The organism is Streptomyces sp. NPDC053474 (assembly GCF_044544845.1).
GTDB lineage: Bacteria > Actinomycetota > Actinomycetes > Streptomycetales > Streptomycetaceae > Streptomyces.
In genome coordinates this window covers 57,672-112,575 of the sequence record NZ_JBITXV010000022.1, presented here as the reverse complement: position 1 = coordinate 112,575, position 54,904 = coordinate 57,672, and the positions used below count along the sequence as shown (strand labels likewise).

The following is a 54,904-nucleotide window of genomic DNA, read 5'->3' as shown; positions in this document are numbered from 1 at the left end:
GACCGACGCCGGAGCCACCTACGCCCACTACGCCCGGCGCGCGCTACGGAACCTCGCGGCGGGCGAGCGTGCGGTCCTCGACGTGCGGGACCTCTCGCGCGGGCACCTGCGCCTCGCCGTCACCCCCACCTTCACCGCCTATCTCACCGGCCCGCTCGTCGCCGGCTTCTACACCCACCACCGGGGCATCACCCTGGACGTGCGCGAGATGACCCAGGACCGCATCGAGGCCGACCTCCTGGCCGACCGGCTCGACCTCGGCATCGCCTTCAGCGGCGACCACCTGCCCGGCATCGAGGCCACCGCCCTGTTCACCGAGGCCCTCAGCCTGGTCGTCGGCCCCCACCACCCCGACCTCGGCGCACCCGGGCCCCTGCCCGTCACCGGCCTCGGCGAACGTCATTTCGCGCTGCTCAGCGGGGACTTCGCCACCCGCAGGCACATCGACCAGCACTTCGCCGACCACCACGTGCGGCTGCGGATCGCGCTGGAGGCCAACTCCATCAACGCCCTCACCGAAATCGTGGCGCGCGCCCCGCTGGCCACCGTCCTGCCCGACGCCATCGCCCACGACCACACCCAGCTCACCCCCATCCCCCTCACCCCCGCGCTCCCCTCCCGCACGGTCACGCTCCTGCGCCGCGAAAGCACCTACCAGAGCGCCGCGGCCCGCGCCTTCGCCGAACGGGCCATCACGTGGGCGCAGGCCCTGGCATAGGGCCGCTGCCGTCCCGTCTACGCTACGGCCCATGCCCCTCACCGAAGGATCCGCAAGCCCCCGTACGAGCGGCCGCGGCCTGCCCGTCGCCGTCGTCAGCGCGTGTCTGCGCGACGGGCGCGGCGGGAGCCCGACCGCCGTGGTCGACGGGATGCCCGCCGACGAGGCCGAGCGACGGCGGATACCGGCCCTTCTCGGCACCTCCCACGCCGTGTTCGTACGCGAAGAAGGGCGCGAGGAGGGTCATGAGGGCGGCCTCCCCGTTGTGTCGTTGCGGTTCGCGACCGCTGAAGGTGATCTGCCCGCGTGCGGACACGGCACGGTGGCCGCGCTCGCGTTCCTCGCGGACCGCGCGTCCACGGCGGAGTACCGTGCCGTGCTCCGGACCGCGAAAGCCACGTTCACAGGCCGCGCGGTGCGCCGCCCGGGCGGGCTCGCCGAGGCCTCCTTCGAGACGGACTCGGTCACGCTGCGCGCCGCCGACCCGGCCGAACTCGGACTCGTCCTGCCCGCCCTGGGCCTCGACGCGGCCGCCGTCGGCGAGGCGTACGTCGCCACCCTCGGGCGGCCGCGGATGCTGCTCCCGCTCCCGTCCCGCGCGGCGTTGGCCGGTCTGGCCCCGGATCCGGAGCGGCTGCGCGCCGCGTGTGACGCGTTCGGGCTGCTCGGCTGTTACGTCCACTGCGCACCGGGCGCCGACGGCCGCAGCGCCGCGCGCCTGTTCGCCCCGTCCATCGGCGTCCCGGAAGACATCGCGAACGCCAACAGCACCGCGTGCCTCGCCGCGCTTCTGGCGACCCGCGGGATCGACCGCGTCGCGGTCGACATGGGTGATTCCCTCGGCCACCCCGCCACGATCACCGCGGGCAGCAGGACGGGCCCGCGGGGGCGTCTCGTCCACGTCGGCGGTACGGCTCGCGTCGATGGCAGGCTCGTCCTCGACCCCGTCCGTGTCCCGCCCCGGTCGGGCTGATCAGCACAGCAAGAGCGCCGCCTGCCACGGCGGTTCGCCGAGCGGGGCGTCGGGGCTCGTCGCGCAGCGCAGGGCCAGCGCGGCGCCCGCCCGGGGCGCGTGCTCCGCCACCAGGCGCCGTGCCAGCAGGGCGACTTGGGCGTCCAGCTTGGTGAGGAGCAGCGCGTATTCGCCGGGCCGGGTGACGGCCGTCCGCGCGGCGAAGGCGACCGCGGGCAGCCCCCCGTACAGGCCCTCCCGCAAGGGACTGCGCGTGCCCCAGCGAGCGGGTCCCGGCCAGCTCGGGCGTTTCGGCGGCGGTCACCCGGGCCGCCAGCGCAACCGGGTCGGCGAGGCGGTCCACGAGGTGCCCGAGGGGGTTCTCTGTCATGCTCCGGCCCTTTCCCGGGCGAGGTGCTGGTACGGGCCTTCCGCCGGGGCGCCGTGCAAGCGCAGCCTCAGGTGCGGGTCCGGGTCCGCGTGCCGGATGAAGAACCAGCGGTCGACGCCGGACGGCCCGGCGGGCGGGGAGCCGAGGTCGGCTCGACCCGGCGGAACGGGTGGCGTTGGTGCTGCACGACGTCTTCGACGTGCCGTTCGGCCGAATCGCGGAGGGACTCGACCGGCCGCCCGCCAGTTGGCCTCGCGGAGCGGTGATCTCGCGGCGCTGGTCGGGCTGTTGCACCCCGCCGCCGTGTACGTCGCCGACGGCGGGGGCAAGGTCGTCGCGTCGCTCAGGCCGGTGCGCGGAGCGGGCACCCGGCACCCGCATCGAGCCCGTCGAAGTGGGCGGCGAGCGGGCGTTGGCGACGTACCACGACGGCGTGCTGCGCTGGATCGACTGCTTCGACGTCGTCGACGGCCGGATCACGACGGTCTGGCGGGTGGCCAATACAGAAATGCTCGCGCACGCCTGTCACACCTGACGCTCCTGTGTTGTCTCCCTGGCGAACCCATCGACGGATCCATCGACGAACCCATCGACGGATCCATCGACGGATCCATCGACGGACCCGTAGAGGGATCCGGACCAAGGAGAGAGCATGAACCACATAGTGATCGTCGGCGGCGGCTTCGCGGGCGTCTGGAGCGCCGCCTCGGCCGCCCGGGTGCGCGGCGACGCCGCCCTGCGGATCACCCTCGTATCGCCCACCACGGACCTGGTGTTGCGGCCGCGCCTGTACGAGGCCGAGCCGGAGCGGGCGGTGGTGCCCCTGAAGCGGATCCTGGAGCCCGTCGGAGTCGCGCACGTCCAGGCCACGGTGACGGAGATCGACACCGCGGGCCACCGCGTCGTCACCGCCGATGGCGAGGTGCTCACGTACGACCGTCTGGTCCTCGCGACGGGCAGTCAGCTGATCCGTCCGCAGATGCCCGGGGCGGAGCGGGTCTTCGACGTCGACACCCTGGACGGGGCCCTCGCCCTCAAGGAACATCTGCGCGACCGCACCGACTTCACGGCCGTGGTCGTCGGCGCCGGGTTCACCGGCCTGGAGGTCGCCACGGAGCTGGCCGGGCGGGGCCGGGTGATCCTGGCGGACCGGAGCACGGTCGTCGGCCCGGAGCTCGGCGAGGGGCCGCGCCCGGCGATCGAGGCGGCCCTCGACCGGCTGGGCGTGGAGCTGCGCCTCGGCACCACCGTGACCGCGGTGGAGGACGGCTCCGTGCGGTGGGCGGACGGCACCTGGACCGAGGCGGACGCGGTGGTCTGGACCGCCGGGCTGCGGGCCAGTCCGCTCACCGCGTGCGTCGAGGGTCCCCGGGACCGGCTCGGCCGCCTGGAGGTGGACGCCCAGCTACGGGTTTCCGGGGACGTGTTCGCGGCGGGCGACACGGCCGCCGCGCGGCTCGACGCCGATCATGTCACCGTGCAGAGCTGCCAGTACGCGGTCCCGCTGGGAAGGACGGCGGGCCACAACGCCGCCGCCGACCTCCTCGGCCTTCCGCTGATCGACTTCGCCCCCGGGCCCTACGTCACCGACATCGACCTCGGCGGGGCGGGCGCGGTCTTCACCCGGGGCTGGGACCGCCGGGTCGAGTCCACCGGGGCCGACGGGAAGCTCGTCAAGCAGTGGATCATGGAGAAGATCCACCCGCCGGTCGACGACGCCGAGGAGATCCTGAACGCGGCCGCGTATGTGTACGTCGTCATCCCCGCAGCCCACGAACTGTGACGGCCCGCGAGCTGTGAGGACCCCGGAGCCGTGACGGCCTGAGCCGACGCGCGACGGGAGCAGCCGGGCCGTCCGCGGATCTCCGCGGACGGCCCGGCTGCTCCCCCGGCCCCGAAGGCGCGTTATCCCGCTCGGGTGTTGCCGCGGGCCGCGATGTGCGCGGGCGGCGCGATGCCGTCGGGCAGGAGGGGGTCGGGTTCCGGCTCGCCCCATGTGGAGTTCAGCGGCAGCACGCCCGCCCAGATGCCGAGGGCGGCGTCAGGCCCGTCCCCGTCCTCGGGTGCGCCGGTGCGTATCTTGACCGACGCCTCCTCCAGCGAGAGCGCGAGCAGCGCGGTCGCCGCCAGTTCCTTGCGGTGGGGGCGGCGGGCGTAGTCCCACTGCCCGGGCGCCGCCTGCTCCGTGAGGCGGCGCAGGCCCGCCAGCTTCTCCTGCGGGTCTGTGACCAGGCGCGGGACGCCGTAGATCATCGCGCTGCGGTAGTTGACGCCGTGCTCGAACACGGAGCGGGCGAGCACCAGGCCGTCCACGTGCGTGACGGTCACGCACACCGCCGCCTCGGGCGAGGCGACCAGGCTGCGGCTGGCGACGGAGCCATGGAAGTAGAGATTCCGGCCGTCACTGCCGTAGACGGTCGGCACGACCATCGGGACGCCGTCGACGACGACGCCGAGATGGCAGACGAATCCGGCCTCCAGAACGGCGTCCAGCAGGGCGCGCTCGCGGCTTCCCTGCTCGCGCAGGCGGCGATGGCGGGTACGGGCCGTCTCCGGGAGCACGGACGGCAGTTGTTCGTCGGTCACGTCGCCTCTTTCTCAACGCCGGTGTTCGGCACGGGTCGTGGGCTTACGATATCCGCCGCCACACCCCTAGAGCGCAACGAAATCCGCACCAAGTTCCCCTACTGGGAACGGAATCCCCTCAATCGACAGCCGCGCCCTTCCGGCACCGCCGGTACGGGCCGGGTCGCGTCACGGCTGGCCGAGGCGGGCCAGTTCCGCGTCGACGGCTTCCCGGACGAGACCGCGCGCGTGCTCCAGGGACAGGCCGCCGCTCAGCCAGCGCATGCTCAGGCCCTCCAGCAGGGCCGTGAGGCGTTCCGCGGCGGCGGCGAGCGAGGCCGCCGGAACCAGCGGCCGGACCCGGCCGAGCAGCCCGGCCACGCCCTGCACCCAGACCAGGGTCGCCCGGGCCAGGTCCTCGCGCAGGGCCGGGTCGAAGACGGCGCTCGCCCGCAGTTCGCCCCAGGCGGTGCTGTTCTCCCGGACCTCCGGGGAGTCCTGGAACTCGAGGAGGAGCGCCTCGTCCAGCTCCTCCCGGGGGCTGAGCGGCGCGCCGCCCTCGCCGCGCGCGGCGGTGTAGCGCTCGGCCCGCTCGTTGATGAACTCCAGCGTGTGCCGCAGGATCCCCGTGCGGTCCTTGAAGTGGTAGTAGATCAGGCCGGTGGAGACCCCGGCCTCGGCCGCGAGCTCCTCCACGCGGAGCCCGCGCACACCGCGACGGGCGATCAGCCGCGCGGCCGCTTCCAGGATCTGAGTACTGCGTGACGCCATGACCATGAACCCTATCCGGACACCTGTCACCGTCTGCCCCACAGGCCACCAGGGCCGTTCCCGGGATTGACTTACTTTTCAGTCTAGGGCGGATCGACCTGGGTGCACCCACCGCATGACTCCGACGCGCACTGTCGAGAATCACCATAAAATGGGACACACTATCCCAGTAGTTTGACTGAAAATCCAGTCAGGTCCACAGTGGGGTCACAGTCGCCTGTCCCCCACCCCTGGACAGCTCGTCGGTCCATGAATCGGAGCGCACCGTGTCCCCCCTCTCCCCCTCCCGCCGCGCGGCCCTGCGCGCCTTCGCCGCGATCGGCGGCGCGCTGGGCCTCGGCGCCACCACCGCCTGCGGCTCCGACAAGTCCTCACGGACGGGGTCCGGCACCGGCGCCGGGACCAAGCGGGCCGAGGCCACCGGCAGCGGGCGCCGTTTCGGCGCGGAGTGGGAGAGCCACAGGCGTACGTTCATGGCGTGGCCCGCGCTGGCGTCCGTCTGGAAGGAGGACCTGCCGTACGTGCGCGAGGACATCGCCCGCATCGCACGGGCCGTCGGGGAGTACGAGGCGGTCGTGATGATGGCGCGGCCCGACCAGCAGAAGGCGGCGCGGCGGGCGTGCGGCTCGCAGGTCGAGGTCATCCCGCTCGCCGTCGACGACCTGTGGGCCCGCGACACCGTCCCGGTCTTCGTGGAGGAGGACGGCGACACCGTCGGCGTCGACTTCCACTTCAACGGCTGGGGCAACAAGCAGGAGCACACCAACGACGGCCGCGTGGGACGCACGCTGCTGCGCGAGTACGACATCCCCCGCGTCGAGGCGCCGCTCGTCGCCGAGGGCGGCTCCTTCGAGACCGACGGCGAGGGCACCCTGCTCATCACCGAGAGCTCGATCGTCAACGACAACCGCAACCGCGGCAAGTCCCGCGACCAGATCGAGGACGAGCTCCTGAAGACCCTCGGCCTGGAGAAGGTGATCTGGCTGGCGGGCGTCCGCGGCGAGGACATCACGGACGCGCACGTGGACAGCCTCGTCCGGTTCACCGCACCCGGCGTGGTCCTGCTGGACCAGGCCTTCCCCGGTACTCCCCCGGACTCCTGGTCGCGCTCCGCCGACCAGGCGCGCTCGGTGCTGAGCAAGGCCACTGACGCCCGGGGGCGGCGCTTCGAGATCGTCGACCTGCCGCAGCCCGACCTCGACAAGATCACGGGCGAGGGCGACGACTTCGTGTCGACGTACGCCAACTTCTACATTGCCAACGGCGCCGTGTTCATGCCGAAGTTCGGCGATCGGAAGGCCGACGACCGTGCGCGCGGCATCCTCCAGGACCACTTCCCCAAGCGGGACGTCGTGCCGGTCCGCATCGACACCATCGCCTCCGGCGGGGGCGGCATCCACTGCTCGACCCACGACGAGCCGGGCAAGCCCGCCGACTGACGGGCCTACGCACCGGTCCATGGGCGCGGCGGGGCCGCCCCCGCCCGGTCACAGGAGCCGCTGGATCTCCCCGCGCACGCGGTAGAACCCGCCCGCCGCCGCGTGCAGGGCGGCCACGGCGTAGCGGGCCCCGGGCTCCCGCATCGCGCGCGGGAACTGGACTCTCCAGGAGGGGTCGTAGCCCTCGGACACCACGTGCACGCGCAGTCGGCCGCCCTCCTGGACGCACTCGACGACGACCGCTCCGGCGGGGGCGTGGGCGACGGTGGTCACCGCGGCCGCCGCGCTGTCCGGCGCGTAGGTGGGCACCGCGGCGGCCAGCTTGACGTCCCGGGCGACCGGTACCGTGCCCTGCTCCGCCGCGGAGACGGCCGCGTCGCTCGCGTCCACGCACACCAGCGAGCCGTCCGTGGTCACCAAGTACAGCCGCTCGTCGTGGTACTGCATGGACAGGGCGGAGCCGCCGCCCGTGCCGAGCTTCCACAGCCGGGTGCCGTCCCGGTCGAAGCAGTACACGGACGACGCCGCGTCACCGGCGAAGACGAACCGGCCGCCCGGCGAGGTCGCGCAGGAGTACACCGCGCTGTCGCAGGCGTACGTGGCCTCGATCGCGCCGGTGGCCTTGGCGAGGCGCTGGACGGCGCGGTGTGCGGTCCCCGCGTACACGGCCTCGTCCTCCTGCCAGCCGAACAGGACGCCGCCACGGGTGGCGGTGTGCCACAACTCGCCGCCCCCGTCGGGCGCGTAGGCGGTGACGCCCCGGGAGTGGCCGTGGTAGACGGCCCGGTCGTCGGCGCGGACCATCCAGGCGTGCTCGCCCCCGCTGCGGCGGGCCCACTGGTGCTCGTCCTCGTGGTCGATGACCGTGAGCCGACCCTCGCGGTCCGACACGTTCAACAGGCCCTCGTGGATGTCGAGCCAGAAGATGTCGACGTCCGCCGCGATGTCGTACGCGGCGAAGGGCAGCTTCGACGACAGGTCGTACACCCGGCCGTCGTCGCAGCCCGCGTAGATCCAGAAGTCGTCCGCGACCAGGCACTTCACGCCGTCCGGCAGGCTGAACTTGGCGAGGACGCCGCCGTCGTGGTCCAGGGTGTAGACGTCGCCCGACTGGTTGCCGATCCAGCAGTGGTCGGCGTCGACGTGGATGCCGAACGCCGAGGAGCCGGTGCGGAACCGCCACAGGACGGGAGCCACGGACCGCGCGGTGGACGGGGCGGAGGTCACCTGACGCCGGGTCACCGGACGCGGGGCGCGCTGTCCGGGGATCGCGGGAGCGTACCCCTTGCGGACCTTCTCGCCCACCTTCTTGGCGGCGGCCGCACGGGCCTTCTCCGCCGTGGCGAACGTCGTGCTCTGCGTCTGTCCGCCGGCGCCGATCCTCCCGTACCGCACCGTCACCAACTGGCCCGCGACGGTCACCTCGTAGAACTTGTGCGCGCCCCCGCCGTCCTGCGACAGCTCCAGATACGTCGTCGACTCCGGCGCACCGGACATGGCGGACCCAGACATGGCAGACCCCTCCCCAGAGCGGACCCACGGCCGTTTTGGCGGGTCCCACTGCTCAAACCGTAGGAGGTGCCACTGACAATCGGCCCTGACCGGGCACGCGAACGGCCCGGCGCGTGCGCGCCGGGCCGCGGTGGAGCGCTGGGCCGTGCGATCAGCTGGTGACCACGTTGTGCGCCGGGATGATCTGCGGCTCGCCGTCGGCGTGGCCCAGGTCGGCGAGGATCGGCTGGAGGATCTTGGAGAAGTTCTCGAGCGCCTCCTCGGACTCCCACACGTCGACGACCCGCCAGCCGCCGTCGACAGGACCGGCCACGTGGGAGATCAGTCCGGGTGCGGGAATGTCGGCGAGCGAGGTGAACTCGCCGCCGTCGGTGAGGCGGTCGATGACGGCGTCGTAGAGCTCCTGCCCGACGCCGGGGATTTCGAAGGTGACGATGATGGCCATGTGGTCCCCCCACTGCCCGTTCACTGGGTCCGCCGCCCGCGCGTGGCGCGCGGCGAGATCGCTCCGGTCGGCGCGACCCCCTCATGCCTACCCGACCGCCGTCCGGGCGTCGACGGCTGGCGAGCGGTGGACCGGGGCAGCTGAGGCGCGCCGAGGGTTCCCGCGCCCCTGGTGAGCCGACTGCCACCCCGGGCGCACGCCGCACCGTCACCGGGGTCGGGACGGACGGGGTTACGCCGGGACGAGCGCGCCCACCACGGGCACGAGGGCCTGGCCCGCGGGGCTGGTCCAGTCCCGCGCGAGGCCGGTGAGGACCATGTTCGTCGACGTGACCACGGCGCCTGCCTGCTCCATCAGGCGCAGGGCCACGTCGTCGGCGATCCTGCTGGTCGAGCCGCCCGCGTCGGCGACGACGTACACCGTGTAGCCCTTCTCCAGCGCGGTGAGCGTGGGGTAGACGGTGCACACGTCGTTGGTCACGCCCGCGACGATCAGGATGCCCCGCTGGGTCGCGGTGACCGCGTCGGCGAAGGCGGGGTCGTCCATCGCGTTCACGACGCCGGTCCGCCGGACGCGCGCGGCGAACTCGGCGGGGGCGATCTCCTCGAACTCGTCGGCCAGCGGGCCCTGCGCCCGGTCCTCCATGGACGAGGTCAGGAGCAAGGGCATGTCGAGGGCCTTGGCCGCCTTCGCCAGCGCGAGGGCGTTGGCCTTCAGGACGTCGCGGTCGGTCGACCCGACCCAGCTCATGGTGCCGACCTGATGGTCGATCAGCAGGACGGCGGTCTCGCCGGGCGGAAGCATCTCTAACGGCATGAGCGTCCTCTCTCGGAGCGGGGACCCACGCGTGGGCCCCGCATGGCGAACACACCGAGGAACGTATCAGGCATCTTATAAGGTGGAGAAGACATGAGCCGGTAGCCTGAGGCCCTCGGGCGCTCGGAGAGGAGGTGCGGCACCCATGGTCACGGACTACGGACAGCGACTGCCGTACATCATGCGGATGGTCAGCAACGCGCTGTCGCAGCAGCTGGAGCGCACGCTCCGGCAGTTCTCCCTCAACCACGCGCAGTTCGCCGCGCTGGCCCAGCTGGGCCTTGAGCAGCCGGGCGGCCTCTCCGGAGCCGAGCTCGGGCACCGCGCGGGCGTCACAGCGCAGTCCATGTCCGCCGCGGTCGCGTCCCTGCTCGACCGGGGTCTCGTGTCCCGTACGCCGCACCCCACGCACGGTCGGATCCTCGAAGTCCGCATCACCCCCGAGGGGCTGGACCTGGTCGAACGCGCCCAGGCCGCGGCCAAGCACGTGGAGGACCGCGCCGTCGCCGGGCTCACCCCGGCGCAGCAGGACGAACTCCGTGCCCTGCTGCGCCAGATCACCCACACCCTCGGGCTCTACGCGCCCGAACCGCGGTCGCCGCGGGCGTGAGGGGCTCGCGCCTAGTAGTACCCCTTCGTCCCGTCGAGCAGTTCCCTCACGATGTCCGCGTGGCCCGCGTGCCGTCCGGTCTCCTCGACGAGGTGGATGAGCATCCAGCGGAGGTTGGCGCCGCCGGAGCGGTAGTCGGGGTGGCGGCCGACGTCGTCCAGGGAGGCCGCGGCCACGATCTCGTTGCTCCGGGCGCACTGGGCCTCGTACTCCGCGAGCAGCTGCGCCAGCGGGATGCCGTCGGTCCGCCAGTCGGCGTCCTCGTCCGTCTCGTCGAAGGACGGGCTCCGCGTCTTGTCGCCGTCGAGGAAGAGCACCTCGAGCCAGGCGTGCTCGGTCCACCGCATATGGCGGACGAGCCCGGCCATCGTCATCGCGGGCGAGGTCGCGAGGACGGAGCGGTGCGCGTCCGCCTCGCTCAGGCCCTCGCACTTCCAGCGCAGGATCTGCCGCTGGAGATCCAGCCAGCCGACGAGCGCGGTGCGTTCGTCGGCCTGCAAGGGGGGACGTTCGAGTGAAGGGGTCATGCCCAGGGACGCTAGTTTTCCGGGGCGCCCGCTGTCGCCCGGTTTTCTTCCGGGGGCGGAACGCGATAGCCCTTGGGCACCGCACGGCCACCACGACGGCCGTGTCGGGCCGGTGCCCCTCGCGTCACGTCATGACGTACGCCTGCGGAGTGCGTACGGGAGGACGGACCGGTTCGACGGGCGGTGCGGAAGTCTCACCCGGGCACAGGGGCCACACCAGGAGCAGACGCCACGCCTCCTGTGCCGCGTCGCGCACCGGCAGGGCGCCCACGGATCTGAGGGCGCTTCCGGCGCCGTACTTGGCCGAACTTCCCCTAGGCACCCGCACTCTTGGTACGTACCATTCGTGTCGCCTGAGGCCCTCAGTCAGCGGGCGGCCCGCTCGTCCCCCATGCCCGCCCGCTTGGCATGCCCCACCTGATTCCTCGTGGGCACATGCCCCCGCTCCTGAAGCCGCTCACCTCACCTTCAGGATCCAGGCTCCATCAACGCGATAGGAAAACCATGGCCGGTGGACTTCTCGCGAGCGGCGCGCTGACCGCGTTGTTCGCCATGGCTCTGGCTCCACCCAGCACGTCCCAAGACGTCCCCACGACTCCCCAACCGCCCGCCGAGAGAATCCGGGTCGAGGTCGCCACAGTCAACGGATCAGGCTGTCGGGAAGGAACGGTCGCCGTGGCGGCCGCCCCGGACAACTCGGCGTTCACCGTCACCTACAGCGACTACCTCGCCCGTGCGGGAGAGCAGTCCGACCCCGTCGACTACCGCAAGAACTGCCAGCTCAGCCTGATCGTGCACGCCCCGGTGGACTACACCTACGCGATCGCGAGCGTCGACTACCGCGGCTACGCCTCACTGCAGTCCGGCGCCAACGGCGTCGAGAAGGCGTCGTACTACTTCCAGGGTTCACCCGACACCACGTCCGAGAGTCACCGATGGCGCGGCCCGTACGCCGACAACTGGCAAGCGACCGACTCGAAACCGTGGGAGGACCTGGACTGGGCGCCGTGCGGCTCCAGGCGGAACCTCAACGTCAACACCGAGCTGCGGGTCCTGCTCGGGTCCTCGGACCCCGGCAGGACGAGCTTCATGACCATGGACTCGACCGACGCCAAGGTCAGCAGCGTCTACCGACTCGCCTGGAAGCCGTGCCCGAGTACGTAGCCGACTTCCCCGAGCGCACCAGCGCGGCCGTACGCGTACGACCGCTCGGCGTGGAACTCTGAGCCGAGGGTGAGCGGGAGGTCCCGCCTCCGGGCCGGGCCTCCCGCTCTACCGGTGCTGACGTCACGCGCCCGCAGCGAGGGACGCGGGCCTGCGCAGCAGCCACTGCCCGAACGTCCGGCGCGGAGGCCGCACCACCACGCGGCCGTGCGCCTTCTGGCCGACCAGCTCCACCCGCAGCGTGACCGGCGTGCCGGGATCCGTGGGTGCCTGAAGGTGCTTGACCTTGCTGTGCACCAGGTGCAGCCCGTCCGTGTCGACCACGACACCTGGCGGCGTGATCAACGTGAGGGTCTTGCCCGTCATGCCTACGTCGATCCGCAGGGTGTCGTGCGTGATCACCGCGTCGGTGAAGTCCAGGGTGACAGCGCAGTACATGACCGCGAGCTCCAGCTTCCGCGGCACCACCCAGCGTCCCGTGCGCTCGATCGCGCTGCTGTGGACCTGTTCGAACCGCACCACGTCCTTGGCCTCCACCACGGCCGCGCCGACCGTGGCCGACACGGGCGGCAGGTCGGCGGTGAGCGTGCCCAGTTCGCTCAGGGTCCGCGCGGACAGGGCGACTTCGAGGCGCTCGTCCAACTCGTCCGCCGTCAGCAGGCCGTCCCCCGCCGCGACGCGCAGCACCTCCACCACCCGGTCCCGGTCCGCGTGCGAAGCACGCAGCGCGGGCGACGAGCCGGGCCCGGCGGACTTCCCGGTGGGTGAGATCTCTCCCGACATGCTTCCGTCCTGGTCCTGTCGAACGTCTCCGCGCGACATCGGCGGTCGCGCGCGCTGAAGACTAACGCTATATCGCGACAGTGATCCCGGCCAGGCCCTGTCAGCGGAACCCCCGCGGCCCCGGCCGGTCTGCCCTCAGGCACGCCCTCGGGGGCCTCCCGCCCTCCGGGCATGGCTGGCCAGAACGGCGTGGCGAGGGCGGTCCGGACCGGGAGCTGGCCGTGGCGCTGACCGGTCTGGTGGGCAATCACGTGATCGCGCGGATGGTCGACCAGGAGCACCACACCCACAGCACGGGCCGCGGGCACGCGCGCGTGGAGGACGCAAGGCCCGAGGGATTCCGCAGCGCCTGGCTAGAGCGGAAGAGGAAGAACCAGGGAAAGAAAGGGCGGGCGGAGTGCCCCCGTCGCTCTCCCAGCCGACGAGGGCGACCGTGGCCCCAGGCCCCGGGCCCCGGGCCTCCTCAGTCCTCGTCGAGGATCTCGTACCGCGCCACGTCCAGCTCGTCCAGTACGGCGTCCAGCGACCGGCCCTGGAGCATCGCCACCCGCTCGGTCTGGGCCACGGCCCACCCCGTCAGGCACATCAGCAGCAGGCGCAAGCCGTCCACGCCGTGCTCCTCAAGGACCCGCCCGGACACCCGCCAGGCCTCGGCGGGGACCCGCTCCGGCGGCTCCGCTCCGGCCACCGACCGCATCAGCGCGGCGGTCACCCCGGAAATCTCCGGCGCCAGCGCCGCCAACCTGCGATCCGACTCCGCATCCACCGGCCCGCACCTCCTCACCGCTACGGCCAAGACGCCCTCAGCCAACCGCAAAAACCCCCTCCGCACAGGCGATCCCGGCACCGCGCACCCGAACGAACGAGAACCGCCGCCGGACCTGGCCGGATCACGCGCTTGTCGGCGTGTCCGCTCGGACTTCCGCGTCCGAGCGGGCGTAGGCGAGGTTCAGCACCGTACGCCGGGGGCCGCGGGCCCACGGCCCCCCGCAGCCACCCGACCGTCGTCGCACCCCCGTACACTTCCACCGTCAAATGATCTTCGTTGGCCCTGGGGGAATACAGATGTCCAAGCGTGCGACGCGGAAGAAGCGGGCGGTTCTGCGGGGTGTGGCCGTGGCGATCGGCGCGGCCATGGCCTTCAGCTGTGCCACCGGCACCGGGAGCGCGGCCGAGGAGGCGGGTCGGCACGACGCGACCCAGCAGGCCCTCAACGCGCTTGAGCGGGCGGGGATGCCGGGCGTGGCCGCCGAGGTGAGCGGGCCGCGCGGCAAGTGGTTCGGGTCCGCCGGTTACGCCGACACCGCGACCAAGCGCAAGCGCACCCCCGCGGACCACCTGCGGGCGGGCAGCAACACCAAGTCCTTCATCTCCGTGGTCCTGCTCCAGCTGGAGGCCGAGGGCAAGCTGAGCCTGGACGACTCCGTCGAGCGCTGGCTGCCGGGCGTCCTCAAGGGCAACGGCTACGACGGCACCAAGGTGACGGTGCGTCAACTCCTCAACCACACCAGCGGCGTGCACGACATGGTGTCCACGCCCGAGTGGCGGGAGTACATGAACGGCCCCGGCTTCCTCGCCCACCGCTACGAGGCCTGGACGCCGCAGCGGATCGTTGGTCTCGCGCTCAAGTACAAGCCCGACTTCGAGCCCGGCACCAGCTGGAACTACTCCAACACCAACTTCGTGCTCGCGGGCATGGTCATCGAGAAGGTCACCGGCAACACCTACGCGCACGAGGCCGAGCGGCGCATCGTCAAGCGCCTGAAGCTGCGCGAGACGACCTTCCCCGGCACCGACCCGAAGATGCCCGCCCCGTACGCGGTCGGGTACTCCAAGCTGTACGCGGCGAACCCCGGGCCCGAGATCTACGACGCGACGGAGTACAACCCGGCGTGGTCCGGCGCGACCGGCGAGATCATCAGCACCACGGGTGACCTCAACCGCTACTACAGCGCGCTGCTCAAGGGTGAGCTGCTGCCGACCGCCCAGCAGCGCGAGCTCCTGGACACGGTCAAGACGGGCACCTTCTTCGACTACGGCGCCGGGCTGATCGTCCGCACCCTGTCGTGCGGTGTGAAGGTCTACGGCCACGACGGCATCGTCTGGGGCTCCCTGACCAGCACGGCGACGACGGCCGACGGCAAGCACACCCTGACCTTCCACCTCAACGGCGACTGGCTTGAGGACGGCAAGCCCTACGAGGACGTCTTCGAAGCGGAGTTCTGCGCCCAGGGCTGAGTGCGCGGACGGGGCGGACCCGAGGTCAGCCCTGCACGCCGTAGAAGTGGATCGGCGAGTTCGGCCTGAAGCCGATGCGGGGGTAGACGGGCGCCCCCGCCGCCGTCGCGTGCAGGGTGGCCCGGGTGAGGCTGGTGGCGCGGGCGCCCTCGTGCAGGGCCTTCCGCGTCACCGCCTCGCCGTAGCCCCGGCGCTCCCACGCGGGGTCCGTGGCGACGAGCACGACGAACAGCCGCCCCTCCGCCGCCACCGTCGCGGCGCACGTCACCGGTACGCCGTCCCGGACGCCCAGGTAGGCGTACACCTCGCTCTTCCACAGCGCGGAGCCCACGAGCCCGGCGCGGCCGTCCTCCAGCGGGAACCCGTAGGCGCGCGAGTTCAGATCCGCGTACGCCTCCAGTTGTTCGTCCGTGGTCACGCGGACGAACGTCAGCTCGGGGTGGGAGGGGTCCGGGACGGGCAGGAAGTCCCCGGCCATGCCGGTGCCGGGGAAGGCGTACTCAAGTCCCGCCCTCTCGGCGGCCGTTCGCACGCCCGCGCGCGCCTCGTCCCCGAGCAGGTCCTCGAAGAGCCACAGGAATCCGGGGCGCTCCTTCGCGCGCATGATGTCCGCCGCCTGGCTCAGGCGTTGCTCGACGAGCGCGGAGTCCGCGTCGACCTCGGTCAGCGTGACGCAGTTCCAGAAGGCGAACCGGCTGTCGGCCCAGCGGACGGCGATGCCCGGGAGGTCCCGCACATCGGCGCCCGCGTCGCGGTCGAGCACCATGGCGCGCCACACCGTGGCGAGCTGCTCCATCGATTCGACCGACTCCGTACGATCCGTCATCAGTGACCCCTTGTGTAGTGGCGTTGTGCGGTGGCGCTGACAAAGTATCGAGAGGATCGACGGAGCCGACGAGCTCCGAAAGACGCTGGATCAGATGCCCATGGAGGCCATCTCCATCGCGGTCCGGTAGTTCCGGGCCACGTTCACGACGCAGATGCGGTAGGTGCGGTTCTCCTTGACGACGAGGAAATAGTCGCGCAGCTGCTTCCAGTAGTTGCGCAGGTAGCTGAGCCCCGGCAGGAACGCCGGGGGTCTGGGCACGAGCGCGAACGCCTCGGAACAGCGCAGGATCTCACCGGTGGCCTGGGACAGCACGTCGGCCACGTCGGTGTTCATGTCCCAGCCCGCGGCCTGGTCGGGCCAGATCGCTGCGGCGATCTGGCGCAGCTGCTCCTGCTCCTCGGGCGGCAGGGAGCCGAGCAGGACGCGCTGTTCCGTCGCCGAACCCTGTGCCGTCGTGGCGCCGTGCGCCGCCGTCGTGTCCGCCGCGCTCGCGACCGAGGCCGTGCCGGTGGCCAGCAGGCCGCCGACGACCAGGGCCGCGACGGCGGGTACCAGACGGGTCCGCTGCATGCTCATGTCTTGCTCCTTCGCTTCGATCCGCTGAACGTGCCAGCCGACCGTCACACGGGGGCGTGGGCGGGGCAACGGGATCTTCCGCCGCTGTCCGAGAACCGCCCTGCAAAAGGCGATCGCGCGTCTCGCTCACCGGCCTCGGTGCCCCGCCAGGACGCGGGTGCCCGCGGCGCAGCTCTCCCTCAGCTCGGCGAACTCCGCGTCCGTCAGCGTCCGGGCGGAGCCGCGCCGACCGGGGTCGAGCAGCGCGCAGGCGCCGTCCAGCCACTGCGGGAGCGGTACGACGCCGACGAACGCGGCCAGGCGGGTCAGCTCTTCGCGGGGCGCGTCGAGGAGGTCCTCGTAGGCGAGCGTGGCCCGCTGCTCGGCGGGGAGGGTCTCCAGGAACTCCGCCCCCTCGGTGACGAGTTCCGACCACAGGCTGCCGAACGTCCGCAGGGGGATGTGCCTCTCGCGTACGAGAGCGGCCTCGAAGCGGTCCCCGAGCAGCGGCGCGAGGTCCTCGGGCAGCGCCCGTACGTGTGCCTCGGTCAGGTCGGCGAGGTCGTCGACGCCCGCCCTCGCCTTGATCTCGCGCAGCAGGGAGATCGCGCGGTATCCGGTGTGGCGGCTCATGGACAGGGCGCAGTCCGGCCCTTCGCGGAACATGTGCACGAACCGCGCCTGCGGGAAGGCGGCCCGCAGCACGGGTGCCCGGCCGGTCGAGTAGCCGGAGCGCTCCACGACGGCGGTGCGTCCGAACCGCGCGCAGAGCAGGTCGAACAGCGCCTCGTGGTGTTCGGCGGCGGTGCGCTCGGGCCAGGGGGCCACGGCCGCGCCGAGCTCGTCGAGGAGCCCGTCCGGGTCGTCGCTGAGGTGGGGCAGGACCATGAGGGACAGCGCGGGGATGCCGGTGGTCTCCGACGCGTACCGTCCGGGGCGGCGCGTGTAGAGGAACTCCGGCAGCGGCACCCCGCTGCGGATCATCCGCTCGAAGTGCGGGGCGGGCCGGAACAGCGCCTGCCAGAACTCCTCACCCGTCACTTTCCCCTCAGGGAAGGCCACGTCGCCCACGGACGCCGTGAACTCGTTGAGGCTGAGGACGTCCGGGTGCGCGTTCAGAATGCGGGACAGCGCGGTCGAACCGCTGCGGCCGGTACCGATGACGAAGCTCAGGGTGCGCACGGTCACTCTCCGGGGGCTGGGGGCTATGGACGACTGCGGGCGACGGACCCGTTGCCTACGGACGGCGGCACAGCCCGCCGGACCGACACCACCCGCCACCCGCTAGTGGTCCTCCCCCGCCCCGCCCTCGCCCACTCCGGCCGTCCCGGCCGTCGGGGCGCGGGAGGGGATCAGCTCCGCGCCCCCGTAGGGGCCGTGGTCGACAGGGGGGCCGCGATGTCCTCCAGGGAGCGGCGTTCGGCGTTGACGGCCAGGGCCGCGGCCGTCAGGCCTGCCAGGGTCATCAGGGCGGCGCCGATCCGGAAGGCGAGGGCCGTGTCCGCGATGACGCCCGTCTCGGTCAGCTTCGAGAAGAGCAGGGGGCCGCTGATGCCGCCCGCCGCCGTGCCGATGGCGTAGAAGAAGGCGATGGCCATGGCGCGGGTCTCCATCGGGAAGATCTCGCTCACGGTCAAGTAGGCCGAACTGGCTCCGGCGGAGGCGAAGAAGAGGACCACGCACCAGCAGGCCGTGAGGGTCTTCGCGGTGAGGTGCCCGCCGTCGAAGAGCCAGGCGGTGCCGAAGAGCAGCAGCCCGGAGAGCACGTACGTACCGGAGATCATGATGCGGCGGCCGAGCGTGTCGAAGAGGCGGCCCAGGAGCAGCGGCCCGAGGAAGTTGCCGACCGCCATCACGGCGAAGTAGTAGCCCGTCGAGCCGCTCGGCACGTCGTAGAACGTGGTGAGGATCGCGCCGAATCCGAAGGTGATCGCGTTGTAGAGGAAGGCCTGGCCGATGAAGAGCGAGAAGCCGAGGGCGGCGCGCTTGCGGTAGGTGGACAGGACCGTGCGGGCGATGACGCCGAAGCCGATGCCCGCGCGCGGATGGACGGTGATCTCGCCTTCGGGTGCGGGGAGCGGGCGGCCCTTCTCGGCCGTGATCCGTTCCTCGATGTCGGTGACCAGTTCCTCCGCTTCCTCGCCGCGGCCGTGCAGGAACAGCCAGCGCGGACTCTCCGGCACGTTCCGCCGCACCAGCAGGATCACGAGGCCGAGGACGACGCCGAGGGCGAACGTCAGCCGCCAGCCGACGTTCATCGCGAGGAGGTCGGTGTCGAGGGCGAGGACCGAGAGGAGGGCGCCGCCCACCGCGCCCAGCCAGAAGCTGCCGTTGATGACGAGGTCGACGCGGCCCCGGTAGCGGGAGGGGATGAGCTCGTCGACGGCGGAGTTGATGGCCGCGTACTCGCCTCCGATGCCGAAGCCGGTGAGGAAGCGGAAGGCGAAGAACCACCAGCTGGAGAAGGACACGGCGGTCAGCGCGGTCGCCGCCAGATAGACGGCGAGGGTGATCAGGAAGAGCTTCTTGCGGCCGTAGCGGTCGGTGAGCCAGCCGAAGAACAGCGCGCCCGAGCAGGCGCCCGCCACGTACAGGGCCGCGGCGATGCCCGTCACCTGCGCCGCGCTGACGGGCAGTCCGCTGCCCTCCTCGGACAGGCGGCTCGCGATGCTGCCGACGACCGTCACCTCAAGGCCGTCCAGGATCCACACGGTGCCGAGCCCGATGACGACCGTCCAGTGCCAGCGCGACCACGGCAGCCGGTCGAGGCGCGCGGGTACGGCCGTCGTGATCGTGCCGGCCCGCGCGTCCACCGGGTCGTCCGTCGCCATCGCCGCCTCCTTCGTCCGCGCGGCCGGGAACCTCCTGTCCGGTGGCTCCGGGCCGCGCCCCGTCCGTCGCGCAGCACCGCGTTCCCGCTGCGCCTTCGTGCACACGTCCGCGGAGACCGTACGACGGACAAAGGCGGCAACCTACGACATCCGCCCCGCCCTCTCGGGCCCTCGGCGGCGGTGTGGTGCGGGACCGGCCGTCGGCTCGCGCCGGGCCGCCTACGCTGTGCGGGTGTGGGTTTACGCGCCGGCGGTGCTGCTCTTCCTGGTCTTCTGTTGGCGGGTGCTGCGTGAGCGCCGGAAGTTCAGCAACGCGGTGCTTCTGGGCCTCACCGCGCTCAGTGCCCTCGTCGCGTGGGTCGCGGAGCTGATCAGGTCCGGTTCGGCCTCGGGGACGCTCGTCGCCGGGGCGTTCCTCGCGGTCGGGGCCCTCGGCATCCTGTTGCTCACGGGTCTGCTGTTCCTCAACGGTCTGCAGATGGTGCGCAAGGAGGGCCGCAGCCTCACCAACCTGTTCTCGCTGATGGCCGCGGTGTCGGTGCTCGCGGTCATCGCCCTGCTGATCACGGCGGCGGTGGCGGGGACGCCGCTGCTGCTCGGCTTGGGCGCGACGGCCCTCGGCCTGACCTGCTACCTCTCGTTCCTGTTTCTGTGCTTCGTCGGCTACTCGTTCCTCTACGGCCGCCTCTACGTCCGCCGCAGGGCCGACTACGTGGTCGTGCTCGGCTCGGGCCTGATCGGCGGGTCCACCGTTCCGCCCTTGCTCGCGAGCCGTCTCGACCGGGCCCGGGAGGTGCACGCGCGGCTCACCCGGCGCGGCAACTCCCCCGTCGTGATCACCTCGGGCGGGCAGGGGCCCGACGAGGACCTGCCGGAGTCCCACGCCATGGCCGCCTATCTGACGGACCGGGGCTTCCCCGAGGACCTGATCCAGCGGGAGGACAGGTCGACGACCACGGAGGAGAACCTGCGGTTCAGCAAGGCGATCATGGAGAAGGCGAACCCCGACTACCGCTGCGTCATCGTCACGAACAACTACCACGCCTTCCGCGCCGCCCTCACCGCGCGGCGGATGGGGATCCGGGGGCAGGTGGTGGGCTCGCCCACCGCCACGTACTTCTGGCCGAACGCGACCATCCGCGAGTTCACCGCCCTGCTCGCCGCCTACAGACGGACCAACGCCGCCGTCCTGCTGCTGTTCGTCGTCGGGGGCGTGCTCGTGTGGGCGACTCGCTGACGTCCGCCGCGCCGGGTCCTTCCGCCGTCGGGACGCGCGTACTCAGCACAGCAGGAGTTCTCGGGTGCGGGCGAGCAGGTCGTACTGCCGCCGCAGGCCCCCGCCGGACAGATTGACGACGAAGGTGCTCGCGCCCTCCCGGCGGTACTGGTCGAGCCGCTCGGCCAGCAGCTCGGGAGGGCCGCTGACGACCAGGCGGGCCGCCTGCCGCTCGGACAGCCCCTCTTCCCCGGTGAGCGAGCGCAGATGGCGGACCAGGCGCCGGTTCCCCTGCCGGTTCTCCTCGGGGTCGGTGCTCAGGGCGGCGAAGACCGTGGTGCCGACCTCGGGTGCCCGCGTGCCCGCTGCGGCCGCAAGACCGGCCAGCTTCCCGACCCGCTCGCCCAGCTGGACGGGTTCGAGCAGCGACGCGAGCCATCCGACGCCGTGGTCCAGGGCGCGCCGCAGCGCGCGGTCGGACATGCCGCCCACCCACACCGGTGGCGCGGGAACAGCGGGCTCCAGCGTCAGCACCGGCCCGTCCGGCTCGGTCAGCAAGGCCGTCGCCCTGCCCGCGAACAGCTCGGGCAGCGCCCGCAGCACCGCGTCGGTCCTGCGGCCACGCCCGGCGAACGGGACCCCGCCGAGGGGCCAGTCCTCGGGGTGGACGCCCGCGCCGACGCCCAGGACCACGCGGTTGCCGGACAGATACTGCAGGGACGAGAGCTGCTTGGCCGCCCAGGCCTGCTGCCGCAGCGCCAGGAGCATGACGGCGAAGCCGATGCGCACGCGCGCGGTGACCGCGGCGGCCGCGCTCAGCGCGACCACGCTCTCCAGGAACGGCGTACGCGCGCACAGGCGGTCGCCCGCCCACACCGTGTCCAGGCCGACCTGCTCGGCGTGGCGGGCCAGCGCGGGGATCTCCCGGAGGCTCCCTTCGCCACGCGCCGCGAAGGTCGGAAGGCAGACTCCAAGATTTATCGACATAACGATCCTCATTCGTGAGGGCGGCCGCGGCCGTCAACGGGAGCGGCGGCCTCCGGCGTTCGGTCAGGCGACCTTGCCCGCTCAACCGGGGTTGAGTTCAACTGGCGCGATGAACGACCTGGCCTCGATCCGGCGCGTCGCCGACCACTTCGACCTGCCCGTGTCCACGCTGCACTACTGGGAGCGCCGCGGGCTCCTCGCGCCCCACCGGCGCTCCGGGCAGCGCTACTACAGCGCCGATCAGCTCTACCGGATCGCGCTCATCCGGCTGTGGCGGAGCACGGGTCGGATGTCCCTGGACGAGATCGCCGCGGTCCTCGCCGCGCACGCGGAGGCTCCCGACTGGCGGGATACGGTCACCGCCCGGTTGGCCGCCATCGAGGCCGAGATGGCCCAGCTCGACACCGCCCGCGCCTATCTGCGCGGCCTGCTGACGTGCTCCCGCGAGGACGCGCTGGAGCGCTGCGAGGGCTTCCGCGCCCTGGTGCCGCTGCCGGTGGACGCTCCCCTCAAACAGAGTTAGAGCGCCTCGTGGCAGGGCTGGTTGCCTGAGCTGCGGCGAGCTGTGGAAACCGCCCTTCCGCTGTCCTTCGCGCGGTGCGGAGCGTCCCACGGCCGCATTCCAGGCGACTAGCGTTTCCCCTGGTCAGGTGCTGTTTTGGCGTTCCAGTGTCCCCAACTCCCGGGCATTCCTAGCGGTCGAGGCGGGTAAGCGCACATGCTCGAAAGGTGCTCATCGGACGGGACCCTGCGTCCGGCGTCGGGCTTCCCCACCGCACGGGACGCGGGGCGAAGCCCGGTTCGGGAGCACGACAGAGCAGCAATGACTTGAGGAGTTCGTAGATGTTTCGCAAGCGCTCACGTCTGATCGCCGCGCCGGTCGCGGCTGTCGCCCTGACCCTGACGGTCGCCGGTTACCAGGCCAGCGCGGCCGGGTCGTCGGGTTCGGGCGACGCGGACCGGTCGGGCGCGGCCGCTCGGGCGGCGGCCGCGTGCCTGTCCGGCACCACGACGCTGCTCGGCGACCTCGACGGCGACGGCCGGGCGGACAAGATCAGCAACCCCGGCCACACCGGCACCAAGATGACCATCCAGTGGGGCAAGGCCGACGGCACGTTCGGCAGCAAGCAGAACGTCAGCAAGCTCGTCGGCGCGCGCACCGGAGAGGTCGCGACCGCCGCTGTCGCCGACTTCCAGAACGACGGCAAGCTGGACATCGTCGTCAACATCGTCAAGCCGTCCGGCGTGGACGACCCCGCGACGGCCCGCGTCGCGGACTACCGTCCCGGGCCGCTCAAGCGGTCGAACCTGAGCTCCACCCGCACCCGGCACCTGGACATCGGCGACTCCCGCGAGGCCAAGCAGCTCCGGGTCGCCAACTACGGCGGCGACGCCTACCCGGACCTCGCGATCCTCAGCAACGCCGGTGACGGGGTCTGGGAGCGCAACGTCCGCCTGTCGAAGGCGAGCAGCGGCCCGGGCACGTACAACTCCGAGCACGAGCAGCGGTACGGCGCCTGGGGCACCCCGGCCGAGCCGCCGTCCATGCCCACCAGCGGCTGGAAGCACTTCTACAAGCCCTGCTCCTGACCTCCGCGGGGCGCCGCCGGGCCTCCGGGCACCGGCGGCGCCCGGCCCCGCGGCCGTGCGCGGTCCCCGGCCGCGAGGCGCGCACCGCCGCAGCCGCAGCCGCCGTCGTCGCCGTCGCCGTCGCCGTCGCAGAATTGAGGATTCCGCTTGTCCGCCTCGTCCCCGGCCCCCGTGACCTCCGCACCGAAGCCGAACCGCGTCCGGATCACCGTCACCGCCCCCGATCCGATCAGCCGCGAGGGAGTCCTCAGCCAGCTGCGCCGCTACCCGGAGATCGAACTGTCCGAGGACTCCGGTCCCGCCACGGTCGCCCTGCTCATCGAGGACGTGCTCGACGAGGCCGCGCTCTCCCGGCTGCGCCGCACCATGCGCAGCGAGGGCGCGCGCGCCGTGCTCGTCGTGGGCACGGTTCGCGAGCACGAGCTCCTGGACGTCCTGGAGTGCGGCGTCGGCGCCGTCGTCTGGCGCCGCGAGGCCACCGCCCGCCGTCTCGTGCACGCCGTGCTCACCGCCGCCAAGGGCGGCGGCGACTTACCCGCTGACCTGCTGGGACGGCTCATCAGCCAGGTGGGACGCCTGCACCGGGGCTGCGCCGACCAGTCCGGCGGCTTCCGCGGGCTCACCCAGCGCGAGGTGGACGTCGTACGGCTCGTCGCCGAGGGCCTCGACACCGCGGAGATCGCCCTCAAGCTGTCGTACTCCGAACGCACCGTCAAGAACGTCATGCACGGCCTCACCACGCGCCTGCACCTGCGCAACCGGGCGCACGCGGTGGCCTACGCGCTCCGCGAGGGCTACATCTGACCGGCCGGGCCCCCGGACCCCGTGGGCGGTGACCGCCCCCGGGCCCTCGCCGGAGCGTGACGACTTCGGCGAGTTGCCACGGTGAAACGGGCTTCCTTGCCCGCCCCCGAGTCCGCCCAGAATGCTGAACGCGCCACCGGGCCGATGACTGCTCACTTCCTGAGGGGGGATTCCGGTGCCTGGAGTCAGCGTGCGCGTACCGGTGTACGACCGGCCTCTCGGTCCCGCACCGCTCGCGGCCCAGCAGGCGCAGGCCGCAGGCCCGGACCCCGCACCGACCGGCCTCGGGGACGGCTACGCGGTCGCCGTGGTGGGCACGGGCCCGCGGGGCATCTCCATCCTCGAACGGCTTGGGGCGCGGCTGCTCGGCAAGCGGCCCGCGCGCCCCCTCACGATCTACGCCATCGACGCGGACGAGGTCGGCTCCGGCCGGGTCTGGCGTTCGGGCCAGCCGCGGTGGCTGTCGATGAACAACCGCTGCGGCGAGGTCACCATGTTCTCGGGCCCCGCCGACGACGGCGCCTGGCGCCCCGGCGCCGGGCCGACGTTCGCCCAGTGGTGGCAGCGCGTGGACGCCCGCTTCCCCGGGCCCGACGCGTACGCGCCCCGCAGCCTCTACGGCCGCTATCTGCGCTTCGTCCTCGACGTCGTGGAGACGAACCTGCCGCCCGACGTACACCTGGTTCGCGTCCCCGGCCTCGTCAGCGGCATCGACGAGCGCGACGGCCGGTTCGAACTCCGCGTCGGGGACCGGAGGATCGCCTGCGACCAGGTCGCCGTCTGCAGCGGCCACCCCCGCGAGCAGCCCGAGCGCCCCGCCCGCGCGGAGCGGACCGCGCCGGGACGCCAGCGGCGCCGCGCACCGGCACGCGCCTTCGACGGCACCGGCCGCCTGGGCGTGCTCCCGGGCAGCGTGATCGGCATCCGCGGGCTCGGCCTCACCTTCCACGACGTCGTCGCCATGCTGACGGTCGGCCGCGGCGGCCGCTTCGTCGGGCGGGGCCGTGACTGCGTGTACGTACCGAGCGGGGACGAGCCCGATCTCATCGTGGCCGGTTCGCGCAGCGCGCTGCCCATCCCGACGCGCGGTGCCGCGCAGCGGCCCTTCGACTTCCGGTACGCGCCCCGCCTCTTCACGCCCGAGCTGATCGCCCGCCTCCGGGCGGCGGGACCGCTCGACTTCCGCGCGGACGTCGCGCCCTGGCTGCTGGCGGAGGTGAACCTCGCCTTCTGGCGGCGGCGCCTCGCCCCGGACTCGTTCGCCGTCCTGGAGCGGCAGCTCGCGAGCCTTCCGGCCACCGGCGTCGAGGTGATGCACAGGCTCCGCCGGACGGCGGCCGACCTCGGCTGCGCCGAGGTGCTGTCCCTGGAGGGCCTCGCCCATCCCTTCAGGGGACAGGTCTTCGCCGACCAGGCCGCGTTCCGCGGCGAGCTCGGACGGCTCCTCGCGCACGACGTGGACGAGGCGATGCGCGGCGAGGTCGACGGCGCCCTCAAGGCCGCCATGGAGGTGCTCAGGGACGTACGGCCGACGGTGCGGGCCGCCGTGGACTTCGGGGGTCTCACGGCCGCGTCCCACAAGGACTTCGTGGAGTGCGTGGGTCCGATGCTCGCCTTCCTCTCGACCGGCCCTTCCGCCGTGCGGACCTGCCAGCTCATCGCGCTGATGCGCAGCGGTCTGCTCGACGTCCTCGGGCCCCAGGCCCGGTTCACGGCCCACGACGACGGCTTCGTCGGCCATTCGCCGCTGGTCGACGGCTACAGCGTCTTCTGCTCGGACGTCATCGACGCCCGCGTCCGGCAGCCCGACCTCGACAGGGACCCGGGGCCGCTGGCCAAGAGGCAGCGGGACACGGGGGCCTGGCGCCCGCACGTGTGCGCCGGTGATCCGGCGTTCCGCACGGGCGGCGTCGACGTCACCACCGCGCCCTACCACCCCATCGCGGCCGACGGCTCGGTGGAGCGCCGGATGTACGTGCTCGGCATCCCGACGGAGTCCACGCGCTGGTTCATGCAGGTCGGCATCGGTCGGCCGGGGCCCTGGGGCGAGTTCTTCCGCGACGCGGACACGATCGCCCGGGCGGCCCTGGACACGGTCGAGCTGACCGGCCTGCCCGCCGAGGACGGCGCGCCCCCGGGGCCGCGCGACATGGACTACTGCTTCGGCCCGCAGCACCCGGACGGGGCCTCCCCTTCTGCCCGCTGAAACCCATGGAGGTGTGTCGTGGAAAGCAAGGTCCTCAACGACAAGGTGGCGGTGGTCACCGGCGCGGCCCGCGGCATCGGCCGGGCCATCGCGCAGCGGTACGTCGAGGAAGGCGCGTTCGTCGCCGTCGCGGACGTCGACGCGGTGGCGGCCGAGAAGACCGCGGCGGAGCTCGGCGAGCGGGCCTCGGCCTTCGCCTGGGACGTCGCGGACACGGCGGCGGCGCGCGGCATGGTGGAGCGGGTGGCCCTCCGCTTCGGCAGGATCGACGTCCTCGTCAACAACGCGGGCGTCTTCGACATGCAGCCGCTCCTGGAGATCACCGAGGCCGAGTACGACCGGGTCTTCGCCATCAATGTGAAGGGCCTGCTCTTCACCCTCCAGGCGGTCGCGAGGGACATGGTCGACCGCGGCGTGCGCGGCAAGATCATCAACATCGCGTCCCAGGCCGGTCGCAGGGGCGAGCCGCTCGTCGCGGTGTACTGCGCGAGCAAGGCCGCGGTCATCAGCCTCACGCAGTCCGCGGGCCTCGCCCTGATCCAGCACGGCATCAACGTCAACGGCATCTCGCCGGGCGTGGTCGACACCTCCTGGGACAACGTCGACGCGCTGTTCGCCAAGTACGAGAACAGGCCGCTCGGTGAGAAGAAGCGGCTGGTCGGCGCGGCCGTGCCCTTCGGGCGCATCGGCCAGGCCGACGACCTCGTGGGTGCCGGGGTGTTCCTGGCCTCGCGGCACGCGGACTACATCGTCGCCCAGACCCTCAACGTCGACGGCGGCAACTGGATGAGCTGACGGGCGGGAGCGCCCGTAGGAGACGGAGGCGGTTATGGCGGTACCGGCGCACGACGGGCCGAGCGCGATCGGGGCACCGGCCGGAGGCGGTCCGGCGCACGGCGACGCCGAGGAGGTGCCGCAGGCCGCGCTCGTCGTCGTCTCCATCGACGGCCTGTCCTCGCTCAAGTGCGGCATCGGCTGTGTCGTCCACTGGTTCTTCGAGGCGATCGACGAGATCGTGGCGTCGACCCCGGAGCTGCGGCACGACGCCTGGTCGCTGCACGCGCTGAGCCCGCGTCTGGACCCGGCGTCCGACGACTACGCGAGCGACGTCGTGGCCGACGTCGCCACCGCCTGCGCCAGGTACCGCGGCGACTTCCGGTGGTTCGACGTGGAGGACAACTCCTCCCTCAAGAGCGTCTGGTCGCTCGACGACGTCGACCGCTGGCGCTCGATGTGCCACAACGCGGCCGCGGAGATCCGCCGACTCGCCGAGGGCCGCGAGCAGGTGACCGTCCTCGCGCACGGCACGATGTTCGCCACGCTCAGGTCCCATCTGGCGGCCTGGCCCAACGTGCAGCTGATCTACATGACGCACACCCTCGGCCGCGTCTTCCTCGACGCCAACTCGCGCAACAGGACGTCGTACGAGGACGAGGGCTTCGCCCTGATGCGGACCGCGACCCGGGACAGGATCGGCTTCGTCGGCACCTACTACCGCGATGTGCTGCTCACCGAGTACGACCGGCGCGAGCAGGACCTGGTCCCGTTCCAGAACGCGGTCTACATCCGCTCGCGCCGGTTCGGCGAACTCTCGGACCCCACGACGGCGGCCGACCTGGGTCCGGTGCCGGGCGGCAAGCGGCTCGTCTTCTCGTGGGGCCGGTGCGTGCCGCAGAAGGGCTTCGACGTGGTCATCCCCGCGTTCGGCGCCTTCCTGAGCGAGCGCGACGACGCCGAGGACTGGCATCTGGTGCTGCTCGCGCCCCAGGAGGTCGCGGCCTCGGAGTACGTGGCGTCGCTGCACGCGCAGCTGCGGGAACTGCCGCCGGGCAGCTACACCTTCGTGGAGCACTTCGAGCCGCTGCTGCCCTTCCGGATCCTGGCCAGCCCGGCGCTGGAGATCTGCGTGTTCGCCTCCCGCTTCGAGGCGGGGCCGCTCACGCTCATCGAGGCCCTCGCGTTCGGCCACGAGGACGTGAGCATCGCGTGGCACGACATCCCGCCGATGCGCCACCTCCTGCGGGACCAGCCCAAGACGTTCGGCTTCGCCCCGCTGCGGGCGCGGGAGATGGCGGAGGCCATGCTGCGCGCGGCGGACGACGGCGGCGGGATCGTCAAGGGCAGCGTCATCGACTTCGCGACGAGCATGTCGACCGGCCTCTCGGCCTCCTTGGGCTGGTGGGACACCTCCGAAGCATGAAGGAGAGCAGCATGATCCGCCTGTGCGCGGCCCTGTTCTGCGTGTTCGGCTTCACGCTCGGCAGCTGGCAGGCGTCGCTCCCCGACCTCGTGCGCGACCTGGACATGTCCCCGCTGGAGCTGGGCCTGTGTCTGACCGTCGGGTTCGCCGGGGCGCTTCCGGCCATGTTCCTGGGCGGGCGTCTCATCGCGCGGTTCGGCGCCAAGGGGCTGCTCATGGCGGGGGCGACCGGCATGGCGGTCGCGCTCGTGGGCGTGGGGTGCACGGGCTCGTACGTCGTGCTCGTCCCGCTGGTGCTCGTACTGCTCGGCTGCCAGGGCTCCTTCGACGTCGCGATCAACGCGGTGGCGATCGCCATCGAGCAGCGCTCGGGCCGGCAGATCCTCGCCTTCATGCACGGGGCGTTCAGCCTGTCCGCCGCCGCGGGCGCGCTGTGCTTCAGCGCCTACCGGCCACTCGGGTTCCGCGTCGGCTACTTCGGGGTCGCGGTCGTCCTCGCCCTCTTCGTGTGGTGGATGGCGCGCTGGCGCGCCCTGCCCGAGGCGCGGTCGGCGCCCGCGCCCGCGTCCGGGCCGCGGGAGCGCCGCGTCCTGCTGGGGGCCGATGTCATCCTGGTCGCCGGGATCGTCGGCGTCTCCTTCCTCGGCTCGGGGATCCTGGAGAACTGGTCCGCGCTCTACGTCCGGGACACGGTCAGCGACCTGGCCGTCATCAGCTCCGTCGGCCTCGCGAGCTTCCACGGCGCGATGGGGCTCGGCCGCGTCCTGACGTCCGCCGTGCTGCGCTACGCCGACCGCCTGACGACCATCGCCGCGTGCGGGCTCCTGATGGCGGCCGCCATGGTGTGGTCGCTGTGCGCGCCGGGCCCGGTGCAGGCGGTGGCCGCGCTCTTCGTCGTCGGGATCCTGCTGTCCGGCATCGCGCCGATCGGCTTCTCGGTCGCCGGTGACCTGCGGCCCGACCGGGTCGGCGAGGTGAGCTCCACCGTGGCGATCGCCGGGTACGCGAGCTTCCTCGTGGGTCCTGTCCTCGTCGGCGTCCTGGCGGACCTGCTCGGACTGCGGGCCGCGCTGGGGTCGGTGGTCGTCGTCGGCGTGGTGATCAGCCTGCTGGCGCTGCTGCTCAAGGGGCAGCCGCGGCAGGCAGGCCCGGCACACGATCCGGTCGCCGGTCGGCTTGAGGGGGCGGAGCGATGAGGTTCGATCCCGGCTACACGTATCGCATGCCGGTCGCGTTCGGGCCGTTGCCCGGCCCGCGCCAGGCGCTGCCCGGCTCCGCGCCCCTGGGCGGCGAGGCGTCCCTCACCTCGTACGTGCTCCGCTTCCCGACGACGGCCGAGGCCCTCACCGAGCTGCTTCCGCCCGGCTTCGCACTGCACGGCGAGCCCGTCGTCACCATCGAGTACACCGAACTGACCGACGTGCCCTGGCTGGCCGGGCGCGGCTACGACACCTTCGCGGTCAAGCTCCCGGTCCGCTTCGAGGGCCGCGAGGACCGGGTGACGGGCTCCTTCGTCGCCGTCGTCTGGGAGAACATGGCCGACCCGATCATCACGGGCCGGGAGGAGCTCGGCTACGCCAAGCTCTTCGCCGATCTGACGTCCCGGCCCGCGGGGCCAGACGCGCACCGCTGTGCGGCGTCCTGGGACGGCCACACCTTCGCGGAGCTGGAGTTCGACCGCATCACCGAGGTGCGGCCCGAGCCCGCGGCGTCGGCGGCACAGGGCGGCGTGCTCAACTTCGCCTACGTGCCCGGTGTGGACGCCGGGGCGCGGCCCGACCGCGCGGGCGCGGTGCTCACGCCCGCCGTCGACGCCGTGGAGGTCGTCCGGCAGGCGACGGCGGTGGGCCGCGTGCGCTTCGTGAGGTCGACGTGGGAGCAACTGCCGACCTTCTACACCGTGGTCAACGCGCTGGAGCGGCTGCCGGTCCTCGGCCCCGGCGAGTGCGTCGTACGCCAGCTCCGGCGCAACATCGAGAACCGCGGTCAGAGGCGCCTCGTATGACGGCGCGGGGCAGGAAGGTGCTAGCCGTCGACCTGGACGAGGTGTCGGCCGACACGGTCGCCAAGCGGCTGCGGCGCTACGAGGCCGACTACGGCGAGGCGTTGTCCCGCGCGGCCATCCACGGCAGGCAGATCCGCGACGCCGTGCCTCCCGGGCGCAGGGTCCAGGTCGAGGCGTGCCTCGACGAGCCCGGGTTCTCGCGGGACGTGCCCGTGATGGCGGACGCCCACCCGGTGCTCCGGGACCTGGCCGAACGCTTCGAGATCATCTTCGCCACGTCGGCGATGGACCACCCGCTGTCCCTGCACGACCGGTATCTGTGGCTCCAGGAGTCCTTCCCCTTCGTACCGGACCGCGGCTATGTCTTCTGCGGCTCCAAGCGGTTCGTCAACGCGGACTACCTGATTGACGACAACCCCCGCAACCTGGAGGTCTTCCCGGGGCGCGGCCTCCTCTTCGACGCGCACCACAACGTGGCCGAGGACCGCTTCCACCGGCTCTCGTCGTGGCGGGACGTACACCGGTACTTCGCCTGAAGAAGTCGCACACGGTGTGGCTGACTTACCACCGCCCGGGCAACTACCCTCCTGGGTGGGTTCGGCAGTGAGCCCGCTACCGCTCCCCGCCCCGCGGGTCGGGGAGCGGGACACCTGGTCGGCTGCCGCGGCCGCGCTCGCTCCAGGAGTTCGTCTCACGACCGGCGGATAGGCACGGGCCGGACCCTGACCGGCGCGGCCCTTCGCCACCGTAGGCACGTGGCGGCGAAGAGCCTCAGGGCTGTTGCCCCAACCCTGTCCCCCACGAGTCGCCAGCGCGCGTGCTCTCACACAGGTCTCTTCCGGGAACCCGGCGGCCGCGGATTCACGCGTCGAGGAGCGAGTCGTCCTCGGGACGGGCGCCGGGCAGCCGGTAGCGGGCCGCGATGAGGGCGGCGTCGACATCGCGGGTGCCCGTGGACACGCACAGCGTGTAGGCGACGTCGTCCATGCGCTGGCGGACCTGCGGGCGGCCGTCCTCGGCGTGCAGGATCCGCAGCGTCTCGTACTGCTCGACGAGGTCGCGCAGGATCGCGGGGTGGGCCATGAGCATGAGAACCTCCCTAGTCACCGGACTTCCCCGGGTCACACAGCGACCCGTATGCCCAGGGCCCCGACCGCCATGCGCGCGGGCCTCCGACCGCGGAGACAGGCCGTGTGAGCGCGTGCGGGTCGGACACGCGTTGACGCGGGTGCCGGAGGCGGCGCACGCGAGGTGTGCCCGCCCCTTCCGCGGGGTACCCAAGGATCCCCCCAAGATCCATACGCAGAGGAGTCCCTGATGCCCGGCCCCGAGGAGCCCCAGGATCCCGCCACGAAGCACCCCCGGCCCGACTTCCCCGAGCAGGAGCAGGAGCCGCCCGGCTGGACCGGGCCCATGGACCCGCCGCCCGACCACGGGGAGGAGTCCTACCGGGGCGCGGACCGGCTCGTGGACCGCAAGGCCGTGCTGACCGGCGGCGACTCCGGAATCGGCCGCGCGGTGGCTCTCGCCTTCGCCCGCGAGGGCGCGGACGTCCTGTTCACCCACCTGCCCGAGGAAGCCGACGAAGCCCGCGAGACGGCCCGTCTCGTCGAGGAAGCGGGCCGCACCGCGGTGCCCGTGCCCTGCGACCTCCGGGAGGAGTCAGCGTGCGAGCGGGTGGTCGCCCGCGCCGTCGCCGAGTTCGGGCGGATCGACATCCTGGTCAACAACGCCGCGTACCAGATGTCGCAGCCGGACGGCATCACCGCGATCACCACGGACCAGTTCGACCGGGTCGTCCGTACGAACCTGTACGCGATGTTCTGGCTGTGCAGGGCGGCCGTCCCCCATATGCGCCCCGGTGGCACGATCATCAACACCACGTCCGTCCAGGCGTACAAGCCGAGCCCCCACCTGCTCGACTACGCGATGACCAAGGGCGCCATCGTCACGTTCACCCAGGGCCTGGCCCAGATGCTCGTGGAGAAGGGGGTCAGGGTGAACGCCGTGGCGCCGGGCCCGGTCTGGACCCCGCTCATCCCGGCGACGCTGCCCGACACCGCGGAGTTCGGCAAGCAGGCTCCGCTGGGCCGCCCCGCCCAGCCCGCCGAGATGGCACCGGCCTACGTCTACCTCGCCTCGGACCAGGCCAGCTTCATCACCGCGGAGATCCTCAACGCCACGGGCGGAACGCCGCTGCCGTAGCGGGGGGGCCGTACCGGGCGGACACGCGCGAGCCGCCCCGCCGCGAGGGCGGGGCGGCCGTTCAGCGCGTGGTCAGCGGTCGTCGCGGTCCCGGAGGGAGTCGCGGACGCCCTGGGCCTTCTCGCGCGCCTCCTCCGCGGCCTCCCGCATCTTGGCCTTGGCCTGGTCGGTCTTGCCCTCGGCCGCCATGCGGTCGTTCCCGGTGGCCTTGCCGACCATCTCCTTGGCCTTGCCCTTGGCCTTGTCCACGCCCATGGTCACTCCTTTGGTGGGGTTGGGGAGGTCTGTCACGCTATGGGCGATCCCGGAGGTGCGCATCCGGAGGCGGACCGCCGCCGCGCGGGTCAGCTCTCGCGATCCGATTCCGAGCCGTATCCGCCTCCTGACGCGGAGCGGGCGACCCACTTGCCCGATGCGAGGAACTGGGCGCGCAGCGCGGACGGTGACGGACGGGGCGGTGTCGAGGCCTGCGGCGAACGCGTCGCCCTCAACGTCCGCCGTCCGCTCCGAGGAAGGTGACGGGGCTTCCCGCGCCGTTGGCGCCCACGGGTCGGGCGCCCGATGGTCACCAGAACTTCACATCCGTCGGCCGGTGCGCGGCGCCGCGACGGGCACCCGAAGGAGTGTCGCCTGCTGGGAGGGATCCACGTGGTGATCGCCGTCGCACTTCTGCTGCTACCGGTCCTGGCGGTGCTGCTGTACGCGATGGATCGACTTGAGGGCCGCCTGTTCGACGACGCGCCGAGGGCGCGCCACGCGCGGGGGCGGCATCTGCGTCTGGTGCACAGCGCCGGGGAACTGCCGGGGCGCCGTCGGCGCGCCGAGCGGCGGGCGCGCAGGAACGCCGCCTGAGCGGCCCCTTGTGGTGCTTCGCCGGATCTCGTAGGCAGCATCCGGCCGGATCGGGGTACTCGCGTCCCACGGGTGGCCGGGCGCAGCGGCGCACCGGGCCGGGAGGTAGCTCAAGACAGGAGGTGACCGCTGTGTCGCGTACGCGACCCGAGAGCGGACAGGCCCCGCCCCCGTCGGCCGCGGAGCCGGTGGGTGAGTTGGTGCAGCGCGCGTCCCAGCAGCTGACCGACCTTGTGCGGGGCGAGATGCGCCTGGCGCAGGCGGAGATGAAGGAGAAGGGCAAGCGGTACGGCAAGGGCGGCGGCCTCTTCGGCGGAGCGGGTCTCGTCGGGTTCCTGATGCTGCAGGCCCTGGTGGCGACCGCGATCGCCGCCCTCGCGGTGCCGCTGCCGGTGTGGGCGGCGGGTCTCGTCGTGAGTGCCGTGCTCGGCCTGGTCGCCGCGCTGATGGCGGTGACGGGGAAGAAGGAGGTCTCCCGGGCCGCGCCGCCCGTGCCGGAGAAGACGATCGAGAACGTGAAGGCCGACGTGGCCGAGATCAAGGAGAGTGCGCACCGATGACCCAACTGCCGCACGAGGACGAGCCCGCCGAGTCCCCGCGGGAACTGCGCGACCAGGTCGAGCGGACCCGCCACGAGCTGGCCGGGACGGTGGAGGCCCTCGCGGCCAAGGCAGACGTCAAGGCCCGGGCCCAGGAGAAGGCCGCCGAGGTCAAGGACCAGACCGTCGCCAAGGCGGGCGAGCTCAAGGAACAGGCCGTGGTCAAGGCGAGGGAACTCAAGGGCAAGGCCGCCGACGCCGCCGCCCGGGCGCAGGACAAGCTGCCGGACCCCGTCAAGGACAAGGCCGTTCAGGCCCGCGTCCAGGCGGCCCGTACCGGACGCGTGTGGGAGGAGAAGGCGCCCGAGCCCCTGCGGGCCACCACCGCCCAGGGCGCGCGGGCGGCCAGGAACAACCGCGTCGTGCTGCTGGCCGCCGGTGGCGCGGCCGCCCTGCTGTGGCTGGCGTACCGCCGGCGGAACGGATGAGTGGATGAAGGCGTCGAAGATCGCCTACAAGCCGGTCGGTCTCCTGCTCGGCGCGGTCAGCGGCATGGTCGCCGGGTCGCTCTTCAAGCAGGTCTGGAAGGTGGTCGGCCGCGACGAGGACGCCCCGGACGCCACCGACGAGGAGCGCGCCTGGAGCCAGGTGCTGCTCGCCGCCACCTTGCAAGGGGCGATCTTCGCCGCGGCCAAGGCGGCGGTGGACCGCGCCGGAGCCACCGCCGTGCGCCGTCTGACCGGTACGTGGCCCGGCTGACACGGGCGCCGACGGCGCCGACCCACCGGACAGGCCCTAGCACAGGGTGCGGGCCCGGGCGAGGACCTCGGCCGGGGCCTTGGCCACCGAGCCGGTGTCGAAGGGCGGTTGCGGGTCGTACTCGGTGTAGAGCTGGATCGCCTGCGCGGTCACCTCGTCGGTGAGCAGGGCAGCCAGCTGGACGGCCATGTCGATGCCGGAGGAGACCCCGGCCGAGGTGATCACCCGGTCGTGCCGGACCACCCGCTCGGGGGTGTACGTGGCGCCGTACGACTCCAGTTGGGCGGCCGCGTCCCAGTGGGTGGTGGCGGTCAGGCCGTCCAGCAGGCCCGCCGCGCCGAGCACCAGGGAGCCGGTGCAGACCGAGGTGGTGAAGCGGGTGCCCGTGTGGATCCGGCGCACCCAGTCGAGGAAGTCGGGGCTCCGCGCCATGGTCCCGGCGCTGCCTCCGCCCGGGATCAGCAGGACGTCGCAGTGTTCCGCCTCGGAGTACCGGGTCGCGACGTGCACCGGCAGGGAGCCCAGGGTGTCCTGCACCGGGCCGGGTTCGGCGGTGACGAACCGCACGGTGGCGTCGGGCACGTACGCGAGGATCTCGTACGGACCGATCGCGTCGAGCGGCTCGAAGTCGTCGAAGAGCGGGATCACTATGTCCATGCCGCAGCATAACCAGCGCCCCTGCGGGCCCCGTCGGGGCCGGTCAGCGCGTCGCCCGCACCGCGTCGCCAATCAGCTCGGCGACCTGCCGGGGCGCGGACAGGGCGACGGCGTGCGAGGCGTCGGGGAGTTCGACGACGACGGCCCCGGCCCGCCGTGCGCAGAAGCGCTGCACCTCGGGGTGGATCGCCCGGTCGGCCCCCGCCACCAGGGCCCAGGACGGCTTCGTCAGCCAGGCCGCCGCGGAGGCCGTCTCGGCGAAGGCCGCGGCGGCGAGGGGGCGTTGGGCCGCCGCCAGCACCCTGGTGACCTCCACGGCCACGTCCGCGGCGAAGACGGCGGGGAAGGCCGCCTCGTCGATGGTGACTTCGACGGCGCTGTCCCCGTCGAGGAGGGGGTAGGTCCACTCCTTCAGGCTGCCCGGCAGCAGCGAGTCGGGGAAGCGCCCCTGCAACTCGCCCAGGCTCTCGTCCTCGTGCGGCACGTACGCGGCGACGTAGACGAGCCCGACGACGTTCTCCGCGGCACCGGCCACGGTGATCAGCGCGCCGCCGTAGGAGTGTCCGACCAGGACCACGGGCCCCTCGATCTGGGCGACGACGGACGCGACGTAGGAGGCGTCGGACGCGAGGCCGCGCAGGGGGTTCGGCGGGGCCAGGACCGGGATGCCGTCGCTCCGCAGTTCCGAGATGACGCCGATCCAGGTCGCCGCGTCGGCGAAGGCACCGTGCACGAGGACGACGGTGGGCAGGGGGGTGGTCATGGGCAGCTCTCTTCTCGGTGTCGGGCCACGCGCGGGGCGTCACGCCGTGGTCCACGAAGGAGGTCCGTGCAGCTGGTCGCCCACGGTAGGGCGGGTGCGGCGGCGCCGCTGGCACGGCGGCGCACCACCGCTGCCACGAGAGCGCACGCCGGGCTCAGGCCGCCTTCGGGGTGACGGCGGAGGTGGCCAGCGACTGCCATTCGCTGGGGGACATCCCGTACGCGCCCCGGAACGCCCGGCTGAAGTGCGAGGGGCTGCTGAAGCCCCAGCGGTGGGCCACCGCGGCCATGGTGAACCTCCGGTGGGACCGGCCCAACTCGATCCGGCAGGACTCCAGTCTGCGACGGCGCACCCACTGGCTCACCGTGGTGCCGTCGTTCTGGAAGAGCTTGTGCAGATAGCGGACGGAAATGTGGTGGGCGCGCGCGATCGACTCCGGGGAGAGGTCCGGGTCCGTCAGACGCTCCTCGATGAAGGCCCGGATCCGGACCAGCGTCTCGTGGCCGCCCCTCGACCCGCGCGCAGCCCCGTCGGCCGCGTCCGTCTCCAGGAGCTCCACGACCAGGACGGAGAGCAGGTGTACGGCCGTACGGGAGAGCCGGTCGCCGACGGGGGTCCGGCGCAGCTCCGCCTCGGCGGCGAGCGCCGACAGGAAGTCCGACACCAGCGCCCCGAGACCCTCGCCGCCACGCACGGGGACGCCCACCACCTGCTGGAGCTCGGCCTCCGTGACGCCCAGATAGCACGGGGGGATCCGGAAGAAGAGCATCTGGCAGTCGTCGCCGAACCGCAACAGGTGGCGCCGGGCCGGGTCGCAGAAGACCAGGTCGTTCGGCTCCAGGAGCGTCCTGGCTCCCTCACGGAGGCTGCTCACCGCTCCGCGGACGTGCATGCCGAGGTAGAGGAACGCGCCCTCCTGCTCGCCGGGCATGTCGGAGAGCGTCCGCACGAGCCACTCGGCGTCGGCGGCCGCGGGCCGCGTCGTCGCGTCGGGCACGGGGGACATCACTGGCTGCGTCATGGGAACTCCAGGCCGTACGGTTCTTCGTGGTGGGGCGGGGCGCTCGCGGAGCGCGGCGGACGGGTCAGGCCCACGGGCCCGCCTCCTCGGCCAGGAACTCCTCCACCACGGCGTTGAAGGCGGCCGGGTTCTCCAGGAAGGGGAAGTGCGAGTTCGCCACGTCGGCGGCGAAGACGTGCAGCCGCGCATAGGGAATGCGCTCGGCGACGAAGCGCTGCGAGTCGGGATGGACGTGGCTTCCCTCGCAGCCGATCACCAGGGTCGGCACGTCGATCCTGGGCAGCACGTCCCGCCAGTCCTGGGCGCAGTGGTCGAACAGCAGCGGCACCCCGGCGTACGCGGGCGTCGCGGCGATCTGCCCGGCGACGAAGGCCAGCAGCTCCGGGTCGGGCTCGCCGGAGAACATGCCGCGGACGAAGTCGGCCCGCACCTCGTCCCCTCCCGGCGCCGCGAGCGCGGCCCCCAGGTCCAGGAGTGCCGGTACGTCGAAGATGGCGCCGCAGTCGCGCTGCTCCCGCTCGGTCATCCAGGGCACGGCGGCGACGGCCGCGGGCTGGTCGACGGCGACGAAGCGCCGCGTCCGCCCGGTCCCGTACTGGTCGATGAAGCTCCACCACACCGAGACGCCCATGGACCAGCCAAGCGCGTCGAAACGCGGAAGGCGGAGGTGGTCGACGAGTTCGAGCACGTCACGGGCCAGGCGGGCGACGCGGTAGCCGTGCCGGGGCTTGCCGGAGAGGCCGTGGCCGCGTAGATCGACGGTGACGACGCGACGGCCGGGCGCAAGGTCCGCGAACTGGTGGCGGAACATCGCCTGTGTCTGGCCCCAGCCGTGCAGCATGATCAGGGGGACTCCCCCGCCGCCGCTGTCCCGGTACGCGAGCCGCGCCCCGTCCGTCGTGATCAGTTCCTTCATGGCCTCTTCCCTGGTCACAGGCGGTTTATCCGCGTGCCCGCCCCGTCCCGCACATCTTCGGACGCGGCGCTCCGCCGCCACCACCGCGTGCTGTAGGAATCCGGCGGGACGTCATCCTCGTTTTGTCGAAGCACCGCTTCCCGGCCCTGCGGAGGCCGGGAGCACGTCGGGTCACGCGGCCGCCTCGTCGCCCGTGGCGAGGAGTTCCTCGATCCGCAGCCCCAGGTGCAGGGTGAGCCGGTGGGCGCCGTCGTCCAGGTCGAGTCCGGTGATCTCCTGGATCTGGCGCAGCCGGTAGTAGAGCGACGTGCGGTGCAGGCGCAGCGCGTCCGCGGTCCGGGGAATGGACCCGGCGTGTTCGAGGAAGCTCCGCAGGGTGTCCCGCAGCCGCTCGCCGCCGTGGGCGTCGGTCAGGGTGCGCAGCGGCTTCGGCACGAGGGAGGCGTTCAGGGCGTGCTCGGGCAGCTGGAGGAGCACGGCGAACTCCCCCAGCCGGTCCCAGTCGCCCACGCCCCCCAGCGAGGGCAGCCGCCGCGCCGCGCGGGCCGCCACGAGCGACTGCTCGTACGACGTCCAGGCGTTGTGCAGGCCCGGGTGTCTGCCGCCGACGCCGATCACGGGGGCCGTGGACGGGTCGAGGAAGGTGGCGAGTTCCTCCAGGACGCGGGCGGACTGGGCGGCGATCTCCGTCGGCCGCGGCGGCCGGTCGCGCAGCTGGAGCAGGATCGCCCGCTCCTGGTCGATCGCGGTGATGCCCTGCGCCGAACGCGTCTGACGGAAGCCCTCCAACGCCCCCCACAGGGCCGCTTCGGACTGCCGTACGGGCTCCGTGCCGCGGCTCAGCCGGACGACGGTGACGAGGACGTGCTCGGCCTCCCCGAGCAGGCCGCGCTCCCTCGCGCGCCGACGGGCGGCGGTGCGCGTGGCGAGGTTGGAGTCGACCAGGTCCAGGACCAGGGTCCGCTCTTCGGTCTTCCAGGTGTCGGCGGCGAGGTGTTCCAGGTACATCTGGGCGGCCATCAGGTCGGCGGCCCAGGCGATGGCTTCGGTGTCTTGTTCGTCGAGCGCGCGGTCCGGCACGACGACCATCAGCAGGCCGAGGAGGTGTCCGCGCTCGCGCAGTGGCACGACGTAGCGCGGCAGCATGCCGAGGTCGTCGCGGCCGTCGATGAATCCGGGCCGCGACCACCGGGCGACGCCCTGGGCGAGCACGTGGCGGACGGCCGCGTTGTCGGCGCGGCCCTGCAGGAGCGTGCCGATCCGCACCGGGTCCTCGTCGCCGAAGTGGCGGCTCGTGCACACCATGCGGACCAGCGGATCGTCGACCGCGACCGACCGTCCCAGCTTCTCCGCGAGTTCGTCGACGAGTGCCTGGAGCTCGGCGCTGCCAGGACGGGCTCGCTGGGGCCCTGCGGTCATGCGCTGTTCCTCTCTCGACCATCGGTTCCCTGCGGAGGGTGGCTCCCGTTCCGCAGCTCTTGATCATTTTGAGGAAGCGCCGCCCTCGGCACATCGCACGAACCGTCCATCGATACGGCGCCGGTAGGGGATACGAAGGGGTTACTCTCCGCTGTCGCGGGTCTTCACGAGGCGGGTCAGCTCCGCGCGCGAGGTGAGGTCGAGCTTGGTGAAGGCGCGGCGCAGATGCGAACTCACCGTGTGCGGCGAGACGGAGAGCCGCTCGGCCACCTGGCGGTTCGTCAGCCCTTGGGCCACGAGCCGGGCCACGCCAAGCTCGGACGCGGTCAGCTCGGGCCACCGCGCGACGTATCCGGCCGGTGCGGGCCGACGGCGGACGCCCGCGGCGCGCAGGCGTCGGCGCACCCGGGCGACGTCCCGCTCGGCGCCCGCTCGCGCGTAGAGGCCGAGGGCCCTGTCCAGGTACGGCACCGCCTCCGGCCTGCGAGTGGCCGCCAGCTTGCGCCCGGCGTCCTCCAGGGCGGAGGCGCGGGCCAACGGCCGTGAGGTGTCCTCGTAGAGGCGGACCGCGCGCACCAGGTGGTCGAGGTCGTTGTCGAGCAGCCCGCGGGCGTGCGCGGCGGTGGCGGCGAGGAGCGTGACGCCCGGGTTGAGCGCGGCGCGGCGCTCGGCCACGCCGACCGCCCGCGAGGCCGCGTCGTGCGCACCGGCCCGCAGCGCCACGCGGACGAGACCGGGGGCGTCGGCGGGGTCGAGCGGGCTGCCCTGGGACGCCCGCTCCTCGTCGAGCGCGCTCACCACGTCGGCCAGTGCGGCAGCGTCGGCGCGGCCGTCGACGTCAGCCAGCAACGCCAGTGCCCAGGCACCGACTTGGCGGACGAGGGGCGCGCCGTCGGTGCGCATCCGCCGCGCGTCGGCCGCGTGGCGGCGTGCGGCCCGCTGGTCGTTCGTATGGACGGCGACGCGGGCCAGCGCGTACCGGAGCGTGACGTCGGCGAGGTGGTCGGGGCCGGGCTCCTCGGGCGCCGCCGCGGCGGCTGCCGCCTCGGCCCGGGCGTCCGTCAGCCGTCCGGCGTCCAGGAGGAGCCGCGTGCGGTACATCCGCCACATGCGCGTGGCGGCCGTCCGGCCCTGCTCCCGTGTCTGCCGCAGCGCGGCGTCGGCGACGGCGAGCGCCTGCTCGGAGCGGCCTGCCGCGTTCAACAGGGAGCTCTGCCACAGGCCTTCGGGGCCCCACAGGGAGTCGGCCGCGCCCACGGCAGTGGCCAGGTCCGCCAGGCGCAGGGCCTCGCTCCAGTCCATCCGGCGGAACCGGACGGCCGATGCGACGACCGTCAGCGTGGCCCGGGCGGTGCGGTCCCCGGCGGCTTCGGCGGTCTCCCGCGCCTCGGGCAGGGCCTGTTCGACCGCCTCGTCGTCGCCCGACAGCGCGAGGCCGAGGCACAGCAGCGAGAGGAGCCGGGCCCGCAGGTCCTCCGGCAGGCCGGGCAGCGCCGCTCCCGCGCGGGCCTGCCGGACCGCTTCGGAGAAGTCGTACTGGGTGGACAGACGCGCCAGGCCGAGGCGTATCCATGCTTCGTCCCGCGGCCCGAGTCCGCCGGTCGACAGGGCCGACGTCCCCAGCTGTCGTGCGCGGGCCGCCTGCCCGGTCTGCCAGAGCAGCGGGATCAGCTCGGCGATCACCCGTGGCCGTTCCGGGGCTTCCTCCGCGGTGAGTTCCAGCGCTCTGAGGGCGAGCTCGGCGGCCGGTCCGGGGGCGGTGGCCGCGAGGTCGGCCGCGGCGGTGCGCAGCCGGTCGGCGTCCGTCCGGTCGGCGTCCGTCTTATCGGCGTCCGTCCGGTTCTCGGGCTGCGCGTCGGCGGTCGGTGGCTTCGAAGGCGCGCCCGCGGCCACGCCGCTCCGCGGCAGCGTCCGCGCCGCCTTGCCGCGCAGGGAGCGCCGTACGGGAAGGGGAAGCCCGGCCGCCACCGACTCGCGGACCAGTTCGTTGCGGAACTCCAGGCGGTCGCCCCTTTCGGCGAGCCACTCGGTATCGAGGGCTTCGCGGAGCGGGGTGATCAGTGCCGCCGGTGAGCTGCCCAGCAGCTCGGCCAGCAGGCTCACGGTGACCGGGCGGTCCACGGCGGCCGCTGTCTCCACGAGTGCCCGGGCCGCGTCGGACAGCAGGCCCAGGCGGCGCCCGACCGAGGGCAGCGGCCGGGCCGGAAGGGGTGCGGTGAGCCGGGCCGTGCCGTCGTCGATGGCCACCACCTCCTCGTCCCGCAGCACGTCGAGCAGTTCCCTCAGGAGCAGCGGCACGCCCTCGGCGCGGCGGGCGACGCGCAGCACGTCCCGGTCGGGAACGGCGCCCAGGACGTCTTCCGTCATCCGTGCGACCGCCCGGTCCCCCAGCGGCCCCAGGACCACCGCGCGGGCCCCGCCCCGGTGGATCCGGTCGAGGGTGGTGCGCACGCGCGGCGGCACGCTGCCGCGGCACACGGCCACCAGCCACAGGATCGCGTCCGACGCGAACCGGGCCGCGAGGGTGTGCAGGGTGAGGAGTGTCAGTTCGTCGCACCACTGGAGGTCGTCGAGGACGATCAGCAGCGGGCCCGTGCGAGCGGCCTCCCGCAGGCGGTCCCCCAGTTCCTGGAGGAGCCAGAACCGCTGCCCCGGCACCGTGGCGAGGTCGCGGAGCCGGGCGGCGTCCGAGAGCGGCGCCGCCCCGGTGAGCAGCCCGTCGAGGAGCGGGCCGAGCGGCACGAACTGGTCCTCGGGGTCCGCTCCCCCGTGGAACACCCGCGTCCCGCGCCGCCGCGCGGAGGCCGACGCCTCCTGGAGGACCCTGGACTTGCCGCTGCCCGCGGGGCCCTCGACGAGGACGACGCCGCCTTCCCCGCGGGCCAGCGCGTCGAGCCGCGCCTCGACGAACGCCAGCTCCGCCTGTCTGCCGCGGAGCGGTGGACAGGCACCGTCGGCGTCCTCGGGAAAGGGCCATGTGGTCAATCCGGTTCACGCTCATTCCGCGGGCGGGGCCGCACGGGACGATGCTGTGATCCGCGTACGGTACGGCGGATCAGTATGAACGACCGTCGGGCCTCAGTCGAAGCGCAGGTCGGCCACTTGCTGTTCGAGGGCGGTGACGTCGTCGTCGGCCTCGGCCGCGGCCGGGCGGGCCGCCATGAGCGCGGCGAGGTCGCCGCCCGCCCTGCGGACCCGGGCGGGCAGCCCCTCGGTGTACGCGTCGCCGCCCGATCCCCAGTCCTCGGACGCCGCGTACACGGCGGTGGGGACGACGGTGGCGCGCAGATGGGCGAAGAGCGGACGCATCGCGTGGTCGAGGACCAGGGAGTGGCGGGCGGTGCCGCCCGTCGCCGCGATCAGGACCGGCTTGCCCGTGAGGGCGGCCGGGTCGATCACGTCGAAGAAGGACTTGAAGAGGCCGCTGTAGGAGGCCGTGAACACGGGCGTCACGGCGATCAGTCCGTCGGCTCCCGTGACCGCGTCGATCGCGGCGGCGAGGCGCGCCGGGGGAAAGCCCGTCACGAGGTGGTCGGCGATCGCACCGGCCAGCTCCCGCAACTCCACGACCTCGGTCGACACGTCGTGGCCCCGGGCGGTGAGCTCGTCGCGGACCGACTCGGTGAGCCGGTCCGCGAGCAGCCGGGTGGAGGAGGGCGTGCTCAGGCCCGCGGAGACGGCGACCAGCTTCACAGGGCGGTCACTCCCCGGGCGGCCTCGACCCGCGCGGCGTGCGTCGGCGCGTCCGGCACGTCGGCCGGGCGTCCGTTCGCGAACTCCTTGCGCAGGACGGGCACGACCTCCTCGCCGAGGATGTCGAGCTGTTCCAGGACGGTCTTCAGAGGCAGCCCCGCGTGGTCCATCAGGAACAGCTGGCGCTGGTAGTCGCCGACCGTCTCACGGAAGGACAGGGTGCGGTCGATGACCTGCTGGGGCGAGCCCACCGTCAGCGGGGTCTGCTCCGTGAAGTCCTCCAGGGACGGGCCGTGGCCGTACACGGGCGCGTTGTCGAAGTAGGGGCGGAACTCCTTGACGGCGTCCTGGGAGTTCTTGCGCATGAAGACCTGCCCGCCGAGGCCGACGATCGCGTCCTCGGGGCGGCCGTGCCCGTGGTGGGCGTACCGGCGTCGGTACAGCTGGACCATGCGCCGGGTGTGGTCGGCGGGCCAGAAGATGTTGTTGTGGAAGAAGCCGTCGCCGTAGAAGGCGGCCTGCTCCGCGATCTCCGGGGACCTGATGGAGCCGTGCCAGACGAACGGCGCGACGCCGTCCAGGGGCCGGGGCGTCGCGGTGAAGCCCTGCAAGGGCGTGCGGAACGTGCCCTCCCAGTCCACGACGTCCTCGCGCCACAGCCGGCGCAGCAGCGCGTAGTTCTCCTTGGCCAGGTTGATGCCCTGGCGGATGTCCTGCCCGAACCACGGGTACACCGGCCCGGTGTTGCCGCGGCCCAGCATGAGGTCGACCCGGCCGTCGGCCAGGTGCTGGAGCATCGCGTAGTCCTCCGCGATCTTCACCGGGTCGTTGGTGGTGATCAGCGTCGTGGCCGTGGACAGGATCAGCTTCTCGGTACGGGCCGCGACGTAGCCGAGCAGGGTGGTCGGGGACGACGGGACGAACGGCGGGTTGTGGTGCTCGCCGGTCGCGAAGACGTCGAGGCCGACCTCCTCGGCCTTGAGCGCGATGGCGACCATCGCCTTGATGCGCTCGTGCTCCGAGGGAGTACGGCCGTCGGTGGGGTCGGGGGTCACGTCCCCGACGGTGAAGATGCCGAACTGCATGGGGGTCTCTGCTCTCCTGAACCTGGCTGGATCGTGCGGTCGTGCACTGGGGGAAGCGGCGGAGGGCCACCGGACATTCCCGGCGGCCCTCCTGCGCGTCACTTCGCCAGGAAGGCGAGGAGCGCGGTGTTGACCTCCTCCGCGTGGGTCCACAGCAGGCCGTGCGGGGCGCCCTCGATCTCGACGTAGTCGGCGGCGGGCAGCGCCCGGTGGAAGGGGCGCGCGGTGCTCTCGGCGGGCAGGATGCGGTCGGCCGTGCCGTGCAGGATCAGGGCGGGCACGTCGACGGCCGGGAGGTCGGCGCGGAAGTCGGTGTACCAGGTCGCCGGGGCGGCGGACGCGGCGAAGGCGCCGCCGCCGGCCGCGGTGTTCCAGCTGTTGCGGACCGCTTCCTCGCTGATGCGGCTGCCCAGGTTCTCGTCGAGGTTGTAGAAGTCGTTGAAGAAGGCCGTGTAGTAGGCGTAGCGGTCGGCCTTGACGGCGGCGACCACGCCGTCGAAGAACTCCTTCGGCGCGGCCCCCTCCGGGTTGTCGTCGCTCTTCAGGAGCCAGGGCTCCAGGGAGGCCAGGAAGGCCACCTTGGCGACGCGGCCCGAGCCGTACGCGGAGACGTAGCGGGCGACCTCGCCGGTGCCCATGGAGAAGCCGACCAGGACGGCGTCCCGCAGGTCGAGGGTCTCCAGCACGGTGTTCAGATCGGCGGCGAAGGTGTCGTAGTCGTAGCCGGTCGTCGGCTGGGACGACTGGCCGAAGCCGCGGCGGTCGTATGTGATCACGCGGTATCCGGCGGCGAGCAGGGCGGCGCTCTGGCGCTCCCAGGAGTGGCCGTCGAGCGGGAAGCCGTGGATGAGGACGACGGGCTGCCCGGTCCCGTGGTCCTCGTAGTACAGGTCGATGGCGGTGGAGTTCTCCTGGCCCACGGTGATGTACGGCATGGGTGGCTTCCTCGATTCATGTCGGCTGGTCCGCGCTGTCGCGCGGCACTGAACGCCGTCACGCTATGGCCGGTGCCGGGCCGCCCGTTGTCGCCGGACGCACCGTGGCTTGCCCGTGCGCGCAGAGTTCGCCGGGGTCAGGCGTCAGCTCGGGGCGTCGGCCTGCGCCGGTACGCGCCGGGTCAGCTGGACCCGTGAGGTGACCGAGAGCTTGCGGAAGACCGAGGCCAGGTGGGTGTTGACGGTGTGCGGGGACACGACGAGGGCGGCCGCGGCCGACCGGTTGGTGTGTCCGTCGGCGATCAGACGGGCGACCTTGCGCTCCGAGGCCGTGAGCGCCTCCCAGCCCTGGCTGGGCCGCGGCCGGGCCGCGGCGCGCCTGCCGGAGCGGGTCGCGGCCCGGTCGAGATCGGCCCGCACCCGGTCGGCCTCGAAGCCCGCCCCCATCTGTACGAACTGCTCGTACGCCGTGCTCAGTGCGGGGATCGCGGCGGCGGTGCCGGTGGGCAGGAGGGCGCGCCCCAGGTCGGCGGAGGCCGCCGCGAGGTGCAGGGGGCGGGGCCCGGTCCGAAGGACGCGGACGGCCCGCTCCAGGAGCGCGGTGTCGGCGCCGACCAGGCCCGCCGTGTGGGCGGCGATGCCCTGTGCGGTGGGCACGGCGGGGTTGCGGGCGGCGTGCGTGGCCGCCTGGGCCGCCAGGTCGTCGGCCAGGGCCCTGTCCCCGGCGCGCAGGGCGATCCGCACGGCGTCGACGCAGCGCGTGCGCAGGATCCGCCACCGGACGAAGGGATGGTCGCGCTGGGCGGACCGGAGGTGTTCGGCCGCTGCCGCGTGGTGTCCCGCGGCGTCGGCGATGACGGCCTCCAGGTACTGGTGGGCCGCGTGGTTGCCCGTGTTCGGCCGCTCGGCCAGGGCGGCCCTGACCGCTTCGAGGTGGTGCCGCGCGGCGTCGCGGTCGCCGCGCAGCAGCGCGAGGCGGCCCCGGTTGACCCGGATGTTGACCAGGTTCCCGGGCACGCCGAGGTCCGCCTCGAGGCGTTCGGCGGTGACGAAGTCGGCCTCGGCGTCGTCGAGGCGGCCGAGGCCCAGGTGCAGGGTGCCCTGGGCCCACATCAGCATCGCGGGGCGCAGGGGCGCGTCGCCCGCCGTACCGAGGAGCTGCCGGGCCATGGCGAAGTCGTCCAGGTGGACCCGCGCGACGACCTCCTCGGGCAGGAAGGCCGCGTCGAAGGCGCTCAGGGCCGTGTGGTGCGCGACGGCGGCGGCGCACTCGCCCGCGTTGAGGGCGATCTCGCCGAGGCCCCACAGCGCGACGACGCGGGCCTCCCGGTCGTCCGCCCGCTCGGCCTCGGCCAGGGCCCGCTCGCCCGTGCTCCGCGCGGCGTCGAGGTCACGCCCGCGCGAGCGCGCGAGCGCCTGGCGCGCGGTGAGCCGGGCGGAGATCGCCGGGTCGGTGACGACGGCGAGGCCCGCCGTGGTGCGGCGGGTCAGCTCGTGGACGTCGTCGAGGTGCCAGAGGGTGTCGCCGAGCACGGACTGCAGCCGGGCGAAGACGTCCAGGGGCGGCCTGCGGGCCAGCAGCGCGTCGCCGGTCTCCCGGGCGCGGGTGTAGCGGCCCGCGCGGGTGAGCGCGGTGATGGCCCGCTCCCCCGCGACGAACGCCGTGGGCTCGTGCGGCGGGAGCAGTTCCAGGGCGCGCAGCGCCAGGTCGGCGGCGAGGTCCGGCATGACGGAGAGGACGTCCGTGGCGGCCCTGCCGAGCAGCCGGGCCGCCTCGTGGTCGCCGGGTTCGGCGCTCTTCAGCAGGTGCGGGACCGCGTCGACGGGGGTGCGGCCGACCGCGACGAGCCGCCGTGCCGCCTCCCGGTGCAGGGCCCGGCGGGCCGAGGGCGCGAGATCGGCGTACACGGCCTGGCGGAGCAGGTCGTGGCGGAAGACGAGGCGTTCGCCGTCGTCGTCGACGAGCCCCGCAGCGATCGCCTCGTCCAGCTCCGTGATGAGCGCGGTCGCGGGCCGCCCGCACAGGGCCGCGGCGTCGCCGAGGCGGAAGGCGCGCCCGAGGACCGACCCGACCCGCAGGAACTCCAGGGTGCCCGGGCGCAGCGCGGCCAGCCTGCCGCGGACCCCGAGCACGAGGCGCTCCGGCGGCTGCTCGGGCCCCTCCGTCCCCGACGCCGCGATGCCCGTCAGGAGTTCGGTCGCGAGGAAGGGGTTGCCGCCCGAGCCGTCGAGCAGCTCCGTGACCTTCGGCGGTACGTCGTCGCCGAGCGCGTCGCGGGCCAGCTCGGCGAGGGCCGCGTCGGTCAGGGGCCGCAGCGGGACGGTCGTCAGGCACGGCCCGTCGCGGCGCAGGTCCGGGTCCTCGCGGCCCGCGAGCAGCCACAGGACCGGGGAGGTGAACAGGCGTGCCGGCAGGACGTTGAGGGCGAACCGGCTCAGCGGGTCGGCCCACTGGACGTCGTCGATCGCGATGAGCGTGGGCGTGCCCGCCGAGCGCTCCTCGATCAGCTGGGCCAGCCGTTCGACCAGCCAGATGCGCTGGTCGTGGTGGCCCGCGAGGTGCGCGAAGTCCTCGCCGGACAGCAGCGGCGGGTCCCCGTGCAGCAGGCCCGAGGCCAGGGAGGCGAGCGGCGCCAGCTCGTGCAGCTCCTCGGCGTGGCCCTGGCTGACGACGAACCCCTGGGCCCGCGCGAGCGCGACGGTCTCCTCCAGGAGGACGGTCTTGCCGATGCCCGGCTCCCCCAGGAGCAGCGCCATCGCCCCGCCTTCGCCGTCCCGCACGGCCTCGACGAGGGTGCGCAGCCGCTCCAGCTCGGCTTCCCTGCCGCGCAGTCCGGGTCTGCTCAGGCCCGTGCTCCGGGGCTCCGCCGCGGTCATCCCTTGACCGATCCCGCGAGCAGGCCCCGGGCGACGTACCGCTGGAGGGCGAGGAACGCGAGGAGCGGAACCGACGCCGAGACGAAGGCTCCCGCCGTGAGGCGCTGCCACTCGTCGCCCCGCGTCCCGGCCAGCGTCGCGAGCCGGACCGTCACCGGCGCGGTCTCGGCCGTGCCGCCCGCCAGGGTCAGCGCCACCAGGAGGTCGTTCCACACCCAGATGAACTGGATGATCGCGTAGGTGAGCAGGGCGGGCCGGGCCAGCGGCAGGACGACGCGGAGCAGCAGCGTCGCGTGCGAGGCGCCGTCGACCCGCGCGGCCTCGATCAGCTCGCGCGGCAGCCCGGCCAGGGCGTTGTGCAGGAGGAACACCGCGAAGGGCAGGGCGAAGGCGGTGTGGGCGAACCAGACGTGGCTGAATCGGGCCGGTCCCGTGGCGTCCCAGGCGGGCAGGAACAGCCACCCCTGGGAGAACAGCTTCAGGAGGGGGACGAGGGCCATCTGGAGCGGTACGACCTGGAGCGCGAAGACGCCGACGACGAGCGCGTCCCGCCCCCTGAAGTCGATCCACGCGAGCGCGTACGCGGCGAAGAAGGCCAGGACCAGGGGGAAGAGGACCGAGGGCAGAGTGATGACGAAGGAGTTGACGAGGTGGTCGGCGAGCCGTCCCGAGGCATTGCCGCTGCCGAGCAGCACGTCGCCGTAGTTGTCGAGGGTGACGTGCGGCGCGCCGAAGAGGGTCCACCAGCCCGTCGTCTTGATCTCGTCCTCGGGGCGCAGGGAGGACAGCAACAGGCCGAGGGTGGGTGTCGTCCACAGCACCGCGATCAGCAGGGCGGCCAGCGAGAAGGCGCGGGAGGAGAGCCGCTCCCGTACGCCGTTCACCGCGCGCTCCGCTGGGCCCGCACCTTGTAGGCGACGACCGGGGTGACCAGGGCGAAGAGGAGCACGGCGAGGGCGGCGCCGCGGCCTGTCTGGCCGTAGCGGAAGGACTGGGCGTACATCTCGTGGGCGATGACACCGGTGTCGAACTGGCCGCCGGTCATGGTTCTGACGATGTCGAAGGCCTTGAAGGTGCCGATCACCTCGGCGAGGGCGACGACGAGCAGCGTGGGTCTGATCAGCGGCACGGTGACGCGCCAGAAGATCTGCCGGGGCGACGCGCCGTCGAGGCGAGCGGCTTCGACGACGTCGTCGGGGACCGCCCTGATCGCGCCCGCGAGCAGCACGGCCGCGAAGCCGGTCTGGGCCCACACCATGGCCACGACGAGGAACAGCACGTTCCAGGGGGAGTCCACGAGCCACTGCCGCGGCTCGCCGCCGAACGCCACGACGAGCTGGTTGAGCAGCCCGATCTGGTCCGCCTCGGCGGGCCGGTAGGCGTAGACGAACTTCCAGATGAGGCCCGCGCCGACGAACGAGAGCGCCATCGGCAGCAAGACGAGGGCCAGGGCGAGCGCCCGGTACCGCGACCGCGCGACGGCCGCCGCGTACAGCAGGCCGGCCGCGGTCACCAGGAGGGGCACGAGCACCACCCAGGTCAGGGTGGTGCGCAGCACGGTCAGCGCGCCGGGGTCGGTGACCAGCCACACGTAGTTGTCGAGTCCGACCCACCGCTCCCCCGCGCCGTCCTTGAACGAGAGCAGCAGGGTGCGCAGGCCGGGTACGAGGAGGCCGACGGTGAGCAACAGCAGGGCGGGGGCCAGCAGCAGGAAGGCCGCGCCCCGCCTCCGTACGGGCCCCTGGTGCAGGAGCACCAGGACGAGGACGACCACCGCGGCGAACGTGGCGAGGCCTTGGAGGAGGTACAGGAGCTTGGGTTGCTGGGCGAGGGGGTCGAACGTCATCAGGGGCTCGGCCAGGACCGTTCGATGGCGTCGGCGACAGGCTCGGTGTCCTTGCCGCCGATCCAGTCGACGGCCTCCTTCCAGAACGTGCCCGCGCCCACCGAGGCGGGCATCAGGTCCGAACCGTCGAACCGGAACTGCGTCCTGGGGTTCTGGAGCAGCTGGATCGAGAGCTTGTCGACCGGGGTGGCGGCGTTGGCGAGGTCCACGCCCTTGTTGGCCGACACGAACGGGCCCTTCTTCATCCGCGCGTTGGCGAAGTCCGCCGTCGCCAGGTACTCCTGGAAGGCCCGCACCTCGGGCCGGTCGGAGAACGCCGCGGCGAACATGCCGCCGCCGAGGACCGGTCGGCTCGCCCGGTCCCGGCCCGGCAGGAGGAAGGCGAACACGTCCTTGTCCGGGCCGATCTCGGTGCCCTCCGGCCAGTGTTCGGCGTAGAACGAGGCCTGGCGGTGCATCGCGCAGTCGCCGGAGACGATCGGGGTGCCGCCCTCCTGGTAGGCGATCGAGGCCATCGAGCGGGCCGGGCCGTAGCCGCCGTTGGCGTACCGGTCGTTCTTGAGGACGGAGCCCACGGTGTCCATGGCCCTGATCACGCGGGGGTCGTTGAACGGGATCTCGTGGCTGACCCAGCGATCGAAGACGTCGGGCCCGCTCTGGCGCAACAGGACGTCCTCGATCCAGTCCGTCAGGGGCCAGCCGGTCGACTCGCCGGACTCGACGCCCGCGCACCAGGGCTTGACGCCCGTCGCCGCGACCTTCTCGGTCACGTCCATGAGCTCTTTCCAGGTGCGCGGCACGCTCAGCCCGCGGTCCCGGAAGAACGTCGGCGAGTACCAGACGTACGACTTCACGTTGGCGACCAACGGCGTGCCGTAGAGGGTGCCGTTCACGGTCGCGTAGCTGTTCCAGTCCTTCGACCAGCCCTGCTGCGCCAAGGACGCGACCTCGGGGCTCGCGGGCTTGAGGTCCCCGGCGCGGGCGAAGCGCTCCAGCAGGCCGGGCTGCGGGAAGAACGCCACGTCGGGGGCGTTGCCGCCGTCGACCCTGACCTGGATCTGGGCCTCGAACTCGCCGTCGCCCTCGAACTGGACGTCGATGCCGGTGCAGGCCGCGAAGTCCGCCCAGGCCGCTTCGAACAGGTCCGCTTCCCGGTCCTGGTTGGACGCGTAGACGGACACCTCGGTGCCGGGATGGGTGCCGTATCGCGCGTAGGACGCACAGTCCCCGGCTCCACGAGGCCGGGAGCCGCCGTCCGGGGCACCGCAGGCGGTGACCGTGGCTACGAGGACGATGACGGCGAGCGCGAACCTCGCGCCGAACCTCATGGGTGTGCTTCCTCCGATCACACCCCCGAGCGATCCTGGGGGCGAGGAGAAGTTACCAGCGCACGGACGCCATCGACCAATCGTTCGACCCGGGCCCGCGTGCAGGCACCGCCCCCCCACGGGCGTGGGGTCCGGGTGCGGTGGGCGCGTTCAGAGGGTGCGGCGCACGCCAGCGTGGCGTTCGAGGTTGCGGAGCTGGACGGTGAGGTCGCCCGTCACGGCGGTGTGGGCGGGCCCGCTGCGGCCAATGGGCAGGACCTCCTCGCCGCGCATGTCCTCCAGCATCAGGGCGAAGGCCGCGTACATCGCGACGAGCGCCACCAGGAGGCCGAGGGCGCCGGAGGTGCGGGTGAGCCACTCGACGCCGGTCAGGCCCGACAGGCCGGTGGCCGCCCAGCGGGGCAGGGACGCCACCAGGACCAGCCACATCGCGCGCTTGGGCGGCGTCACGGCCGTCATCAGCGCCCCGAAGCAGAGGAACGCCAGGTTGAACACGCCGAGGACCCGCGGGCCCTCGGCCGCGCCGCTGGCCATGACCAGGGCGTACGCCAGCCAGCTGCCCGCGAACGTGCCCATCAGGGTCGCCGCGATCACGTCACGGGCGCCGAAGGACAGCACGCTCACCAGGAACTGCAGCGCGAAGGCGGGCAGGACGCACAGGGCGACGGCGCCGCGGGCCGCGGAGTCGAAGACGCCGAGCTGGAGGCACCCCGTCATCGCCGAGGCGATCGCCACCGTGAAGAAGCCCAGCGGCATGGGTGAGGCGATGGGGCGCAGATTGATCCGGGTCATCGGCCGGAGGTCCGGCTCGAAGTGGCGTCCCCGCGGAGCGTCCGGCGGGCCGTCCGGCCCGTCGTCGGTCCCGTCGACAGGGACGGAGGAAGCGGTACTCATCGTGGAGATCTCCCGTTCAGTGGTCGAAGCAGGGGTCGAGGAACGACGCCGGAGTGTCGGACGTGGAGCCGCGGGCCACCCGCCACCGGCGGTGCTCCTCGGACTCGGCCGCGGCCTCGGCGACGAGCGCCGCCTGCCGGGCACCGGCCTGGTAGCCCCCGAAGCGGGCCACGGGGCTCCACTCGGGGCTGACCGGCGGGACGGCCTCGTCGAGTCCCTCGTACTCCGCGGTCGCGTAGACGACGCGGCCGCCGACGACGGTGAGCACGGCCTCGATGTCGGGGATGGCGGCGTCGGGCACGGTGAGGTAGTCGTCGGACAGGATCGCCAGGTCGCCGTAGTAGCCCTCCCGCAGGATGCCCTTGACGTCCTGCTCACCGGTGAGGCGCGCGCCGCCGCGGGTGTAGAGGCCGAGCGCGGTCTCCCTGTCGACCAGGTTCCCGGCCGGGTAGAGCGCGGTGCCGCCGACGGTGCGCCCGGTGACCAGCCAGTGGAGCGCCACCCACGGGTTGTAGGAGGAGACGCGGGTGGCGTCGGTGCCCGCGGCGACGGTCAGGCCCCGGTCGAGCATGGCCCGGACGGGCGGGGTGTGGGCGGCGGCCTCGGCGCCGTAGCGTTCGCGGAAGGCGGTGCCCTGGAAGGACATGCGGTTCTGCACGGACAGGGCGCCGCCGAGGGCCGCGATCCGGTCCAGGCTGTCGGCCGAGACGGTCTCCGCGTGGTCGAAGAGCCAGCGGTTGTCGCCGGGGAAGAGGCCCTCGGCGGCGAGCTTCTCGAAGACCGCGAGGTCGCGGCGGATCGTCTCGTCGTACGTGGCGTGCAGCCTGAAGCCCCAGCCGTTCTCCATCAGGAGCCGGACGGCGTGCTCGAACTCGGCCTCGTAGCCCTCGGCGAGCGCGGGACGGGGTTCGGAGAAGTTCTCGAAGTCGGCGGCGGCCCAGGTCAGGTTCTCGCCCGCGCCGTTGAGGCGCAGCCACTCGTCCCCGTCCCCGGGCCTCACCGTCTCGATCCAGCGCTTGAGGTCGGCGAGTTCCTGACCGGCCGTCTGCGGGAACAGGTGGTAGGCGATCCGCAGGGACAGCTCACCCGAAGCGGCGAGGTCGGTGACCGTGGCGTAGTTGTCGGGGAAGTTCTGGAAGCCGCCCGCGGCGTCGACCGCGGAGGTGAGTCCGAAGCGGTTCAGCTCGCGCAGGAAGTGCCGCGTCGAGGTCGTCCGGTCGGCCTCGTCGAGGGCGGGCGCCTTGGCCAGGGTCGAGTAGAGGATGAGGGCGCTCGGCGCGGCGAGGAGGACGCCGTTGGGCTCGCCGTCACGGCCCCTGACGATCTGTCCGCCCCGCGGGTCGGGGGTCGCGCGGGTGAATCCGGCGGCCTGTACGGCGGCCCGGTTCAGCAGGGCCGACTGGTAGAGGTGCAGGACGAACACCGGGGTGTCGGGGGCGGCGGCGTTCAGCTCGGCCACGGTCGGCATCCTTCGCTCGGCGAACTGCTCGGCGGTCCAGCCGCCGACGACCCGGATCCACTGCCCCTTGGGGGTGCGGCCGGCCTGCTCGCGCAGCATGGCCAGGGCGTGGCGGAGGCTGCGCACGCCGTCCCAGCGCAGCTCCAGGACGTAGTTCAGGCCGCCCCTGATGACGTGCAGGTGCGAGTCGTTCAGGCCGGGGATCACCCGGCGGCCGAGGGCGTCGACGACCGTGGTGCCCGGCCCGACGAGGTGGGCGAGGTCGTGGTCGTCGCCGAGGGCCGCGATCCGTCCGTCGCGGATCGCGACGGTGCGGGCCTCGGGGCGCCCGGGGTCGCCGGTGTACACCCTCGCGTTGCGTACGAGGAGGTCGGCCCGCGCGTGTTCCTGGCGCGGGGCGGCGGGTTCGGGGGTCGGCGGGTTCGGCATCGGGGGTTCTCCTTTGCGGATGTGCGGGGTGGGGCGCGGGCGCGCGGCGCGTCCCCGGGGGTGGGCGGGGCGTCTCAGAGGCCGTACGCCTCAAGGAGCCGCAGCCAGACCTCGCTCACGGTCGGGAAGGCGGGGACGGCGTGGCGCAGCCGTTCCAGAGGGACTTCGCCGGCGACGGCGACGGCGGCGGTGTGGATGAGTTCGGTCGCCAGCGGCCCTGTGAGGGTGCAGCCGACGACGACTCCCCGGCTCTCGTCGACGACGAGCTTGGCGCGGCCGCGGTAGTCGTCGGCGTACAGTGCGGCGCCCGCGACGTCGTCGACGCGGTACTCCACCGCGCGGACCGCCAGGCCCGCGGCGCGCGCCGCGCGTTCCGTGAGGCCGACGCTCGCGACCTCGGGGCGGGTGAAGAGGGCCTGCGGGACGGCGGTGTGGCCGGCCCGCGCGTCCCAGGCCTGCCAGCCGCCGGTGTCGGCGGGGCGGCCCGCGGCCCGTTCGGCGATCGCCGCGGCGCAGACGCGGGCCTGGTACTTGGCCATGTGGGTCAGCGGCGCGCGGTGGTTGACGTCGCCGACTGCGTAGAGCCAGTCGCCGTCGACGGCGGTGACCCGGCAGGTGTCGTCGACCGGGAGCCAGTCACCGGCCGTGAGGCCGACGGTGTGCAGGCCGAGGTCCTCGGTGCGCGGGCGGCGGCCGACGGCGACGAGGACCTCGTCGCAGCCGAGGGCGGCGCCGTCGGCGGTCTCGACCGTCACGGCGCGGGTGGCCGCGTCGCGGGTGACCCGGGTGGCTGCGGCCTCGAAGCGCAGCGTCACGCCCAGCGCCGTCAGGCCCCGGGCGACCTCTTCGCCCGCGCAGGGCTCCCAGTCGCTCAGCAGGGACCGGCCGCGGACGAGCAGGGTCACGGCGGAGCCGAGGGAGCGCCAGGCGGTGGCCAGTTCGCAGGCCACCACTCCGCCGCCGATGACGACGAGCCGCTCGGGCGGCGCATCGGACGTCGTGGCCTGCCGGTTGGTCCACACGCCGATCCGGTCGAGGCCTTCGACCGGCGGCAGCGCGGGGTCCGTGCCGGG

General features: G+C 72.9%; 56 protein-coding genes (2 of these 56 only partly in view). 23 read left to right on the top strand and 33 right to left on the bottom strand.

What is annotated here, in order from left to right; translation table 11 throughout:
- Positions 1-718, top strand: the 3' portion of a protein-coding gene (gene cynR / locus ACIG3E_RS37070) for a transcriptional regulator CynR (protein WP_399624784.1). It extends 176 nt beyond the left edge of the window; only the last 718 of its 894 coding nucleotides appear in the window; its start codon lies beyond the left edge, outside the window; it ends in the stop codon at positions 716-718.
- A gap of 31 nt (positions 719-749) precedes the next feature.
- Complete coding sequence (locus ACIG3E_RS37065) at positions 750-1,691, top strand: PhzF family phenazine biosynthesis protein (RefSeq protein WP_399624781.1); 942 nt, start codon at positions 750-752, stop codon at positions 1,689-1,691.
- On the opposite strand, the gene ACIG3E_RS37060 is transcribed toward ACIG3E_RS37065, so the two are convergent.
- Together ACIG3E_RS37060 and ACIG3E_RS37055 are read right to left on the bottom strand one after the other, a co-directional pair.
- A complete protein-coding gene (locus ACIG3E_RS37060; protein WP_399624779.1) occupies positions 1,692-1,934 on the bottom strand; it encodes a hypothetical protein in 243 nt (80 codons plus the stop codon). It lies immediately after the preceding gene.
- Between the two features lie 123 nt (positions 1,935-2,057).
- Positions 2,058-2,429 carry a lantibiotic dehydratase C-terminal domain-containing protein gene (locus tag ACIG3E_RS37055; RefSeq protein WP_399624777.1) on the bottom strand — a complete coding sequence of 124 codons (372 nt, stop codon included), beginning with the start codon at positions 2,427-2,429 and terminating at the stop codon, positions 2,058-2,060.
- A gap of 44 nt (positions 2,430-2,473) precedes the next feature.
- On the opposite strand from ACIG3E_RS37055, the gene ACIG3E_RS37050 reads away from it, so the two are divergent.
- Both ACIG3E_RS37050 and ACIG3E_RS37045 read left to right on the top strand, forming a co-directional pair.
- On the top strand, positions 2,474-2,596 hold the full coding sequence (locus ACIG3E_RS37050; protein ID WP_399624775.1) for a hypothetical protein: 123 nt from the start codon (positions 2,474-2,476) through the stop codon (positions 2,594-2,596).
- 117 nt (positions 2,597-2,713) lie between these two features.
- A complete protein-coding gene (locus ACIG3E_RS37045; protein WP_399624773.1) occupies positions 2,714-3,844 on the top strand; it encodes an NAD(P)/FAD-dependent oxidoreductase in 1,131 nt (376 codons plus the stop codon).
- A gap of 122 nt (positions 3,845-3,966) precedes the next feature.
- Here the strand turns inward: ACIG3E_RS37045 and ACIG3E_RS37040 are convergent, their stop codons facing one another.
- Both ACIG3E_RS37040 and ACIG3E_RS37035 read right to left on the bottom strand, forming a co-directional pair.
- Positions 3,967-4,647: a pyridoxamine 5'-phosphate oxidase family protein gene (locus tag ACIG3E_RS37040; protein ID WP_399624771.1), complete on the bottom strand. Its 681-nt coding sequence runs from the start codon at positions 4,645-4,647 to the stop codon at positions 3,967-3,969.
- A gap of 168 nt (positions 4,648-4,815) precedes the next feature.
- A complete protein-coding gene (locus tag ACIG3E_RS37035; protein WP_399624769.1) occupies positions 4,816-5,397 on the bottom strand; it encodes a TetR/AcrR family transcriptional regulator in 582 nt (193 codons plus the stop codon).
- A 266-nt stretch (positions 5,398-5,663) separates the two neighbouring features.
- Here ACIG3E_RS37035 and ACIG3E_RS37030 point away from each other — a divergent pair, with 266 nt between their 5' ends.
- Entirely contained in the window at positions 5,664-6,836 is a 1,173-nt protein-coding gene (locus ACIG3E_RS37030; RefSeq protein WP_399624767.1) for an agmatine deiminase family protein, read from the top strand.
- Between the two features lie 48 nt (positions 6,837-6,884).
- On the opposite strand, the gene ACIG3E_RS37025 is transcribed toward ACIG3E_RS37030, so the two are convergent.
- The 3 genes from ACIG3E_RS37025 to ACIG3E_RS37015 form a co-directional block, all read right to left on the bottom strand.
- Complete coding sequence (locus ACIG3E_RS37025; protein WP_399624765.1) at positions 6,885-8,348, bottom strand: WGR domain-containing protein; 1,464 nt, start codon at positions 8,346-8,348, stop codon at positions 6,885-6,887.
- 151 nt (positions 8,349-8,499) lie between these two features.
- Entirely contained in the window at positions 8,500-8,793 is a 294-nt protein-coding gene (locus tag ACIG3E_RS37020; RefSeq protein WP_399624763.1) for a hypothetical protein, read from the bottom strand.
- 231 nt (positions 8,794-9,024) lie between these two features.
- Positions 9,025-9,609: an isochorismatase family protein gene (locus ACIG3E_RS37015; protein ID WP_399624761.1), complete on the bottom strand. Its 585-nt coding sequence runs from the start codon at positions 9,607-9,609 to the stop codon at positions 9,025-9,027.
- A 145-nt stretch (positions 9,610-9,754) separates the two neighbouring features.
- Here ACIG3E_RS37015 and ACIG3E_RS37010 point away from each other — a divergent pair, with 145 nt between their 5' ends.
- Positions 9,755-10,219, top strand: coding sequence for a MarR family winged helix-turn-helix transcriptional regulator (locus tag ACIG3E_RS37010; protein ID WP_399624759.1), 465 nt, complete (start codon positions 9,755-9,757; stop codon positions 10,217-10,219).
- Between the two features lie 11 nt (positions 10,220-10,230).
- On the opposite strand, the gene ACIG3E_RS37005 is transcribed toward ACIG3E_RS37010, so the two are convergent.
- Positions 10,231-10,746: a DinB family protein gene (locus tag ACIG3E_RS37005; RefSeq protein WP_399624756.1), complete on the bottom strand. Its 516-nt coding sequence runs from the start codon at positions 10,744-10,746 to the stop codon at positions 10,231-10,233.
- A 504-nt stretch (positions 10,747-11,250) separates the two neighbouring features.
- On the opposite strand from ACIG3E_RS37005, the gene ACIG3E_RS37000 reads away from it, so the two are divergent.
- The gene (locus ACIG3E_RS37000) at positions 11,251-11,910 is read left to right on the top strand and encodes a DUF4360 domain-containing protein (protein ID WP_399624754.1); all 660 of its coding nucleotides are present in this window, start codon (positions 11,251-11,253) and stop codon (positions 11,908-11,910) included.
- 123 nt (positions 11,911-12,033) lie between these two features.
- On the opposite strand, the gene ACIG3E_RS36995 is transcribed toward ACIG3E_RS37000, so the two are convergent.
- Positions 12,034-12,693, bottom strand: a complete 660-nt coding sequence (locus tag ACIG3E_RS36995) for a DUF1707 domain-containing protein (protein WP_399624753.1) — start codon at positions 12,691-12,693, stop codon at positions 12,034-12,036.
- Between the two features lie 463 nt (positions 12,694-13,156).
- A complete protein-coding gene (locus ACIG3E_RS36990; protein WP_242714389.1) occupies positions 13,157-13,405 on the bottom strand; it encodes a hypothetical protein in 249 nt (82 codons plus the stop codon).
- Between the two features lie 353 nt (positions 13,406-13,758).
- Here ACIG3E_RS36990 and ACIG3E_RS36985 point away from each other — a divergent pair, with 353 nt between their 5' ends.
- Complete coding sequence (locus tag ACIG3E_RS36985) at positions 13,759-14,931, top strand: serine hydrolase domain-containing protein (protein ID WP_399624750.1); 1,173 nt, start codon at positions 13,759-13,761, stop codon at positions 14,929-14,931.
- Between the two features lie 25 nt (positions 14,932-14,956).
- On the opposite strand, the gene ACIG3E_RS36980 is transcribed toward ACIG3E_RS36985, so the two are convergent.
- The 4 genes from ACIG3E_RS36980 to ACIG3E_RS36965 form a co-directional block, all read right to left on the bottom strand.
- The gene (locus ACIG3E_RS36980; protein ID WP_399624748.1) at positions 14,957-15,757 is read right to left on the bottom strand and encodes a GNAT family N-acetyltransferase; all 801 of its coding nucleotides are present in this window, start codon (positions 15,755-15,757) and stop codon (positions 14,957-14,959) included.
- A gap of 90 nt (positions 15,758-15,847) precedes the next feature.
- A complete protein-coding gene (locus tag ACIG3E_RS36975) occupies positions 15,848-16,336 on the bottom strand; it encodes a hypothetical protein (RefSeq protein ID WP_399624746.1) in 489 nt (162 codons plus the stop codon).
- A gap of 126 nt (positions 16,337-16,462) precedes the next feature.
- Positions 16,463-17,497 carry a sulfotransferase gene (locus ACIG3E_RS36970; protein ID WP_399624745.1) on the bottom strand — a complete coding sequence of 345 codons (1,035 nt, stop codon included), beginning with the start codon at positions 17,495-17,497 and terminating at the stop codon, positions 16,463-16,465.
- A gap of 170 nt (positions 17,498-17,667) precedes the next feature.
- The gene (locus ACIG3E_RS36965; RefSeq protein ID WP_399624743.1) at positions 17,668-19,146 is read right to left on the bottom strand and encodes an MFS transporter; all 1,479 of its coding nucleotides are present in this window, start codon (positions 19,144-19,146) and stop codon (positions 17,668-17,670) included.
- A gap of 232 nt (positions 19,147-19,378) precedes the next feature.
- Here ACIG3E_RS36965 and ACIG3E_RS36960 point away from each other — a divergent pair, with 232 nt between their 5' ends.
- The gene (locus ACIG3E_RS36960; RefSeq protein ID WP_399624741.1) at positions 19,379-20,383 is read left to right on the top strand and encodes a YdcF family protein; all 1,005 of its coding nucleotides are present in this window, start codon (positions 19,379-19,381) and stop codon (positions 20,381-20,383) included.
- Positions 20,384-20,425: 42 nt separating this feature from the next.
- Here the strand turns inward: ACIG3E_RS36960 and ACIG3E_RS36955 are convergent, their stop codons facing one another.
- Positions 20,426-21,349 (bottom strand): LLM class flavin-dependent oxidoreductase, encoded by a 924-nt coding sequence (locus tag ACIG3E_RS36955; protein WP_399624739.1) that lies wholly within the window; start codon positions 21,347-21,349, stop codon positions 20,426-20,428.
- 109 nt (positions 21,350-21,458) lie between these two features.
- Between ACIG3E_RS36955 and ACIG3E_RS36950 the strand changes: the two genes are divergently transcribed.
- From ACIG3E_RS36950 to ACIG3E_RS36910, 9 genes are all read left to right on the top strand, one after another.
- Positions 21,459-21,872 carry a MerR family transcriptional regulator gene (locus ACIG3E_RS36950; RefSeq protein WP_399624737.1) on the top strand — a complete coding sequence of 138 codons (414 nt, stop codon included), beginning with the start codon at positions 21,459-21,461 and terminating at the stop codon, positions 21,870-21,872.
- 320 nt (positions 21,873-22,192) lie between these two features.
- Positions 22,193-22,939, top strand: a complete 747-nt coding sequence (locus tag ACIG3E_RS36945) for an FG-GAP repeat domain-containing protein (RefSeq protein WP_399624735.1) — start codon at positions 22,193-22,195, stop codon at positions 22,937-22,939.
- Positions 22,940-23,110: 171 nt separating this feature from the next.
- The gene (locus ACIG3E_RS36940) at positions 23,111-23,743 is read left to right on the top strand and encodes a LuxR C-terminal-related transcriptional regulator (protein ID WP_399624733.1); all 633 of its coding nucleotides are present in this window, start codon (positions 23,111-23,113) and stop codon (positions 23,741-23,743) included.
- A gap of 190 nt (positions 23,744-23,933) precedes the next feature.
- On the top strand, positions 23,934-25,949 hold the full coding sequence (locus tag ACIG3E_RS36935; RefSeq protein ID WP_399624731.1) for an FAD/NAD(P)-binding protein: 2,016 nt from the start codon (positions 23,934-23,936) through the stop codon (positions 25,947-25,949).
- Between the two features lie 18 nt (positions 25,950-25,967).
- Positions 25,968-26,744, top strand: coding sequence for an L-iditol 2-dehydrogenase (locus tag ACIG3E_RS36930; RefSeq protein ID WP_399624729.1), 777 nt, complete (start codon positions 25,968-25,970; stop codon positions 26,742-26,744).
- A gap of 34 nt (positions 26,745-26,778) precedes the next feature.
- Positions 26,779-28,149, top strand: coding sequence for a glycosyltransferase (locus ACIG3E_RS36925; protein ID WP_399624726.1), 1,371 nt, complete (start codon positions 26,779-26,781; stop codon positions 28,147-28,149).
- 11 nt (positions 28,150-28,160) lie between these two features.
- Entirely contained in the window at positions 28,161-29,345 is a 1,185-nt protein-coding gene (locus tag ACIG3E_RS36920) for an MFS transporter (protein ID WP_399624724.1), read from the top strand.
- Positions 29,342-30,154, top strand: a complete 813-nt coding sequence (locus ACIG3E_RS36915; RefSeq protein WP_399624722.1) for an acetoacetate decarboxylase family protein — start codon at positions 29,342-29,344, stop codon at positions 30,152-30,154. Before ACIG3E_RS36920 ends, ACIG3E_RS36915 begins: the two co-directional genes overlap by 4 nt.
- Positions 30,151-30,690 (top strand): hypothetical protein, encoded by a 540-nt coding sequence (locus ACIG3E_RS36910; protein ID WP_399624720.1) that lies wholly within the window; start codon positions 30,151-30,153, stop codon positions 30,688-30,690. Before ACIG3E_RS36915 ends, ACIG3E_RS36910 begins: the two co-directional genes overlap by 4 nt.
- Positions 30,691-31,015: 325 nt before the next feature.
- Here the strand turns inward: ACIG3E_RS36910 and ACIG3E_RS36905 are convergent, their stop codons facing one another.
- The gene (locus tag ACIG3E_RS36905) at positions 31,016-31,243 is read right to left on the bottom strand and encodes a DUF5133 domain-containing protein (protein ID WP_399624718.1); all 228 of its coding nucleotides are present in this window, start codon (positions 31,241-31,243) and stop codon (positions 31,016-31,018) included.
- A gap of 228 nt (positions 31,244-31,471) precedes the next feature.
- Here ACIG3E_RS36905 and ACIG3E_RS36900 point away from each other — a divergent pair, with 228 nt between their 5' ends.
- A complete protein-coding gene (locus ACIG3E_RS36900; protein WP_399624715.1) occupies positions 31,472-32,359 on the top strand; it encodes an SDR family oxidoreductase in 888 nt (295 codons plus the stop codon).
- Between the two features lie 72 nt (positions 32,360-32,431).
- On the opposite strand, the gene ACIG3E_RS36895 is transcribed toward ACIG3E_RS36900, so the two are convergent.
- Positions 32,432-32,614: a CsbD family protein gene (locus ACIG3E_RS36895; RefSeq protein WP_399624713.1), complete on the bottom strand. Its 183-nt coding sequence runs from the start codon at positions 32,612-32,614 to the stop codon at positions 32,432-32,434.
- 393 nt (positions 32,615-33,007) lie between these two features.
- On the opposite strand from ACIG3E_RS36895, the gene ACIG3E_RS36890 reads away from it, so the two are divergent.
- From ACIG3E_RS36890 to ACIG3E_RS36875, 4 genes are all read left to right on the top strand, one after another.
- Complete coding sequence (locus ACIG3E_RS36890) at positions 33,008-33,211, top strand: hypothetical protein (RefSeq protein ID WP_399624712.1); 204 nt, start codon at positions 33,008-33,010, stop codon at positions 33,209-33,211.
- Positions 33,212-33,342: 131 nt separating this feature from the next.
- A complete protein-coding gene (locus tag ACIG3E_RS36885; RefSeq protein WP_399624709.1) occupies positions 33,343-33,771 on the top strand; it encodes a phage holin family protein in 429 nt (142 codons plus the stop codon).
- Positions 33,768-34,238 (top strand): DUF3618 domain-containing protein, encoded by a 471-nt coding sequence (locus tag ACIG3E_RS36880; RefSeq protein ID WP_399624706.1) that lies wholly within the window; start codon positions 33,768-33,770, stop codon positions 34,236-34,238. Before ACIG3E_RS36885 ends, ACIG3E_RS36880 begins: the two co-directional genes overlap by 4 nt.
- A 4-nt stretch (positions 34,239-34,242) precedes the next feature.
- On the top strand, positions 34,243-34,509 hold the full coding sequence (locus ACIG3E_RS36875; RefSeq protein ID WP_399624704.1) for a DUF4235 domain-containing protein: 267 nt from the start codon (positions 34,243-34,245) through the stop codon (positions 34,507-34,509).
- Positions 34,510-34,545: 36 nt separating this feature from the next.
- Here ACIG3E_RS36875 and ACIG3E_RS36870 read toward each other — a convergent pair whose 3' ends face one another.
- From ACIG3E_RS36870 to ACIG3E_RS36795, 16 genes are all read right to left on the bottom strand, one after another.
- Positions 34,546-35,166 (bottom strand): DJ-1/PfpI family protein, encoded by a 621-nt coding sequence (locus tag ACIG3E_RS36870; protein ID WP_399624702.1) that lies wholly within the window; start codon positions 35,164-35,166, stop codon positions 34,546-34,548.
- A gap of 43 nt (positions 35,167-35,209) precedes the next feature.
- Positions 35,210-35,929: an alpha/beta fold hydrolase gene (locus ACIG3E_RS36865; protein WP_399624700.1), complete on the bottom strand. Its 720-nt coding sequence runs from the start codon at positions 35,927-35,929 to the stop codon at positions 35,210-35,212.
- 154 nt (positions 35,930-36,083) lie between these two features.
- The gene (locus ACIG3E_RS36860; protein WP_399624699.1) at positions 36,084-36,950 is read right to left on the bottom strand and encodes a helix-turn-helix domain-containing protein; all 867 of its coding nucleotides are present in this window, start codon (positions 36,948-36,950) and stop codon (positions 36,084-36,086) included.
- A gap of 64 nt (positions 36,951-37,014) precedes the next feature.
- Complete coding sequence (locus tag ACIG3E_RS36855; protein ID WP_399624697.1) at positions 37,015-37,866, bottom strand: alpha/beta fold hydrolase; 852 nt, start codon at positions 37,864-37,866, stop codon at positions 37,015-37,017.
- A 171-nt stretch (positions 37,867-38,037) separates the two neighbouring features.
- A complete protein-coding gene (locus ACIG3E_RS36850) occupies positions 38,038-39,285 on the bottom strand; it encodes a PucR family transcriptional regulator (protein ID WP_399624695.1) in 1,248 nt (415 codons plus the stop codon).
- 141 nt (positions 39,286-39,426) lie between these two features.
- On the bottom strand, positions 39,427-42,270 hold the full coding sequence (locus tag ACIG3E_RS36845) for an AAA family ATPase (protein ID WP_399624693.1): 2,844 nt from the start codon (positions 42,268-42,270) through the stop codon (positions 39,427-39,429).
- 93 nt (positions 42,271-42,363) lie between these two features.
- Positions 42,364-42,978, bottom strand: coding sequence for an FMN reductase (locus ACIG3E_RS36840; RefSeq protein WP_399624691.1), 615 nt, complete (start codon positions 42,976-42,978; stop codon positions 42,364-42,366).
- Positions 42,975-44,063 (bottom strand): LLM class flavin-dependent oxidoreductase, encoded by a 1,089-nt coding sequence (locus ACIG3E_RS36835; protein ID WP_399624690.1) that lies wholly within the window; start codon positions 44,061-44,063, stop codon positions 42,975-42,977. Before ACIG3E_RS36835 ends, ACIG3E_RS36840 begins: the two co-directional genes overlap by 4 nt.
- A 98-nt stretch (positions 44,064-44,161) precedes the next feature.
- On the bottom strand, positions 44,162-44,998 hold the full coding sequence (locus ACIG3E_RS36830; protein ID WP_399624687.1) for an alpha/beta fold hydrolase: 837 nt from the start codon (positions 44,996-44,998) through the stop codon (positions 44,162-44,164).
- Between the two features lie 144 nt (positions 44,999-45,142).
- Positions 45,143-47,875 (bottom strand): ATP-binding protein, encoded by a 2,733-nt coding sequence (locus ACIG3E_RS36825; RefSeq protein WP_399624685.1) that lies wholly within the window; start codon positions 47,873-47,875, stop codon positions 45,143-45,145.
- On the bottom strand, positions 47,872-48,759 hold the full coding sequence (locus tag ACIG3E_RS36820) for a carbohydrate ABC transporter permease (protein WP_399624683.1): 888 nt from the start codon (positions 48,757-48,759) through the stop codon (positions 47,872-47,874). The genes ACIG3E_RS36825 and ACIG3E_RS36820 overlap by 4 nt, the downstream gene beginning before the upstream one ends.
- On the bottom strand, positions 48,756-49,721 hold the full coding sequence (locus ACIG3E_RS36815; protein WP_399624681.1) for a carbohydrate ABC transporter permease: 966 nt from the start codon (positions 49,719-49,721) through the stop codon (positions 48,756-48,758). Before ACIG3E_RS36815 ends, ACIG3E_RS36820 begins: the two co-directional genes overlap by 4 nt.
- The gene (locus ACIG3E_RS36810; RefSeq protein ID WP_399624679.1) at positions 49,721-51,049 is read right to left on the bottom strand and encodes an ABC transporter substrate-binding protein; all 1,329 of its coding nucleotides are present in this window, start codon (positions 51,047-51,049) and stop codon (positions 49,721-49,723) included. The genes ACIG3E_RS36815 and ACIG3E_RS36810 overlap by 1 nt, the downstream gene beginning before the upstream one ends.
- Positions 51,050-51,199: 150 nt before the next feature.
- Entirely contained in the window at positions 51,200-51,943 is a 744-nt protein-coding gene (locus ACIG3E_RS36805) for an acetate uptake transporter family protein (protein WP_399624677.1), read from the bottom strand.
- A 16-nt stretch (positions 51,944-51,959) separates the two neighbouring features.
- Complete coding sequence (locus tag ACIG3E_RS36800) at positions 51,960-53,831, bottom strand: amidohydrolase (RefSeq protein WP_399624674.1); 1,872 nt, start codon at positions 53,829-53,831, stop codon at positions 51,960-51,962.
- Positions 53,832-53,905: 74 nt separating this feature from the next.
- Positions 53,906-54,904, bottom strand: partial view of a dihydrolipoyl dehydrogenase family protein gene (locus ACIG3E_RS36795; RefSeq protein WP_399624671.1) — the 3' portion only. 429 nt of this gene lie beyond the right edge of the window; only the last 999 of its 1,428 coding nucleotides appear in the window; its start codon lies beyond the right edge, outside the window; it ends in the stop codon at positions 53,906-53,908.

Bases quoted from the DNA above. Each gene is read 5' to 3' on its own strand.
- ACIG3E_RS37065 (WP_399624781.1), top strand. From the start codon at position 750: ATGCCCCTCACCGAAGGATCCGCAAGCCCCCGTACGAGCGGCCGCGGC.
- ACIG3E_RS37045 (WP_399624773.1), top strand. From the start codon at position 2,714: ATGAACCACATAGTGATCGTCGGCGGCGGCTTCGCGGGCGTCTGGAGC.
- ACIG3E_RS37035 (WP_399624769.1), bottom strand. From the start codon at position 5,397: ATGGCGTCACGCAGTACTCAGATCCTGGAAGCGGCCGCGCGGCTGATC.
- ACIG3E_RS37025 (WP_399624765.1), bottom strand. From the start codon at position 8,348: ATGTCTGGGTCCGCCATGTCCGGTGCGCCGGAGTCGACGACGTATCTG.
- ACIG3E_RS37020 (WP_399624763.1), bottom strand. From the start codon at position 8,793: ATGGCCATCATCGTCACCTTCGAAATCCCCGGCGTCGGGCAGGAGCTC.
- ACIG3E_RS37015 (WP_399624761.1), bottom strand. From the start codon at position 9,609: ATGCCGTTAGAGATGCTTCCGCCCGGCGAGACCGCCGTCCTGCTGATC.
- ACIG3E_RS37010 (WP_399624759.1), top strand. From the start codon at position 9,755: ATGGTCACGGACTACGGACAGCGACTGCCGTACATCATGCGGATGGTC.
- ACIG3E_RS37005 (WP_399624756.1), bottom strand. From the start codon at position 10,746: ATGACCCCTTCACTCGAACGTCCCCCCTTGCAGGCCGACGAACGCACC.
- ACIG3E_RS37000 (WP_399624754.1), top strand. From the start codon at position 11,251: ATGGCCGGTGGACTTCTCGCGAGCGGCGCGCTGACCGCGTTGTTCGCC.
- ACIG3E_RS36995 (WP_399624753.1), bottom strand. From the start codon at position 12,693: ATGTCGGGAGAGATCTCACCCACCGGGAAGTCCGCCGGGCCCGGCTCG.
- ACIG3E_RS36985 (WP_399624750.1), top strand. From the start codon at position 13,759: ATGTCCAAGCGTGCGACGCGGAAGAAGCGGGCGGTTCTGCGGGGTGTG.
- ACIG3E_RS36980 (WP_399624748.1), bottom strand. From the start codon at position 15,757: ATGACGGATCGTACGGAGTCGGTCGAATCGATGGAGCAGCTCGCCACG.
- ACIG3E_RS36975 (WP_399624746.1), bottom strand. From the start codon at position 16,336: ATGAGCATGCAGCGGACCCGTCTGGTACCCGCCGTCGCGGCCCTGGTC.
- ACIG3E_RS36965 (WP_399624743.1), bottom strand. From the start codon at position 19,146: ATGGCGACGGACGACCCGGTGGACGCGCGGGCCGGCACGATCACGACG.
- ACIG3E_RS36955 (WP_399624739.1), bottom strand. From the start codon at position 21,349: ATGTCGATAAATCTTGGAGTCTGCCTTCCGACCTTCGCGGCGCGTGGC.
- ACIG3E_RS36950 (WP_399624737.1), top strand. From the start codon at position 21,459: ATGAACGACCTGGCCTCGATCCGGCGCGTCGCCGACCACTTCGACCTG.
- ACIG3E_RS36945 (WP_399624735.1), top strand. From the start codon at position 22,193: ATGTTTCGCAAGCGCTCACGTCTGATCGCCGCGCCGGTCGCGGCTGTC.
- ACIG3E_RS36925 (WP_399624726.1), top strand. From the start codon at position 26,779: ATGGCGGTACCGGCGCACGACGGGCCGAGCGCGATCGGGGCACCGGCC.
- ACIG3E_RS36920 (WP_399624724.1), top strand. From the start codon at position 28,161: ATGATCCGCCTGTGCGCGGCCCTGTTCTGCGTGTTCGGCTTCACGCTC.
- ACIG3E_RS36915 (WP_399624722.1), top strand. From the start codon at position 29,342: ATGAGGTTCGATCCCGGCTACACGTATCGCATGCCGGTCGCGTTCGGG.
- ACIG3E_RS36910 (WP_399624720.1), top strand. From the start codon at position 30,151: ATGACGGCGCGGGGCAGGAAGGTGCTAGCCGTCGACCTGGACGAGGTG.
- ACIG3E_RS36905 (WP_399624718.1), bottom strand. From the start codon at position 31,243: ATGCTCATGGCCCACCCCGCGATCCTGCGCGACCTCGTCGAGCAGTAC.
- ACIG3E_RS36900 (WP_399624715.1), top strand. From the start codon at position 31,472: ATGCCCGGCCCCGAGGAGCCCCAGGATCCCGCCACGAAGCACCCCCGG.
- ACIG3E_RS36895 (WP_399624713.1), bottom strand. From the start codon at position 32,614: ATGGGCGTGGACAAGGCCAAGGGCAAGGCCAAGGAGATGGTCGGCAAG.
- ACIG3E_RS36880 (WP_399624706.1), top strand. From the start codon at position 33,768: ATGACCCAACTGCCGCACGAGGACGAGCCCGCCGAGTCCCCGCGGGAA.
- ACIG3E_RS36875 (WP_399624704.1), top strand. From the start codon at position 34,243: ATGAAGGCGTCGAAGATCGCCTACAAGCCGGTCGGTCTCCTGCTCGGC.
- ACIG3E_RS36870 (WP_399624702.1), bottom strand. From the start codon at position 35,166: ATGGACATAGTGATCCCGCTCTTCGACGACTTCGAGCCGCTCGACGCG.
- ACIG3E_RS36865 (WP_399624700.1), bottom strand. From the start codon at position 35,929: ATGACCACCCCCCTGCCCACCGTCGTCCTCGTGCACGGTGCCTTCGCC.
- ACIG3E_RS36860 (WP_399624699.1), bottom strand. From the start codon at position 36,950: ATGACGCAGCCAGTGATGTCCCCCGTGCCCGACGCGACGACGCGGCCC.
- ACIG3E_RS36855 (WP_399624697.1), bottom strand. From the start codon at position 37,866: ATGAAGGAACTGATCACGACGGACGGGGCGCGGCTCGCGTACCGGGAC.
- ACIG3E_RS36850 (WP_399624695.1), bottom strand. From the start codon at position 39,285: ATGACCGCAGGGCCCCAGCGAGCCCGTCCTGGCAGCGCCGAGCTCCAG.
- ACIG3E_RS36835 (WP_399624690.1), bottom strand. From the start codon at position 44,063: ATGCAGTTCGGCATCTTCACCGTCGGGGACGTGACCCCCGACCCCACC.
- ACIG3E_RS36830 (WP_399624687.1), bottom strand. From the start codon at position 44,998: ATGCCGTACATCACCGTGGGCCAGGAGAACTCCACCGCCATCGACCTG.
- ACIG3E_RS36825 (WP_399624685.1), bottom strand. From the start codon at position 47,875: ATGACCGCGGCGGAGCCCCGGAGCACGGGCCTGAGCAGACCCGGACTG.
- ACIG3E_RS36815 (WP_399624681.1), bottom strand. From the start codon at position 49,721: ATGACGTTCGACCCCCTCGCCCAGCAACCCAAGCTCCTGTACCTCCTC.
- ACIG3E_RS36810 (WP_399624679.1), bottom strand. From the start codon at position 51,049: ATGAGGTTCGGCGCGAGGTTCGCGCTCGCCGTCATCGTCCTCGTAGCC.
- ACIG3E_RS36805 (WP_399624677.1), bottom strand. From the start codon at position 51,943: ATGAGTACCGCTTCCTCCGTCCCTGTCGACGGGACCGACGACGGGCCG.
- ACIG3E_RS36800 (WP_399624674.1), bottom strand. From the start codon at position 53,831: ATGCCGAACCCGCCGACCCCCGAACCCGCCGCCCCGCGCCAGGAACAC.